Raw genomic sequence first — 57,200 nt, forward strand, 5'->3', positions numbered from 1 at the left:
GGTGCGGTGCGGATGCCGGATCTCGCGGGCCGCCGTGGCGGTGGCCATGACGAGCGGGATGGGCTCGTTGTAGGTGGCGACGAAGACGTCGACCGTCGCATCGAGGGGAGGGCCGGGCTCCCCGCGCTGCTTCATGCGCCACATCGTGAGGCCGAAGAACAGCGTGTCGAGGAAGCTGTAGGTCTCGGCGATCACCAGGGGGACGGCGATCCACCAGGCGTCCCAGTTCACGGACGCGAGCCAGCGCCAGACGATGTAGTTCGCGCCGAGGACGAGCGCGAGCAGGATCGCGAGGCGCAGCAGGAAGCGTCTCACCGGGCGGACCGCTTGACGACCAGCACCGTCACGTCGTCGTCGGTCGGGCCGGGCGGGAGCAGACGGCGGAGTCGGTCCACCGTCTGCTGCGCGCTCGCCTCGACGGCGAGCAGGTGCCGGGCCCGCTCCAGCGCCTCGGCGGGTCCGCCGAGGGCGTCGGTCAGCCCGTCCGAGCAGACCATGAGCGCGTCGCCGGGCTCCAGTCGCGTCGACAGCTCCTCGAAGGCCAGCCCCGGCAGCAGGCCGAACGGCGGGTCGGGCGAGAGCAGGGGATCGATCGCACCGGAGGCCCGGACGATCATGGAGAGGCCGTGGCCGGCGTCGGCGAACAGCACCCCTCCGTCGGCCGCGATGCGCGCGTGGAACACGGTCACGAACGACGCCGACTCCGCGAGGTCCTCCTCGAGGGCGGCAGCAGCGCGCGTGAGCGCCGCTCCCGGCTCGTTGTAGGTCGAGGCACCGCGCAGCATCGACCGCACGCCGGCTGCGAGAATCGCCGCGCCCAGTCCCTTCCCCATGACGTCCGCGACGGTGACGGCGACGTCCTCGCCGGCGTGATGCCAGTCGAAGAAGTCGCCGCCGATGCCCCGGCTCGGCTCGCAGTGCGCGGCGAACTCGAAGCCCGGCAGGTCCGGCGCGCGGCGGGGCAGCAGGCTCCTCTGCACCTCGGCGGCTCGATCGAGCTCGCTGTCCCGCGCCAGCTCGGCCTGCACGAGCGCCGACAGATCCTGCAGCAGCGCGGACTCGGAGGGCGTGAGCACCCGGGGGTTCGTGTCCATGATGCAGAAGGTGCCGATGGGCTCGCCCGAGGGCGCCTTCAGCGGATGGCCGGCGTAGAAGCGGAGGTGAGGGTCGCCCGCGACGAAGGGATTCGACTCGAACTCGGGGTCCGCGGACGCATCCGGGACGATCAGCCGCGCGTTCCTCTCGACGGCCTGGCCGCAGAACGACCCGGAGCGCGGCGCCTCCCTCTCGAGCGGCCCCTGGAAGGACTTGCGCCACTGCCGGTCACGATCGATGAGCGTCAGGCTGACCATCGGAACCTGGAACAGCTGTTGAGTGACCCGGGTGAGCAGATCGAATCGCTCGTCGGGGGGCGTGTCGAGGATATTGAGCTCGTGCAGCGCCTCCAGGCGGCGCTCCTCCGCATCGTCTAGGCGAACCTCGCTGTCCTGAAGCGTCACGTGGCCCTCTCGATACGTTGCGGCAGTCTGACCCAACGCTTCCAATCGACGGGCCGCCGTGTCAAACCGACGTGAGGAAGGCTCGACTGATTTCGTGTCCTCTGCTAGGCAGGGGAGTGTGCGCGCGTTGCTAACGTGAGGCCGTGGCAGACGACGCGCAGGTGCTGGTGATCCAACACGAGTCGAGTGTGGGGCCCGGCAACCTCGCCTCCTGGCTCAACGAGCGGGATATCCCCTGGCAGCTCGTCGAGGCGCGCGACGCGCGGTATCCGGACCGCGACGACTGGCGGGCGATCGTGGTGCTCGGCAGCGAGGAGTCGGCCTACGACGAGTCGCTCGACTGGCTGCGCGCGGAGAAGGAGTACCTGCGCCCCCTCGTGGAGGCCGGCGTGCCGATGCTCGGGCTGTGCTTCGGCGCCCAGCTGCTCGCCCTGCTGACCGGCGGCGAGGTGCACCGGGCGCAACAGGCGATCCGCGGCTGGACCGAGGTCGACGCCGACGAGGACGTGCTCGGGGGCCGGTGGCTCGCCTGGCACGGTGACGAGATCGTCCCGCCGCCCGCCGCGACCGTGCTCGCTCGCAGCGCGACCTGCGTCGAGGCGTTCACCGTGGGGCCGCATCTCGGCCTGCAGTTCCACCCCGAGGTGACCGAGGAGATCGTGGAGGACTGGACCGCCGACGACTTCGGGACAGCCGAGCTGCAGCCGGAGGCGGACCGCGTGCGAGCCGGGAACGCGGAGAACCTCGGCACAGCCACCGAGGGCGCGTCCCGCATCTACGAGCGCTTCTTCGCGCCGGTTCTCACACCAGCGGCCTGAACGGCGGCGGTCTGACGGTTCCGATCGGACGCCCGTCCCTCCTTCGGCGGCGCCCATCCGGAAGGTGCGGGTCTCCTCGTGCGGCTCTCCTTTTCGGCGGGAACCGTTGCGTTCACAGGAGGATCGGCGTCCTTTAGCAGGCGCGGAGGAGCTCCAGCAGGAAGAACTGGCCCTGTTCTGCCTGCTGAACCGACTCCGTTCCTGCTGGTGGCCTCTCGCGCTCAGATCCTGACGGGAGACGTCGGCGGCCTCCAGCAGGTCCGAGGAGCTCGAGCAGGAACGCTCGCTCTCCTTCAGCAGGCGCGGAGGAGCTCCAGCAGGAAGAACGGGCCCTGTTCTGCCTGTTGAGGCTCCTCCGTTCCTGCTGAGAGTCGCCCTGGCATCGGCGCCTGCCGAGGCTCTCCCGTTCCTGCTGAGAGTCGCCGTCGCATCGGCGCGTGCCGAGGCGCCTCCGTTCCTGCTGAGTGGCGTCGGCCGGGGAGGAGACTGCCGCGCCGAAGGATCCGGGAAGCGGTCCCCGCCTCCTCGCACCCTAGGCTGACGGGCGTGACCGACGCAGCCGACCTCCCCCTGTCCGCCCCGGCCGGCGGCGTCGTGCACCGCCCGCGGTTCTTCGTGAAGCAGCGGGTGACGATGCTGGTCAATCGCTACGAGATCCGTGAGGCCCGCCCGGACGGCGGCGAGGGCGCCGTGCTCGCCATCGCCGAGCAGAAGCGGCTCGCGCTCAAGGAGCGCGTGACCTTCTTCGCCGACGAGGCGCGGAGCACTCCGATCTTCTCGCTCCGTGCGCGCCAGGCCCTCGACGTGGCGGCTGCGTACGACGTCTTCGACGCGGAGGGACACCGCATCGGCTGGTTCCGGAAGGACTTCGGGGCAAGCCTGCTGCGCTCGAGCTTCCATCTGGGCGCGCCGGGTCTCGAGGCCTACGGTCAAGAGCGGAGCCTCCCGGTCGCGATCGTCCGTCGCTTCCTCGACATCGCGCTGCCACTGCACTTCGACTTCACCGACACGACGACCGGCGCGCCCGTCCTCTCGAGCGAGCGCCAGATGACGCTCCGCGACCGCTACACCGTGGATGTGCCGGACCCGCGGGTCGACTTCCGGCTCGCCGCGGCGATGGCGGTGGGCCTCTACGCGCTCATGCAGCGCTAGGCCGCCGGCCGCACCTCAGACGGTGTGCAGCGCGAGTCGGGCCGCGAGCAGCCCGTAGCAGCCGGCGAACACGCGCCGGGTCCACGCCGCCCGGCGCTCGCCGCCGAGCAGGCGCTGCCGGACGACCGCCGCGAGCACTCCGTACCCGCTGTAGACGAGCCCCACCAGCACGAGGAACGTGATGCTCAGCACCACGACGTCGCTGCGATCGGGGGCCAGGTAGCGCGGCAGGAACGCGAAGAAGAACAGCGGCAGCTTCGGGTTGAGGAGGCTGAGGAGCGCCCCGTAGCCGAGGAGGGCGGTGACGGAGCGGGGCGGTGTGTCCGGTGCCACCTCGTACTGCCGCCTCGCCCGCCAGGTGCGCACGCCGAGGAACACCAGGTAGGCGACGCCTGCCCACTTCAGCACCTCGAAGGCGATCGGGTGTCCGGCCACGACGGCGTCGAGGCCGGCGGCCGCGGCGGCCAGGTAGGGCGCGGCGCCGAGGACGCATCCGACCGCGCCGACGACCGCCGCCCGGGCACCCTGGGTGATGCCCACGGACAGGACGTAGAGGACGCCGGGGCCCGGCAGGAGAGCGAGCACGACCGACGTCAGCAGGAATTCGATGCTCACCGTTCCCCCTCGTGCACCGGCCGGATCACCCTAGGCAGGCGCGCGCTGTACGCCGGAATCGCGAGGGAGGGGTAGCGCCGCCCGCATCGTCCTGCTAGACGGGAACCCCGTCCCGGACGAACGGAGCAGCTCATGCCCGCCGCGAAGCGTCGCGAACTGCGCTGGCGCCGCATCGACGTACCGGGGCGGGAGGTCGCGCGGATCGAGACGACCGCGGCGGGGACGCTCCTGGCGGGTCGGCTCGAGTTCGACGAGGAGGGCATCCGCACCCGGCTCGCCTACCGGGTGACGGTGGATGAGGCGTGGCGCACCCGCTCCGCCGACGTCGAGGGGCGGGTGGGCGACCGGCCGGTGCGCCTCGCGCTCGCCGCGGACGGCGAGGGCAGGTGGCGCCGAGACGGTGCGCCCGTTCCGGAGCTGGACGGCGCCGTCGACATCGACCTCTCCACGACCCCGTCGACGAACACGCTGCCCATCCGTCGGCTCGCGCTCGCGGTCGGCGAGTCGGCGACGGTGCTGGCCGCCTGGTTCCGGGTCCCCGAGCTCGGGCTCGAGCCCCTCGAGCAGACGTACACGCGGGAGGCGGACGAGCTCTACCGCTTCGACGCCCTCGTCGACGGGCAGCACTTCCGCGCACACCTGACGACGGACGCCGAGGGCTGGGTCCGCTCCTACGAGGGCCTGTGGGAGCTCGATCCGCCGGATGGAGACGCCGCGTGACCGACCCCGCCCGCTACTGGGTGCTCCACGTCGACCTCGACCAGTTCATCGCGGCGGTCGAGGTGCTGCGGCATCCCGAGCTCGCGGGGAAGCCGGTCATCGTCGGCGGGCGCGGCGACCCGACGGAGCGCGCGGTCGTGTCGACGGCGTCCTACGAGGCCCGCGCCTTCGGAGTGGGCTCCGGCATGCCGCTGCGCCTCGCCGCGCGCAAGGTGCCGGACGCCGTGATCCTGCCCGTCGACCGCGACGCCTACACGGAGTCGTCCGGCGAGGTGATGGCGATCCTGCGAGCGCAGCCGAGCGCGACCGTCCAGGTGCTCGGGTGGGACGAGGCCTTCGTCGGGGTCCGGACGGAGGATCCCGAGCACTACGCGCGGCGACTGCAGCAGGACGTCCTCGACGGCACGCGGCTGCACTGCAGCGTCGGCATCGGGGACACCCTCGTCCGGGCCAAAGTGGCGACCGGTTTCGGCAAGCCCCGGGGCGTCTTCCGCCTCACGACCGAGAACTGGCTCGAGGTGATGGGCGACCGGCCGACCGTCGACCTGTGGGGCGTCGGCTCGAAGATCTCGCGGCGCCTGGCGACGCTCGGCATCGAGACGGTGAGGCAGCTCGCCTCGGTCGACCCGCAGACCCTCGTGCCCGAGTTCGGACCCCGCATGGGGCCGTGGTACGCGCAGCTCGGCCGTGGGGAGGGGACGGCGGTCGTCGACGACACCCCGTGGGTGGCGCGCGGGCACAGCCGCGAGACGACCTTCCAGCAGAATCTGACCGCGCCCGAGCAGGTGGAGGAGGCGGTGCGGGAGCTCGTCCGCCAGGTGATGGGCGACGTCGCGGCGGAGCGCAGGCCGGTGGTCGGCCTCACCCTCAAGGTCCGCTACGCGCCGTTCCTCACCAAGACGTTCGCCCGGAAGATCCCGGTGACCGCGGATCCCGAGGTCGTGCTCGCCCGCGCCCTCGAGCTCGCCGCCAAGCTCGAGGCACGCCCGATCCGGCTGCTCGGCCTGCGGGCCGAGATGACGATGCCGGACGACGCACGGGAGGGGCACACGCCCACCCGCAGCGGGTGGTGACGCGCCCGCCCTTCGGAGTTCAGGCCGCCGCAGCCGGCGTCAGGTTGAAGTACGAGCGCGCGTCGGCGGGACGGATGTCGGCGACGGCGTCGTCGAACAGCCGCATGGGGTGCGGGGAGTAGGGATGCTCGGCGATGGCGTCGAAGTCCAGCTCGATGCCGAGCCCGATCCCGTCGGGGATCATCACATCCCCGTCCTCGGTGAGGACCAGCGCCTCGTTCGAGATGGCGCTGCGCCACGGCACGTCGACCGCCATGATCTCGAGGTAGCGGAAGTTCGGCAGAGTGGCGCCGAGCTGCAGCGTGGCCGCCGTGCTGAGCGGTCCGCTCGGGTTGTGCGGGGCGAACGGCACGTAGTGCGCGGCCGCGAGCGTCGAGATGAAGCTCAGCTCCATCAGTCCCCCGGCGTGCGTCACGTCGGGCTGCACGAAGTCCACCGCGCTGCGGGCCAGCGCCGGCACGAAGGCGTGCCGGCCGAACCACCGCTCCCCCGCCGCGATCGCGATCGGCGACTTCGAGCGAATCTCCACGAGGGCGTCGATCCCGTCCGGCGGGCACGGCTCCTCGAAGAAGACGGGCAGGTACTGCTCGAGCTCGCGGGCGACCCGGATGGCGGTCGGCACGTCGAAGCGCCCGTGGCCCTCGATGAACAGCTCCACGTCGTCGCCGACCGCCTCGCGCACGGCGGCCACCGGCTCGAGCATCCGGCGCAGGTCGGCGGGCTTCACCTCGAGGTCGGCCGCCTCGAAGGGGTCCCACTTGAGACCCCGGAAACCCTGCGCGACCGTCTCGACCGCCGCCTGCGCGAAGTCCTCCGGCGTGCGGGCCCCGGAGAACCAACCGTTGGCGTACGCGCGCACCCGGTCGCGGACCTGCCCGCCGAGCATGCGGTGCACGGGGACCCCGAGCGCGCGGCTCGACACATCCCACATCGCCATCTCGAGGGCGCTCAGCGCCGTCATGGTCACGGGTCCGCCCCGCCAGTAGCCGTCGCGGTTCAGCTCGTAGATCGTCTCCGAGATGCGAAGCGGATCCTTGCCGCGCACCCGGTCGGCCACGACGGCGACCGCCCCACGGACGGCGTGCTCCTGGCCCTCGAGGGTCGCCTCGGCCACCCCGGTCAGCCCCTCGTCGGTCTTCAGCAAGAGGAAGATGAGATTGGTGCGGTAGAAGTCGACGACGACCGTCTCGACGCTGGTGATCTTCATTGAGGCGGTTATCCCTTCACCGCGCCGGCCGTCATGCCGCCGACGACGTATTTCTGAGCGAACAGGTAGAACGCGACCGCCGGCAGGGTGAACAGCACCGCGACCGACATGATGCTCTGGATCGACGTGTCCTGCTCGCCGATGAAGCCGGCGACGCCGACCGAGGCGGGCTGCAGAGATTTGTCGAAGATGAACGTGACCGCGAACACGTACTCGTTCCAGGCATGGAAGAACGCGATGACCGCCGCCGCCGCGATCGAGGGTCCGATGAGCGGCAGGATGACGCGCAGGAGCACGGTCGGCGGACGCCCGCCGTCGACCCGGGTCGCCTCGTCCAGCTCGCGTGGCACCCCGTCGATGGCGCCCTTCAGGATGAGGGCCACGACCGGGAGCACGAAGGCCGTGTTGGCGAGGACCAGCCCGTGCAGCGAGTTCAGGAGGTCGACCCTGCGGAAGATCGCGAACAGCGGCACCACGAGGAGCGCCTCCGGGAGCATCTGGGTGAACAGCAGCGCGAGCCCCAGCGCGGCCTTGCCGGCGAAGCGGAAGCGGGAGAGGGCGTAGGCGAGCGGCACCCCGAGGGCGATCGACAGCACGGTCGTGCCGGACGCGATGATGAGGCTGTTGAGGAGCCACCTCACGACCTCGCCGTCCTGCAGCGCGTCGCCGAAGACCCCCAGGCGCGAGAGGTCGGGGAGGAGGGTCAGGCCGCCGCCGAAGAGCGCCTCATCCGAGGTCAGCGCGGTGACGAGCATCCAGTAGACGGGGAACACCGCGAGGCCGAGGACGACGAGGACCGCGATCATCCGCGCGGTGACACCGAGGCGATGGGTTCTGGTCATGACTGCCTCTCCGCCGCGCGGGCGACGAACCTACTGCCGACGATGACGATGAGCGAGATCACGATGCCCACCATCCCGATGGCGGCGGCGACGCCGAGCTGCTTCGCGTCGAACGCCTCCGCGTAGAGGTCGATGACGAGCGTCCGAGTGGTGCCGAGCGGGCCGCCGCGGGTCATCAGCCAGATCAGCTCGAACCGCCGCAGCGACCAGATGGTCATGAGGACGGCCACGAGCCCGATCGTGGGCTTGAGGACCTGGAAGGTGACCTCTCGGAACACCGTCCACCGGCCGGCCCCGTCCACCTGGGCGGCTTCGACCAGCTCCTGCGGCACGGACTGCAGGGCGGACAGGAGCACGACCGCGACGAACGGCACCAGCTGCCAGATCGTGGTGGCGAGCACGGCGATCAGCGCGAGGCTCGGATTGTCGAGCACGCCGCTCGCACCCGGGTCGATGCCGACCGCCTGAAGCGCCTTGGTGAGGATCCCGTACTGGGCGTTGAACATCCAGGTGGCGATGAGCGCGACCGCGATGCCCGGTGCCGCCCACGGCACGGTGACCAGGGCCCGCGCCACGCCGCGGCCCGGGAAGCGTCCGTTGAGGAGCAGCGCGACGAGCAGGCCCAATCCGACGGAGCCGGCCACGCACGCGACGACGTAGACGAGGGTCGTGACCAGGGTCTGCCGGAACGACGGGTCGGTGAAGATGTCGAGATAGTTCTCCGCCCCGACCCACACGCTCCTCGTGGGATTGAGGAGGGTGGTCCTGGTGAAGCTCAGCCACACCTCCTGGAGGAGGGGAAGGCCCTGGAACACCAGGATGTACAGCGCGGCGGGGGCGAGGAAGAGGTAGGGCGTCCACCTGCTCTCGAGCGTCCGCCGCCTGCCCGGCCGGGCAGGTGAGGTAGTTGCAGACATAGCTTCTCCCTGGAAGGGGTCCGGGCTCTCACCCGGACCCCTCTCGTCGAGGGTTACTGGCCGACCAGCTCTTCGGCCTGCTCCTGCGCGTTGTCCATGGCGGTCTGCATGTCCTGCTGGCCCTGCAGGGCGGCGAGGACCTCGCTGACGACGATGGTGCGGATCTCGGGCGTCTGCGCTCCGAAGCCGACGACGATCTGGGGCACGCCGCTCTCGGTCAGCTCGTCCAGTACCGGCAGGAACGGGTACTGCTCGAGACTCTCGGCGCTGCGCTCCGTCGGGGTGGCGACGCTGCTCGCGCCGAGCACCTCCTGCAGGGACACCTGCTGCTCGGGCTCCAGCATCCAGTTGATGAAGTCGAGGGCGGCGTCCTTGTGCTCGCTGTTCGCGTTGATCACGATGGGCGCGAGCAGCGCGCCCTGCTTCTGCTCCGGGAACGGGATGCGCGCGACGCTGAAGTTGAGGTCGGGGTTGGCCGCGACGGTCGCCGTCACGTACCCGCCGTTGTTGAGCTCCATCCCGACCTTGCCGGTGGCGAACATCTTGCGGAAGGTCGCGGCGTCGGTCCCCTTCGGGATGACGTTCGCGTCGTAGAGCTCCTGGTACGCCTCGAGCCCCTCTACGACCTCGGGCGAGTTGAGGGTGAGCTTCTCGCCGTCGGACCAGTTGCCGCCGAAGCCGAGCACGTAGTTGAAGATGTCCTGCCAGACGCCCGGCTCCTCCGCCTGCAGGTGACGGAAGGCGAGGCCGTAGGTGTCGCCGGACGTGGTGCTCTTCGCCACGTCGACGAACTCCTCGAAGGTGGTCGGCGGCTCGGGGATGAGGTCGGCGTTGTAGAACATGCCGTAGTTGGACGCCTCGAAGATGACGCCGTAGCGCTCGCCGTCGACGGACATGTACTCGTCGGGGCCCGGGATGAGATCGAGCTCCTCGGCGTCGATCTTGTCGCCGAGGGGCTCGAGCAGGCCCGACGCCGCCGCGGCCGAGAACTCGGGCATGTCGAAGCGGACGAGGTCAGGTCCCTCGCCCCCGCCCATCTGGGTGAGGACGGTCTGACCGAAGGTCGGGTACGGCACCGACGCCGGCTCCACGGTGACGACGTCCTGGCTGCTGTTGTACTCCTCGATCAGCGCCTCGAGTCCGGGTCCGCGTCCCGGGTCGCCGAGGGTCGAGGCCGCGAAGGTGATGGTGGCGGGCTCCGGCTCTCCCCCTCCGTCGCCGCCGGACGTGTCGGATGAGCAGCCGCCCAGGCCGATGGCCGTGACGGCGGTGAGGGCGAGAGCCGAGAGAGCGGTTCTGCGCCGGGACGAACGTACAGGCATGGCGTACTCCTTCGTATGCGTGCTGCGCACGGGCCGGACCCGTTTCGCCTTATTATTACTAATAATACGAGAGAACACAACGGGGCGCGGGTCCAGCCCGGACGCCCGGTAGGGTCCACTGGCATGGCCGACCTTCACGCGGAGCTCGTCGAGCAGCTCGGCCTCCGCATCGTCCGCGGCGACTGGCCGCCCGGCACGCGCATCGACGTCGACGCGCTGGAGCCGGTGCTCGGGGCGAGCAAGACGGCCATCCGGGAGGCTCTGCGAGTCATCCGCGAGAAGGGTCTCATCGACTCCTGGCCGAAGCGCGGCACCTTCGTCCGGGACCGGGAGGCCTGGAAGCTGCTCGACGGCGACGTCATCCTGTGGCGGCGCGAGGCCCGCCGGGACGACGACCGCCTGCTGTCCGAGCTGTCGCAGCTGCGCGACGTGATCGAGCCGGCTTCAGCGCGCCTCGCCGCCCAGTACCGCACGGACGACGACCTCGCCGCTCTCGAGCGCTCCTTCTCGGAGTTCGCGGCGGCGGGTCAGGACGTCGGGCGGCTCGCCGCCGCGGATCGGGAGTTCCACCGCCACCTCCTGCGGGCGACCCACAACGAGCTGATGATCCGCCTCGACGTCGTGGTGGTCCATGCCCTCGACGCACGCAACCGCATCCAGCACCACCCGGGCGCGCCGTGGATGGACCCGGTGCCCGATCACCGCCGCGTGCTCGAGGCGGTCATCGCGGGGAACCCCGACGAAGCGGAGGCGGCGATGAGGTTCGCCCTCCGGGAGTCCGACCAGGACCTGCGCAGCGGAGAGCCGCCCTTCGAAGGGCTGGACTAGCCGCCCTGCCGCCGGCCGCGCCGCCTCAGCGCACGATCCGCACCCCCGTCTCGAGTACGCGGCTGCCCTCCGGCACCACCCGCGTCTTTCCGGTGAGGCGGAAGCTCTCCGTCGCTGCAGCGTCCCGGCTCGACAGCCCGGCGGTCAGCACGATCTCGCCCGGCTCGACGATGCGCTCGAGGCTGCGCGACGTGAACGAGAAGCGGTCCGCCGCCAGGTCGAACTCGACCAGCGCGGACTCGCCCGCATCGAGCTCGATGCGCGCGAAGCCGACGAGCTGCCGGACGGCCCGCGTGACGGACGCCACCGGGTCGTCGGCGTAGAGCTGCACCACGGTCGCGCCGGCACGGCTCCCCGTGTTGCCGACGCGGACGGTCGCGGTGAGCCCGCCGTCCACCGGGACCTCCTGCGCACCGAGCTCGAGCTCCGCCACCTCGAAGGTCGTGAAGGAGAGCCCGTGCCCGAACGGGTACAGGGGCGCGATGGAGACGTTGCTGATCCGGTCGCCGTCGTGTCCGAGCGGCGGCGCCAGGTAGGTGTAGGGCAGGGCGCCGTCCGCGGCGGGGATCTGCACGGGCAGATGGCCGCTCGGGTTGACGCGGCCCGACAGGACGCCGGCGAGCGCGCCCGCGCCCTCCGACCCGGGCATGAAGGCCTGGAGCACCGCCGCCGCCCGGTCCGCGTAGCGGCCGAGTGCGTACGGCCGGCCGGACACGACGAGCACGATCACCGGAGTGCCGGTGTCGAGGAGGGCGTCGAGGAGGTCGCCCTGGCTGCCGGGCAGCTCCAGGTCGGGGGCGTCGCAGCCCTCCCCGGACGTGCCGCGGCCGAACATGCCCGCCCGGTCGCCGACGACCGCGACCACGACGTCCGCCCCGCGCGCCTGCTCGACGGCCGCCGGGATGCCGGACCGGTCGACGTCCCGCAGCGGGCAGCCGGCGGATGCGGTCACCTGCGCCGCCGGGAACTCGGCGGCGAGCGCCGACGGCAGCGAGTCGACCGGGATGCCGAAGCCGTGCTGCGGATGCCGGGGCAGCACGTGGATCGGATAGGAGTAGCACCCGAGGAACGCCCCCGGGTCCTCGGCGCACGGGCCGATCACGGCGATGGAGGCCGGCGGAGCGGAGATCGGGAGGATCCGGGCGCGGTTGTCGAGCAGGATGACCGACTCCTCCGCCAGCCTCCGCGCGATGGCACGGTTCTCGGCGCTGTCGAGATCCACGTCGGTGGTCTGCACCGGACTCCAGCCCGCGTCGAGCAGCCCGAGCTCGGCCTTCTGCCGCAGCACTCGGCGCACCGCGGTGTCCACCACGTCGAGGCTCAGGCGGCCGTCCTCGAGGAGCGGGGCGAGCCGCCCGTACGCGCCGGTGTCCGGCAGCTCGACGTCGAGCCCCGCCTCGAGGGCGAGGGCCCCCGCCTCGCCGACCTCCGCCGCGAGCCGGTGCTTCGACTTGAGGAACGGCACGGCCCAGTAGTCGGAGACCACCGTCCCCTCGAAGCCCCACCCGTCGCGGAGCAGCTCGGTGAGGAGGTGCCGGTCCGCCGCCGCGGGCACACCGTCGATCTCCGAATACGAGTTCATGACCGAACGGGCACCGCCGAGCCGCACCGCCATCTCGAACGGCGGGAGGATCACGTCGGCGAGCTCGCGCGGGCCCACCGAGACCGGGGCGTGATTGCGTCCGCCGCGGGACGCCGAATAGCCGGCGAAGTGCTTGAGGGTCGCGATGACACCGGCGGACTGGAGTCCGCGGACGTACGCGGCGCCGATCATCCCGACGGCGTACGGGTCCTCGCCGATCGTCTCCTCCACTCGCCCCCAGCGGTAGTCGCGGGTCACGTCGAGCACAGGCGACAGCCCCTGATGCACGCCGACCGCGCTCATGTCGGCGCCGATCGCCGCGGCCATCCGCTCGACCAGGTCGGGGTCGAAGGTGGCACCCCAGGCGAGCGCCGTCGGGTAGACGGTCGCGCCGAGCGTCGTGAAGCCGGTGAGGCACTCCTCGTGCGCAATCGCGGGCACGCGCAGCCGCGTGTGCTCCCGCAGCGCCTCCTGGGCGGCGGCGAGCTTCCGGGTCCCCTCGGCGGCGGACACCGGAACGGTGCCGAGCACGCGGGTGAGGTGCCCGATTCCGTGCGCGGTCGCCTGCTCGAAGCTCGGCCGGCCCTGCGAGAACACGTCCTGCATCGGGGCGATGACCTCGTCGCTGCCGCGCCGGTCGTCCCAGTAACTGCCGAGCTGCGCGAGCTTCTCGTCGAGCGTCATCTCGGCGAGGAGCGCCTCCACGCGCTCATCGATCCCGCGGGCCGGGTCCGTCCAGTCGCGCTCGGGCAGAACCGTGGCGTCCGTCGTCATGCTGTTGTCCGATCTGTCGTTTCCGTCGTCTGTCTCTGCGAGCGCCCGTCGCGCGCCCCGTCACCGCTGTGCCCCGACGGCCGGGAGCCGTCGGGGCACAGCGCCGAGCTCACTCCCCGTCGAAGAGGCGGGGTGCGAAGTCGATCAGGTTCTTCTGCCAGACGTCCCAGCCGTGGGGCCCGACGGTGACGCCGTCGAACTCGTAGTCCACCCCGAGCCCGTCGAGCGTGTCCATCAGCGCGAGCACGTTCGGGTAGGTGAAGTCGGTGATGTCACCGGTGTAGAGACGCAGGAGCCTCGTCTCGGCGTTCACCGCCTCCGCGTCGACACCGCCCGGGACCCCGAAGAGGAAGCCCGCGAACGCGCCCACGTCTGCGAACTCACCGGGATTCCGGAGGACGAAGTCGACGGTCCGCATGCCTCCCAGGGAGAGGCCGGCGATCGCGCGATCGGCGGGATCCTCGCTGACGCTGTACGCGCCCTCCACCGCGGGCAGCACGTTCCCGAGCAGCTCCGCCGGGTAGTCGCTCACGTTGCCGTTCGGCATCACGACGACCATCGGCTCGATCGCGCCGTCCACGGTGAGGTTGTCGAGGATCTGCTTCGCGCGACCCACTTCGACCCAGTCGGTCCAGCTCTGCCCGCCGCCGTGGTTGAGCACGAACAGCGGGTAGGGCTCGGCTCTGGCGGCGTCGTAGCCCGGCGGCGTCCACACGTAGGCGCTGCGCTGCTGGTTCGCCACCGAGCTCTGGTAAGTGAGGACGTCGAGGGTGCCCCCTGTCCCCTCGGGGACGTCGGCGAGCAGCCGCGACTCCTCCCCCGGGACGAAGAAGGTGCTCCACGTCGGCTCCGTCGTGACCTTCGTGGGGTTGCCGGTGTCCTTCACGGAGACGCCGTCGACGATGAGGCGGTAGTAGTACGACCAGGGGTCGAGCGGACCGACCGTCGCGCGCCACCGGTCGCCGACCTTCGTAGCCTCGACGCGCAGCCAGCTGCCGCCGGGACCCCAGTTCGCCCACACCGAGACGAAGTCGGCGTCCGCGAACTCGGTCGTCGTCTCGAAGGTGACGATCCCGTCCTCGGTGACCCACGGGGTCGGCGTCGTGCCGGGAGCCGGCGTCTCGAAGCGCTCGTCGAGCGGCAGGTGACCCTCGCTGAAGTCCGGGGTCCCGGTGTCCTTGCCCTGGAAGAGCCGGGGCGCGAAGTCGATCAGGTTCTCCTGCCACGCGTTCCAGTTGTGGCCCGCGTCCGGATTGACCCCGTCGAACTGGTAGCGCAGGCCGACCGAGTCGAACCCGCGCAGCGAATCGAACACGTCGTTGTACGCGATATCGGTCTGGTTGCCGACGTAGAGGCGGAACAGCGACGTGCGCTTGTTGATCTCCTTCACCGGAAGGGTCGAGAGGTCGCCGAAGCGCCCGGCTCCGAAGGTGCCGACGTACGCGAACTCACCGGGGTGGTTCCGCAGCACCTCGAACGCCTGGCCGCCGCCCATCGAGAGCCCGGCGAGCGCCCGGTCCTTCTTCGCCGGGGACACGCGATACGCGTCTCCCACCGCCGGCATGAGGCTGCCGAACAGCTCGGCCGAGAAGTCGGGGACGTTGCCGTCGCCCATGACGACGATCATGTCGGCGAGCCGACCCGAGAGCCACAGGTTGTCGAGGATCTGCTCGGCGCGGCCGACCTCGGTCCAGTCGCGGTAGCCCTGGCCGCCGCCGTGCTGCAGATACAGGACCGGATAGGGCTTGCCGCGGTCCGTGTAGCCCGGAGGCGTCCAGACGAGGGCCGACCGCTCCCCGCCCGTTCCCTCGCTGACGTAGGTGAGCGTCTCGACGGAGCCGGCCTCCTCCGGAGCATCCGCGAGCAGCGCCGCTGACTCGCCCGGGATGAAGAACGTGCTCCACTCCGGCTCCGACGCGACCGAGGTCGGGTTCGTCGGGTCCTTGAACGGCTTCGAGTCGTCCCCCGTGACCTGGTAGTACAGGCCCGGGTCGAGCGGGCCGATGATGCCGGTCCAGTTCGCGCCGCTGCGCGACAGGCCCAGCTGCGCCCAGTTCGCCGACGGCGCGAAGTTGCCCTCGACCACCAGCTGCGACACCGGGCCCACGGCCTGCTGAACCGCAGCGTCGGGAACCGTGAACCGGACGTAGCCGTCGTCGAGCTGCGTGAGCCACTGCTCGTCGGCGACCGCCGGTTGGGCCGCGACCAGGGTGGTCGCCGCGACGGCCGCCCCGGCGAGGAGGTACGCCAATCGGCGCACCGGCGTGGAGCGCCGCCCGCGGCGCTCATTCTGTGGAATCCCCATCGATCCTTCTTCCCCTGAGAACGCCCCGGTCCCCCGGCCGCGTTCGTCCGACTCCGCAGAAGGAGGGCGCGATGGAGCGCCCCCGCACGGAGAGCTGGAGAGGCGACGCCGACGTGGACCCTGCCATTTACAACGTCGTAAATCTCAGCCAGGATCATGGTTGGGCAGAACCACCAGAGGTGTCAAGGACGATTCCGCGGCCCCGCTTCCGTCACCGACAGGGCGGGGAGCGGCCTCCGCCGCGCCCCCGTATGGGGACGTCCTGTCGTATATTGACCGAGCGCCACGACGGACGGAGGCTTCCATGCGGCCCACGATGCATGACGTGGCGCGGATGGCGGGAGTCTCGGTCAAGACCGTCTCGAACGTCATCAACGACCACCCCCACGTCCGGCCCCAGGTCCGCGACCGGGTCTCGAGCGCCATCCGCGAGCTCGACTACCGCCCGAACCTATCCGCGCGGGGGCTTCGCTCCGGCAAGACCGGCGTCATCGGGCTCGCCGTGCCGGCGCTGCGCGAGAACTACTTCGCCGAGCTGGCCGACGCCGTGATCCGCGCGGCCGAGAAGCGCTCCATCAGCGTGCTCATCGAGCAGACGAACGGCGACCGCGACAAGGAGCTGGAGGTCATCGGCGGATCCCGTCTGCGCCTCACCGACGGGCTCCTGTTCAGTCCCGTCGCGCTCGGCCAGGCCGACGTCGGCGCCCTCGAGGTGCCGTTCCCGCTCGTGCTGCTCGGCGAGCGCATCTTCGGCGGGCCCACCGATCACGTCACCATGCACAACGTCTCTTCGGCGCGCGCCGCCGTCGAGCATCTCCTCGGGCTCGGCCGCACCCGGATCGCGCTCGTGGGAGTTGAGCGGGACTCGCTCGACGGCGCGAGCTCGGCGACCCTCCGCCGGGAGGGCTACCGCCAGGCGCTCGAGGGAGCAGGCATTCCGGAGGCGCCGGAGCTCATCCCCCTCACCGGACACTGGGGCCGGGAGACGGGAGCTGAGGCGGTCCGCCACCTGCTCTCCGAGGGCGTCGCGTTCGATGCGATCTTCGCGCTGAACGACACCCTGGGTCTCGGCGCCCTCCGCGCGCTCGGCGAGGCCGGCGTCCGCGTCCCGGAGGACGTGGTCGTCATCGGATTCGACGACCTCGACGAGTCGCGGTACTCGGTGCCGTCGCTCTCGAGCATCGACCCCGGGCGCGACGCGATCGCGCGGATGGCCGTCGAGCTGCTCGTCGAGCGGATCGCCGAGAAGGGCGAGCGGCGCCCGCCGCGGCTGCTCAAGCCGGACTTCCGCCTGGTCGCGCGCGAGTCGACCGGCGAGGGCGCCGGCGGGAGCGCGCCCCCATCGAGGGCCGGCGCGCAGCGGATCAGCGCCTGACCCCACCGCCGGGCCGCTCCCGGCGCCGGCTCCGGAACGCGATCCCGGAGCCGGCCCTCCTCGTTCAGCCCAGGGCGACCGCGGTCCACGAGACCGGCGGCAGAGTCACGGTGAGGACCCCATCCTCGATCGCCGCGCTCGCATTCGCCTTCAGCTGCACCCGATCGGGCTCGTCCCGGGTGTTGCGGGCGTACACGTCCTCGTCGGCGATCATCCGGGCATCGAGCAGCTCGACCCGGCCGAGAGCCGCGAGGTCGACCGTCACCGTCACCTCCTCGGTGAGCGACCGGTTGACGAGGAAGACGGCCGCGCGCCCGGCGTCCGCGTCGGCCGTGGCCACCGCGTCGACGAGCGGCACCCGCCCGTGCTCGGCCGTCTCGTAGTCCTCGCTCTCCACCCGCACGTCCAGCGCGACGCCGTTCGCGAGCTTCGACGTCAGCGCGAACGGGAAGTAGGTGCTCTGCCGCCACGCCGGTCCGCCGGGCTCGGTCGTGATGGGGGCGATGACGTTGACCAGCATGGACATCGCCGCGGACGACACCCGGTCCGCGTGACGCAGCAGCGAGATGAGCAGGCCGCCGACGACCACCGCGTCCGCCACCGAGTAGACGTCCTCGGCGAGCCGCGGCGCCTCAGGCCAGTCGTCGCCCTCGATCTCGTCGGTCCGGTAGAAGCGGTCGGCCTGCCGGGGGAACCGGCGGAGGTTGTCGCCCAGGTACCAGACGTTCCACTCGTCGAACGAGATGTTGAGGGTCTTGTCGCTGCGCTTCAGCGCCTTGACGTGGTCGGCTGTCGCGATGACGGCGTCGAGGTAGCGGTCCATCTTGACCGGGGCGGCGAGGAACGAGCCGAGGTCGCCGTTCTTCTCCTCGTAGTAGCCGTGGCAGGAGATGTAGTCCACGTCCTCGTAGGTGTGCTCGAGCACCACGCGCTCCCACTCGGGGAAGGTCGGCATGGTCGGGTGCGACGAGCCGGATGCGACCAGCTCGACCCGCGGGTCGAGCTGGCGGAGCGCCTTCGCGGTGCGCGACGCCTTCTTGCCGTAGTCATCGGCCGGGGCGTGGCCGAGCTGCCACGGGCCGTCCATCTCGTTCCCGAGGTACCACATGGTGATCCCGAACGGCTCGGTCCTGCCGTTCGCGATGCGCTCCTCGGCGAGCGTGGAGCGCCTCGGCGCGTTCGCGTACTCCACCACCTCGAGTGCCTCCCGCGTGTCGGCGGTGCCGAGGTTGATGGCGTACATCAGCTCGCCGCCCACCTTCTCGACCCAGGAGGAGAACTCGTGCAGGCCGACCTCGTTGGTCTCGGTCGCGCGCCAGGCGAGGCTCAGCCGCCGGGGGCGCTCGTCCTTCGGGCCGATGCTGTCGCGCCAATGGAAGCCGGAGACGAAGTTGCCGCCGGGATAGCGGATGGCCGAGACGCCCAGTTCGCGGACGAGCTCGATGACGTCCTGCCGGAACCCCTCGTCGTCCGCCGTCGGGTGGTCCGGCTCGTAGATGCCGGTGTACACCGCCCTCCCCATGTGCTCGATGAACGAGCCGAAGAGCCGCCGGTTGATGGGACCGACGACGTATCGGGGATCGACGACGACGCGGGCGTTGGGCATGGTGCTCCTTCTTCTTGTGGGCGCGCCGATGGGCGGCCGCGGACTTCGCGAGATGCGCGGGTGGGGTGCCGGGCGGGGGCGGCGGATCCGCGGACCCGGCGAGAGGCGCCGGGCCCGCGGAGCTCGCCCCGGGCTACTTGAGGCTGCCGAGCGAGAGCCCGCCCTGCCAGTACTTCTGCAGCATCAGGAAGGCGATGATCAGCGGAACCACGGAGAGCAGGGATCCGCTCGTGACCAGGTTCCAGACGAGGCCGCCGGCGGTCGCTGAGTTCGACTGCACCTGCCAGTACTGCAGACCCACCGTGACGGGCAGCAGCGTCTGGTCGGAGATCATCGCGAGCGGCAGGAAGTAGTTGTTCCATCCGCCCACGACCGACAGCAGCAGCACGGTGACGATCGCCGGCCGCATGAGCGGGAGGGCGATGGTCGTGAAGGTCCGGATCTCGCCCGATCCGTCGACGCGGGCCGCGTCGAGCAGCTCGTCCGGGATCGCGTCCTGGATGTACACGCGCATCAGGTAGACGCCGAACGGGCTGAGCAGCGACGGGAGGATCACCGCCCAGATCGTGTTCGTGAGGCCCAGGTTGTTGAACAGCACGTAGGTCGGGATGACGAGCGCCGTCATCGGGACCATCACCGAGGCGAGCAGGATCATGAACGACACGGTCCGGCCGCGGAACCGGTACTTCGCGAACGCGTACCCGGCCAGGACGGCGAGGACCGTGGCGCCGACGCCGCCCGCGAGGGCGTAGAGGAACGAGTTCCCGAGCCAGCGCATGTAGATGCCGTTGTTGTACGTGGCGAGCTGGGCGATGTTCTCGAACAGGGCGAAGTCCGAGTCGAACCACAGCGGGCCGCCGGTGCCCGTGAACAGGCCGCTCGTGCTCTTGGTACCCGCCACGATGAGCCACCACAGGGGCAGCAGGAAGTAGAGGGCCGCGATCGCGAGGAGGAGGTGAGCGCCGACCGCCGGCCGGCGCTTCGGCTGCACGCGCTCCCGCTCGCGGCGGGGGCCGGAGGCGGTGACAGCGTCGTCGACGAGAGGCAGAGGCGAGGTGGTCATCAGCGGAGTCCGCTCTTCTTGCGGGTGGCGATCAGGAAGATGATCGAAGCGAGGAAGACCAGCAGGCCGAGCGCGAACGAGATCGCCGACGCGTAGTTGAACTGCTGGTACGAGAACGCGAGGTTGTAGGCGTACAGGTTCGGCGTGTACGCCGCGTCGATCGCGTTGCCGGCGAGCGGCGCGAGCACCTGCGGCTCGGTGAAGAACTGCAGCGTCCCGATCAGCGCGAACACGATGGTGAGCACGAGCGAGGACGCGACGATCGGCACCTTGATCTGCAGGGCGGTCTGCAGCTTGGTCGCGCCGTCGATCCGCGCCGCCTCGTAGATGGACGGATCGATCGACTGCAGCGATGCGTAGATGATGATCATGTAGTAGCCGGTCCACTGCCACGTGACGATGTTCGTCAGCGATGCGAAGATCGTGTCCCGGCTGAGCAGGTCGGGCGCCGGCAGGTTGAAGAACTCGAAGAAGCCGACGAGCGGGCCGAACGAGGGGCTGTAGAGGAAGCCCCACATGAGCGCGCCGATCACGCCGGGGATGGCGTAGGGCGCGAAGATCAGCAGCCGCGAGAAGCGGGACAGCCGGGTCCGCACGTCGTCGAGGACGAGGGCGAAGATGAGCGCGAGCCCGATCTGAAGGGGCACGAAGACGATCGCGAACGCGCCGACGCGAAGCATGCCGGTCAGGAACCGCTCGTCGCTGAACGCCTTGATGTAGTTCGTCAGGCCGGCGAACTGCTCACCGAAGGCGAGCGTGTTGGTGTGCAGGCTCATCCAGAACGCGTAGACGAGCGGCAGGACGAGGAAGACCAGGAACACGACGGCGAACGGCGCCAGGAAGAGCCAGCCGAAGCGGGCGCTCTTGCGTTCGAGGCTGGCGCCGCGCCTCCTGGAAACGGGGGGACGGGCGGGCGCGGAGAGCTGAGTAGTGGACATTCGTCACTTCCTTGGGACGCGGGGGTGCGGGCGGGAGCACTGCCCCCGCCCGCACCGTGCTCACTTGACGGCGAAGCCCTGCTCGGCCGCGTAGGTCTCCAGGGACTCCTGGAGCTCGTCGGCAGCACCGGACGCGTCGACGTTGCCCTCGATCGCCTCCGACAGCACGCGCTGCATCTCGTCGTAGAAGTACTGCGTGAACGGTCCGAACGTCACGCCCTCGTAGGCGAGCGCAGCAGGTCCGAAGACCTCCTTGTTGATCTGCTGCCCGCCGTAGAAGTCGTACTCCAGGTTCTGGAAGTACTCGGACTCGATCATCTCGGAGTCGGCGAGGAAGAGCCCGCCGACCTCGACGCCGAGCTTCTTGTTCTCCTCCGGCTCGTAGAGCTCGGCCGCCACGGTGGTGGCGAGCTCCGGGTCCGTCGCCTGCGTCGTCACCGCGAGGGTGCTGCCGCCCCAGTTGACCTGCTTGGGGCTGGCCGCGTCCCACTGCGGGATCGGCGCCGCACGCCAGACCGCGTTCGGGTCGCCGTCCTCGAAGGACGGGATGTGGATGTTGTACCAGACCGGGTAGATGGCGGTCGCGTAGCGGCCGGTGCCGAGGGCGGTGTTGAACTCGGGCGTCCAGGCCTGGTCGGTGCCGACGAGACCCTTGTTCGCGAGGTCGACCCAGTAGGAGAACACCTTCTTGCTGGCCTCGTCGTTGACGGCGATGCCGAGCTCCTCCGGCTTCCCGCTGTCGAAGTCGAACGGAACGGCGCCCGCCTGGTCGAGGAAGGCGTAGTGCTGCCCCTGGCCGTTCGGCGCGAAGTTGCCGATCAGGGTCTCGCCGCCGGTCGCGTCGCTCAGCTGCTGAGCCGCCGCCGCGTACTCGTCCCACGTGGTGGGCACCGCGATGCCGTGCTGCTCGAAGAGGTCCGCGCGGTACCACATGCCGACCGGGCCCAGGTCGACCGGAACGGCGAAGACGCCGTCGCCGCTCGAGACGTCGCGCCAGGCACCCTCGGTGAAGCGGTCCTTGTGCTCCTCGATGCCGTGCTCGGTCATGTCGACGAGGCCGCGCTGCATGATGAAGCTGTTCAGCCAGTCGTACTCGATCTGCACCATGTCCGGCGCCCCGGACTTCGACTGGATGGCGGTTGCGAGCTTGGTGTAGGCGTCGCCGCCCTGACCCGCGTTCGTCCAGCAGATCTGCACGTCGTCGTGGCTCGCGTTGAAGTTGTCGACGGTCTGCGAGGTGTCCTCGTTCCAGCCCCAGTAGGTGACGACCGGGACATCCTGCACCTGGATCTCGTTCGAGCAGTTCTCCTTGCTCGCGCCGGCGCCACCGCCGCCGCCGCCTCCTCCACCGCCGGTGCAGCCCACGAGCGTCGCGGCCATCGCCGCCGTCATCCCTGCGGCAAGCAGAGTTCTTCTCTTCGTCGTCATGGAAGTGATCGATCCTTTCGCGGTGCAAGAGACACCGTTGTCGGCGGCCTGCTGCGGCCGCGATTGCTGCGAGGGATGTTGCTGCCGCGGTGATCCGCGCGACGTGGCCCCGCACCGCGAGCCCCGGATCCGGTCTTGTGAACCTTGCCGGGGCATCGCATTTACAACGTTGGAATGCGAGACTGCACACAGGATAGGAGGGAACTCTCCTTCCCACAACATCCCCGCCGTCCCGGCGCGCCCCCGGTCTCATCCACCTGCGCGGCCGGGCGAGAAGGGCCGCCGACGGCCCTCCTTCCGTGCAGGGAGCGAGAGGGGAATCGATGGCGATGGAGCGGGGCGTCTACGCCCAGGGATGGTTCGCGCGGGGCTACAACTACCACCCGAGCCTGCCGCCGCGCCGGCTCAAGATGGCCGAGGATTTCGCCGAGTACCGGGCGACTCTCATGACCTGGCCCTCGCTCGGCGGCGGGCCCATCTCGCTCGCCTACCTCGAGGACGAGGCGTACGCGCCGATTCCCGCCCGTCTGCGCCAGTACGGATTCGTCAAGGACTCGGAGTTCCTCGACGAGGTGCGCCGCCGTGGGGTGAAGGCGTTCAGCGTCATCTTCTCCACACAGGGGTGGGAGTTCCCGGTCGAGCTCGACGACGACGAGTCCGAGATCCTCGCGATGAACGAGCTCCGCGGCGTGGGGAAGCGGGGCTGGCTCGGCCTGCGCGAGTTTACGCAGAACCGCTATCCGAAGCTCTGGGCGCCGTTCGAGAAGTACTTCCCCGACGGGCTGACGAACTCACGGGGTGAGCGAGTGACGGACCTGTTCGAGGAGTGCTGCTCCCGGGACATCCACGGCAACCCGCACCATGCACGCTGGCTCGAGGTGCCCGCCCGCGAGCACGTCTGCCACTACATGGACATCAACAACCCGGTCTGGCGCGAGTACCTGAAGGCGATCGCGCGGATCCACATCGATGCCGGCGTCGACGGCATCCAGTTCGACGAGCCGGACAGCCCCCTCGGCGCGCTCGGCTACGGCGGATCGTTCAGCTACGACAACCGGGTGGGGTTCACCCGCTACCTGCAAGGACTTCCGCGCGAGCGCATCCCGGCGAGCGCCGGCGACCTGGAGGGCTTCGACTACGGGCAGTGGCTGCTCGCCCGGGGCATGGAGCGGGTGCGCCTCAAGGCGGACGGCGACGAGGGCGTTCTCGCCCGGCTGTATGTCCGCTTCCTGCAGGGGCGCCAGGCCGCGAACTTCGCGGAACTCTCGTCCTATGTCCGCGAGTACGCGGCGAGCATCGGCCGCACCGTCCTCGTCTCGTCGAACCTCTACGACGGCGCCCCCTGGCACGATCCGCTGGCCGGGATGGTCGACGTGCTCGTCCCGGAGCAGCGGCACACGCTCTACGAGCAGCCGGGGTGGATGCGCTACATCGCCGCGTTCGGCGGGGACAAGCCGGTGTGCGTTTCCACGAACCCGTACGGCGGCGTCATGCCGGAGCTGCTGCCGAAGCTGAACCGAGGCCGGGCGCTCGACCGCTACCGCGTGATGATGTACGAGGCGACGGCGATGGGCGTGAACATGTCGGTGCCGTACGGCGCGTGGATGGGCACCGGCATCGAGGACGCGCTCTGGGCGCCGCACGATGAGACGGTCGAGATCCAGGAGTTCCTCGCGGAGCACGACGGGCTGTGCTCCCGCGAGACCCACAACGACGTGGCCGTCGTCTACAGCACGGACAGCAACTTCCTCGAGACGACCTACCAGATGCTCGAGACCGGGGACGAGGACGTGTACCCCGCAGTCGGCGAGACGTCCCCGCGGGCGATCCCGTTCTTCCGGGCCGTGAGCGCGCTGAGCCTCGCCCGGCATCCGCTCGACGTGGTGATGTTCCACGACGGCGTGCACCGGGAGGACGACGCGGACGCCGGCGCGCTCGCCCGGTACTCGCGCCTGGTGCTGCCCGGCTGCTCGTCGCTCACCGCACGGCAGGTGGAGGCGGTACTCGGCTACCTCGACGGCGGCGGCTCCGTCACCGTCCTCGGCGAGCCGGGCGGCCAGGACGGCGTGGACGCGTCACCGATTCTGCGGCATGCCGGGACGCTCGTGGCCGAGTCCGCCGAGGCGCGCGACCTGGTGCCGGACGATCCGCAGCTCGTCACCGAGGGCCTTCTGCGCGGGGCGGTGAACCTGCAGCGCAGCAGCACGGCGCTCGGCGCCCTGCACATCGTCAACTACGACTACGACGAGGCGGCGGAGCGCACCGTCCCGGCACTGCGGGTGGGGGTCGCCCTCCGCGTCCCGTTCGTGGTCCACCGTGTTCGCGTGCATCGCCCCGGTGCGGACCCTGAGGAGGTGCCCGCACGAACGGAGGGCGATCGGGTCCACTTCGTGATCCCGGAGATCGGTCCGTACGTGATCGTCGAGCTCAATTGAGGGCGGCCCCACCTCGGTGATCGAGGAGCGAGCCGCAGCCCCCCTCCGGTGATTGAGGAGCGAGCCGTCGGCTCGCGTCTTGAAATCACGCGACCCGACCTCGGAACCCGACCACCCCCTCATCCGGGAGCCGGCGTCCGCCCCCCACCCAGTCCACGCGGACCGGGCGGTATTAGGCTCCGGGCATGGCCACCAGCCGCAACCCGCTCGAGGACCTGCGCGACGCGGTCGGCCACCTGGCCGACCAGCTGAAGCGCCCCGGCTTCGAACGGGTGGACGACCGGCTGAGCGACCTCTTCGGCGGCCGCGCGGCTCCGGCGCGCCCGCTCGCCGAGGTGCAGGCGGAGCTCGACGCCCTCGTCGGGCTGGAGACGGTGAAGGAGCAGGTCCGCGCGCTGGTCGCGTTCCTGCAGGTGCAGGCCCGCCGGAAGGCGCACGGCCTGCCCGAGGTGGCGACCTCGCAGCACCTCGTGTTCCTCGGCAACCCGGGCACCGGCAAGACGACGGTGGCCCGCCTCCTCGCCGAGATGTACCGGGCGGTCGGCCTGCTGCAGAAGGGTCACCTCGTCGAGGTCGACCGGTCGGGCCTCGTCGGCCAGTACGTCGGCGCGACCGCACTGAAGACGGACCGGGTGATCCGGCGGGCGCTCGACGGCGTCCTGTTCATCGACGAGGCCTACGCGCTCGCGCCCGAGGACGGCCGGATGGACTTCGGGCCGGAGGCGATCGAGGTCCTGCTGAAGCGCATGGAGGACCACCGCCATCGCCTCGTCGTGATCGTCGCCGGCTATCCGCGGCTCATGGAGGCGTTCCTGCTCTCGAACCCCGGCCTGCGGTCCCGGTTCGCGCGCGAGCTCACCTTCCCCGACTACTCGGTCGAGGAGCTGCAGGCGATCTTCGCGAGCACGGTCGCCCAGCACGAGTACACGCTCGAGCCGGGCGCGGAGGAGACGCTGCGCCGCATCCTCACGGGCCTGCACGCGGGCGAGGACTCCGGGAACGCCCGCTTCGCGCGCACCCTGTTCGAGCAGGCGCTCAACCGCCAGGCGCTCCGGCTCTCCCGCAACGGCGAGAGGAGCCTCGACGAGCTCGAGCGGGACGAGGTGATGACCCTCACCGCTGAGGACCTCGCCGAGGCGGCCCGCGCGCTCGGCGAAGGGCCCGCACCTGAGGACCCGGACATCCCGCGCTGGCGGCGCTGGCTGGGCTGACGCCGCGGTTGCCGGTGCGGCGCGGAGAAAGGCCGAAGCCCCCCGGACACGACGGTCCGGAGGGCTTCGAGTGGCGGTAGCGGTGGGATTTGAACCCACGGTGGAGTTGCCCCCACACATGTTTTCGAGACATGCTCCTTAGGCCGCTCGGACACGCTACCGCCGTCGAGTGTACGCGACGCGGGGACGCCCTCGCGAACCGGCGGCGCCGGAAGCGACCCCGCAGCTGCGCGGATCAGGAGATCCGCGCCGCGAGACGGCGTTTCGTCCTGAACCGCGGGCGAAACTGGCCGGATCTCCTGAACCGCGTGAAAACTCCTGATCCGCGCAGGTCGCCGGGCTCCTTCCCTGGAGCGGACCGGACGGGATCTCCGCCTCGTCGCGTCCCTGCCGGGCGGCGTCGGAGGGCGCGCTTAGGGTGAAGCCCATGCCCAAGGCCTCCTCCGCGTCCAGCGCCCTCGCCTACCGCTGCACGGAGTGCGGCTGGCGCGCCGCCAAGTGGGTCGGGCGCTGCTCCGAGTGCCAGCAGTGGGGAACCGTCGTCGAGTCCGCCGAGCGCGGCGGCGTCGTCCGCGCCGTGCAGGCCCTGCCGGTGCCGGCCGAGCGGCGGGCGCGGCCCATCGCCGAGATAACGACCGAGGACGCCCGGCACCGCGCCTCCGGCATCGCGGAGTTCGACCGCGTTCTCGGCGGCGGCATCGTGCCCGGCGCCGCGATCCTCCTCTCCGGCGAGCCGGGCGTCGGCAAATCGACGCTGCTGCTCGAGGTCGCCTCCCGCTACGCCTCGACCGGCGCCACCGTCCTCTACGTCACGGCCGAGGAGTCCGTCGGGCAGGTCCGGGTGCGCGCCGAGCGCACCGGCGCGCTGCGGCCCCGCCTCTACCTCGCCGCCGAGACGGACCTCGGCTCGATCCTCGGGCAGATCGACGCGGTCGAGCCGCACCTCGTCATCGTCGACTCGGTGCAGACCGTCTCGAGCGCCGACTCGGACGGCATCGCGGGCGGGCCCGCGCAGGTGCGCGAGGTGGCGTCGACCCTCATCCGCGTCGCCAAGGAGCGCAACATCCCCGTGCTCCTCGTCGGGCATGTGACGAAGGACGGGTCCATCGCCGGCCCTCGCCTGCTCGAGCACCTCGTCGACGTCGTCTGCACGTTCGAGGGCGACCGGCAGACGGCGCTGCGCTTCGTGCGGGCGCTCAAGAACCGGTTCGGGCCCACAGACGAGGTCGGCTGCTTCGAGATGAACGGGGTCGGTCTCGCCGAGGTGCCCGATCCGAGCGGCCTCTTCCTCAGCCGCAACCCGACGCCCGTCAGCGGCACCTGCACGACCGTCGCGGTGGAGGGGCGGCGCGCGCTGCCCGTCGAGGTGCAGGCGCTCGTCGTCGCCACCTCCGCGCCGCAGCCGCGGCGGGTCACCAATGGGGTGGACTCCAGCCGGGTCGCGATGCTGCTCGCCGTCCTCGAGCGCCGCGGCGGCATCAAGTTGAGCGCCATGGACGTCTACGTCTCCACGGTGGGCGGGGTGCGCCTCACCGAGCCGGCGGCCGACCTCGCCATCGCCATCGCGGTCGCGAGCGCGGCCGCCGACGTCGCGGTCGCCCACGACGTGGTGGCGGTGGGCGAGATCAGCCTCGCGGGCGAGATCCGCCCCGTGTCCTCCGCGAAGCAGCGGCAGTCCGAGGCGGAGCGCCTCGGCTTCAGCACGATGCTCGACGACTCGATGAAGACCGCGCAGGCGGCCGTCCGCCACGCCCTGCGCTGAGGAGCCGCGCCTAGTTCAGGATGAACTGGGCGCTGTCGGCCGACTCGAAGCCGCCGACGCTCACCGTCAGGTGGTACGAGGCGCCGCCGCCGGTCACCTGCGGGCGATTGCCGTCGCAGGTGTCGGGCGTCGAGCGCTCCCGGTCCCACTGCAGCGGGGACACGGGGGTGGGCTCGGCACCGGACGCCGCGGTCTCGAGCGTGTACTCCACGTCCTGACCCTCCGCCTGGCAGTCGGTGGACGTCCAGACGGTGTCGCTGCCGCTCGTGATCGTGAACACCTGCGCATTCGTGCCGACGTTGAGCGAGCACGGCGCGGCGCCCGTGTTGCTGATCGTCCAGGACAGCTGCGGCGACTCGCCCTCGGCATAGGTCGTCTTGTCCGTCACGGCGATGACCTGGACCTGACCCGCCGTGCACGGGGCGACCGCGCCGGAGGCGGCCGGATCCTCGGTCGCCTCGTCGGGCGCCGGTGTGGCGGCCGGGGCGCTCTCCTCGGCGGCGGGAGAGGGGCTGGGGGAAGGATCGGCCGGGGCCGCGTTGGCCCCCGGCCGCACGATGACGAGTACCACCGCCGCGATCACGGCGATGAGCCCGAGCAGCACGAGGATGCGGCGGCGCCAGTAGACGCTGCTCGGCTGCGGGCCTACCGGGGAGCGGAAGGACATGGGCTCAGGGTAGGGACGCGACCCCCGCGCGCCGCGCATTGGCGCGGAGAGTCCCTCAGCTGTCAGGAGATGCGCAGGTCGGCCGAGCCCGCCGGGTCAGAGGTGCTTGACCATCCGGGTGTTGCCCAGCGTGTTCGGTTTCACCCGCGCGAGGTCGAGGGCCTCCGCGACACCCTCGTCGGGCGAGCGGACCAGCTCGGCATACACCTCGGGGTCGACGAGGCTCTCGCTGATCGCCGAGAAGCCGTGCCGGCCGAAGAACTCGGTCTCGAACGTGAGGCAGAACAGCCGGCTGAGCCCCAGCGCGAGCGCCTCCTCCTCGAGCCGCTCGAGGATGGCATGACCGATCCCCCGGCCGAGGTGCTCGGGCGCCACGGCCAGGGTGCGCACCTCGCCGAGGTCCTCCCACAGCACGTGCAGGGCGCCGCAGCCGAGCAGCGTGCCGTTGTCGTCGACCGCGACCACGAACTCGTGCACCGACTCGTAGAAGGCGACCCGGTTCCGGCCGAGCAGGATGCCCTGCTGCACGAGCGGATCGACGAGCGCCTCGATCGCGCGGACGTCACTCGTCCGCGCCGGGCGCACGGTGAAGGCGGCGGTCACGCTGCCATTCTGTCGGGGCCTGGTCGGCCTGCGCGAATCGAACACCTCCGGTGGTCGAGGTGCGAGCGCAGCGAGCCTTGAAGCCACCACCACGCGATCCGCCGACTGGGGGTTTCGAGACGCCGGCTGCGCCGGCTCCTCAACCACCGGACTTCTCCCGGGAACGACGAAGCGGGACCGGCCCGAAGGCCGATCCCGCTTGCGGTCGTGCTGCTACTCGCCGGCCGCCGCGATGTCCGGGCCCGCCGTGATCGCCGCGGTGGCCGCACCGGCGCCCACCATCTCGCCACGCTTGCCCGTCGTGAAGACGAACTGCCCGTCGGTGAACTCGACGTGGACGTGGTCGCCCGCGTTGAGCTCGCCGTGCAGGATCTTCTCGCTGAGCCGGTCCTCGATCTCGTGCTGCACCGCGCGGCGGAGGGGCCGGGCGCCGAGCGCGGGGTCGAAGCCGAGCTTGATGAGCTGCCGCTTGGCGCTCTCCTCAAGCTCGATCGTCAGGTCGCGGTCCAGCATGCGGACGCTGAGCCGCTTGATGAACAGGTCGACGATCTGCAGGAGCTCGTCCGCGGTGAGCTGCGGGAACACGATGGTCTCGTCGACGCGGTTGAGGAACTCGGGCTTGAAGTGCTTCTTGAGCTCCTCCGTCACCTTCGCCCGCATCCGGTCGTAGCCCGTCGCGGTGTCGCCCTCCATCACGAAGCCCACGGGGCCGCCGGCGATGTCCTTCGTGCCGAGGTTCGTGGTCATGATGATGACGGTGTTCTTGAAGTCGACGACGCGGCCCTGGCCATCCGTCAGACGCCCCTCCTCCAGGATCTGGAGCAGCGAGTTGAAGATGTCCGGGTGCGCCTTCTCGATCTCGTCGAAGAGCACCACGCTGAACGGCTTGCGGCGCACCTTCTCGGTGAGCTGGCCGCCCTCCTCGAAGCCGACGAACCCGGGAGGGGCACCGAACAGCCGCGAGACGGTGTGCTTCTCGCCGTACTCGCTCATGTCGAGCGAGATCAGCGCGTTCTCGTCGTCGAACAGGAACTCCGCGAGCGCCTTGGCGAGCTCGGTCTTACCGACACCGGTGGGGCCGGCGAAGATGAACGAGCCCGAGGGACGCTTCGGGTCCTTGAGGCCGGCGCGGGTGCGGCGGATGGTCTTGGCGAGGACCGAGATGGCCTCCTCCTGGCCGATGACCCGCTCGTGCAGCGCCTTCTCCATGAAGATGAGGCGCGAGCTCTCCTCCTCGGTGAGCTTGAACACCGGGATGCCGGTCGCCTGGGCGAGCACCTCGGCGATCAGGCCCTCGTCGACCTCGGCGGTCGTCGCGACGTCGCCCGACTTCCACTTCTTCTCGAGGCGCAGGCGCTCGGCGAGGAGCTGCTTCTCCTCGTCGCGCAGGCCGGCGGCCTTCTCGAAGTCCTGATCCTCGATGGCCGTCTCCTTGGCGGCGCGGACGACGGCGATCTTCTCGTCGAACTCGCGCAACTCCGGCGGCGCCGACAGGATCGACAGGCGAAGGCGGGCGCCGGCCTCGTCGATCAGGTCGATGGCCTTGTCCGGCAGGAAGCGGTCCTGGATGTAGCGGTCGGCGAGGTTCGCCGCCGCGACGATCGCGCCGTCGGTGATGGACACCTTGTGGTGCGCCTCGTAGCGGTCGCGCAGGCCCTTGAGGATGTTGATCGCGTGCGGCAGCGACGGCTCGTTCACCTGGATCGGCTGGAACCGGCGCTCGAGCGCGGCGTCCTTCTCGAAGTGCTTGCGGTACTCGTCGAGCGTGGTGGCGCCGATGGTCTGCAGCTCGCCGCGCGCGAGGAGCGGCTTGAGGATGCTCGCGGCGTCGATCGCGCCCTCTGCGGCGCCCGCACCGACGAGCGTGTGGATCTCGTCGATGAAGGTGATGATGTCGCCGCGCGTGCGGATCTCCTTCGTCACCTTCTTGAGGCGCTCCTCGAAGTCACCGCGGTAGCGGCTGCCGGCGATGAGCGAGCCGAGGTCCAGCGTGTAGAGCTGCTTGTCCTTCAGCGTCTCCGGGACATCGCCGCGGACGATCGCCTGCGCGAGGCCCTCGACGACGGCGGTCTTGCCGACGCCGGGCTCGCCGATGAGGACGGGGTTGTTCTTGGAGCGGCGGGACAGGATTTGCATGACCCGCTCGATCTCCTTCTCGCGCCCGATGACCGGGTCGAGCTTGCCCTCGCGAGCGGCCTGCGTCAGGTTGCGGCCGAACTGGTCGAGCACCTGCGAACCCTGCTGCGCTGCCTGCTGGTTCTCGCCCCCGACAGCGATGGCCTCCTTGCCCTGGTAGCCCGAGAGCAACTGGATGACCTGCTGGCGCACCCGGTTGAGGTCCGCGCCGAGCTTGACGAGCACCTGGGCGGCGACGCCCTCGCCCTCGCGGATGAGGCCGAGCAGGATGTGCTCGGTGCCGATGTAGTTGTGGCCGAGCTGGAGCGCCTCGCGCAGGCTGAGCTCCAGCACCTTCTTGGCCCGCGGCGTGAACGGGATGTGCCCGGTCGGCTGCTGCTGGCCCTGGCCGATGATGTCCTGGACCTGCTCACGCACGGCGTCGAGCGAGATGCCCAGCGACTCGAGCGCCTTGGCCGCGACACCCTCGCCCTCGTGAATGAGGCCGAGCAGGATGTGCTCGGTGCCGATGTAGTTGTGGTTGAGCATCTTGGCCTCTTCCTGGGCCAAGACCACCACGCGGCGGGCTCGATCGGTGAATCTCTCGAACATGGTCACTCTCCCCCGACGCCGCTCAGGGGGACGGCATCGATACAGAGAGGGTAACGACGGTCGACCGGCCGATACTCCGCTGTTCGCTGGGGGCGTGACCCTCTGGCGTTCCTCGGAAAAAGCAGGGAGGCGGCGGGTTTCCGGGAACATCGCCCGGCACGGGGCAGTTGACTCCGATGACCCGCCCGCACGCCCGTCCTGGAGCCCCCGCTGCCCGAGCAACCCGCCGACTCCTTCACCCTCGCAAATGGCCGATATGTCCTCGGTCCCGCCATCGGATCCGGCGGCCACGCCACCGTCTACACCGCGAACGATACGCTCCTCGGCAGGGAGGTGGCGATCAAGGTCTTCACCGCGCTGGCGGACGACGCCGACCGGCTGCGGCTGCAGGCGGCCGAGGCGAAGCTCGTGGCCGGCCTCAACCACCACGCGCTGACCACCCTCTTCGACGCCGGCGTCGACGTGTCCGCGCCGAATCGGCCGCAGATCTACCTCGTGATGGAGAACATCCCGGGCGACGACCTCAAGGAGCGCCTCCGCCGTGGCCCGCTCACGCCCCTGCAGGTCACCTACCTGGCGATCGACCTGGTCGAGGCGCTGCACTACGTGCACGAGAACGGCTTCCTGCACCGCGACATCAAGCCCGCCAACGTGCTGCTCGCGGACCGGGACGCGGGAATCCGCCTGCGCGGGAAGCTGACCGACTTCGGCATCGCGACGATCATCGGCGAGCGCACGTTGGGGCAGACGACCACGGGCACTGCGGCGTACCTCAGCCCGGAGCAGGTGGCGGGCGCATCCCCGTCCCGCGCCTCCGACGTGTACGCCCTCGGGCTGGTCCTGCTCGAGGCGCTGACCGGCGTGGTCGAGTTCCCCGGGACTCCGCACGAGACGCTCGTGGAGCGCATGCGCCGGGACCCCGCCGTCCCCGAGACCCTTCCCCCGCTCCTCGCCGAGACCCTGCGCGGCATGACGGCGCGGGACCCGAAGAAGCGCATGACCCTGCCCGCGGCGGCGAACCGTCTGCAGCGCTCCTACGTCGACGAACTGGTGGCGGCCGGCGTGGTCGGCTCCGATGCTTCGGGCGAGGCGGGCCGGGCGGCCGCGGCGCGCCGGTTCAACGTGCTCGAGGAGCCGGCTCCCGACGCCTTCGACTCGGTCACCCGCCTGGCGAAGCGCCTGCTCGACGCGCCCGTCGCCGCCGTCTCGATCGTCGACGCGGACCACGTCTGGCACAAGTCCGGAAACGGCCGGGATGTCGCCAGGATCGACCGGAACGAGACGCTCTGCACGGTGGCGGTCGACGCCCGCGGGACGGTCGCGTATCCGGACCTGCTCGCCGAGGAGCATCTGCGCGCCCATCCGGTGGTGGCCGGCGGATCTGGCATCCGTGCGTACGCGGCGGCGCCGCTCGTGACCGAGGACGGCTACCGGATCGGCGCCCTCTGCGTCTACGACTGGCGCCCCCGCGCGTTCAGCTCCCAGCAGCTCGGCGACCTCACCGATCTGGCCGCGCTCGCGATGCGCGAGATCGAGCTGCGGCTCTCCGGCCGGCGGGCCTACTACGGCGCTCGCTGAGGCTCGGCGACCTGCTCGTGCACGCTCGGCAAGCGAGGGGCTGAACCGCCCGCTCTTGCGGCAACTCGCGCCCGACCTGCCGCAGAAGCGGGCAGGTCGGCGGGGTCCGTCAGTGCGAGGAGGGCCGGGCGGCGAGGCGGGCGCGCTCCTGCGCCTCCACCTTCGCCTGGGCGTTCCGCTCGTGCCGGTCGATGCGGATGATCGACCACATGATGAACCAGAACGCGAGGCCGACGAGGATCGTGGGGCTGACCGCCCACACGACGCTCCAGAAGTAGTCCATGACCCCTTCAGGATACGCCGGAACGGCGAAGGCGCCGCCGGGGATCCCGGCGGCGCCTCCTCTCGACTCGTTCTACTGCTGGGTCAGCGGGAAGAGCGTGTCGTTGTCCTTGTACACCTCGGCGGCGTTCTCCGCGGTGACGACGACCGGGTCGAGGTAGAAGGTCGGAACCTCCTTGGCCCCGTTGTCCTCCTCGGCGTTGGTCTCCGCCTCCTCGCCGGCGGCGAGGGACTTGATCATCTCGACCGTCTGGGCCACCAGCTTGCGGGTGTCCTTGTAGATGGTCATGTACTGCTCGCCCGACATGATGAGCGGGATCGACGCGGCCTCGGAGTCCTGGCCGGTGACGACGATCGGGCCCTTGCTCGCGTCCTTCACCGACTGGATGGCGGCGCGGGCGAGGGTGTCGTTCGGGGCGAGGACGCCGTCGATGGCGACGTCACCCTGGTAGAAGCCCTGCAGCACCGTGTCCATGCGGGACTGGGCGTTGGCCGGGTCCCACTTGTCGGTCTGGACCTGCTCGAAGGTGTCCTGGCCGGACACGACGACGAGCGTGCCGTCGTCGATCTTCGGCTGGAGGACGTCCATCGCGCCGTTGAAGAAGACCGCCGCGTTCGGGTCGGTCGCCGCACCGGCGATGAGCTCGATGTTGTAGGTCGTCTTGTCCGGGAACTTCGCGGCGAGGCCGTCGAGCAGCGCCTGGCCCTGCTCCTGGCCCACCTTGAAGTTGTTGAAGGCGACGTAGTAGTCGACGTTCTCCGTGTCCGAGATGAGGCGGTCGTAGGAGATGATCGTGACGCCCTGCTCCTTGGCGTCGGCGACCTGCGACCCGAGCTGCTTCGCGTCGTTGGCGCCGATGACGATGACCTTCGCGCCGTCCTGGATCATCGTGCTGATCTGGGCCTGCTGGTCCGGGACCGGCGAGGTGGAGCCGGCGTACTGGACGTTGGGCTCGTAGCCCGCCTCGGTGAGGGCGTCGGTGAAGATCTCGCCCGCGATCGTCCAGTTCTCACTGGTCTTGTCCGGAAGGGCGACGCCGATGACCGACCCCTCCTCGAACCCGCTGGCCGCGTCGCCGCCGCCGGCGTCGCCGCCGCGGTCGGAGGCGCCGGAGCAGCCCGACAGGGCGAGGACGGCAGCCGAGGCGACCGCCGCGGCTGTGATCATGACTTTGCGCATCGTTGCATCTCTTTCGTTCTCTTGGTGGTGCAGGTAGGGGCGGTGCCCCGGGGTTTCCGTGCCGGACCTAGGGGTTCGGAACGGTGCTCTTGGGCCGCGACGACGCCTCGGCGGAGTTCTCGGCCGGCGGGACGTCGGGGCGGTCGAGGGCGGCGAAGTCGCCGCCCGGGCGACGGAACCGGGCGAGGAGCGAGCGCCCGCCGGTCCGCTTGGACAGGACGTCGAGGGCGACGGCGACGAGCAGCACGAGGCCCTTGATGATCTGGACCTGATCGCTCGAGACGCTCATCAGCTGCAGGCCGTTGTTGAGGACCGCGATGACGAGACCGCCGATGATCGACCCGATGACCGTGCCGATGCCGCCCGAGACGGCGGCGCCGCCGATGAAGACGGCCGCGATCGCGTCGAGCTCCCAACCGGTGCCGTCGCCGGGACCGGTGGCGAGGGAGCGCGAGACGAAGACGATGCCGGCGAGCGAGGCGAGGACCGACATGTTCATCATCACGAAGAAGTTCGTGCGCTTGATGTTCACGCCCGAGAGCTCCGCCGCGTGCCAGTTGCCGCCCACCGCGTAGATGTGGCGCCCGGTCACCGTGTTGTTGGTGATGAAGGAGTAGGCGAGCACCAGGAGCACGAGGATGATGCCCGGGATCGGGAAGCTCGTGCCGGGGCGGCCCGTGGCGAACAGGTAGGTCGCGAGCGCGATGACCAGCACGAGCAGCACGACCTTGACGGCGCTGACCCAGCCGGGCGCCATGACGGCGCCCATCTCGCGCTGGCGCCGGCGCATCCGCAGCTCGTTCCAGATGACGGCGGCCGCGGCGATGAGGCCGAGGATGACCGTGCCGTTGCTGAACGGGAAGTACGGCGGGAAGTCGGGGATGTAGCCGCCGCCGATGTAGCCGAGGTAGTCCGGCACCGTCTGCGGGGTGGACCGGCCGACGAACTGGTTCGCGCCTCGGAAGATGAGCATGCCCGCGAGGGTCACGATGAAGGCGGGCACACCGACGTACGCCACCCAGAAGCCGTGCCAGGCCCCGACCAGCGCTCCGATGGCGACCGCGATGCCGATGGCGAGCAGGCTCATGAGGATGCCCTTGGTCACCGCCCCGCCGTCGTCCGAGACCTGCCAGGCGGAGTCCACCGATTTCAGCAGCATCACGGTGACGATGTTGGAGAAGGCGGCGACCGAGCCGACCGAGAGGTCGATGTGGCCGGCGACGATCACCATGACCATGCCGATGGCGAGGATCAGGACGTACGCGTTGGCGCGCACGATGTTGATCACGTTGCCGGGGTCGAGGGTCTTGCCGCCGGTGAGGATCTGGAAGATCACGATGATCAGCACCAGGGCGCCGAGGATGCCGAACTGGCGCAGCCCGGAGGTGCTGCCCCCGAACATCTTGCTCAGGTCGCGGAGTCCGCCGGATCGCTGGGCGGGCGCGTTCGTGTTCGTCATGAGACGACTTCCTTCCTCCGGTTCGAGGTCATGCTCTTCATGAGGGTCTCGGGGTCGGCCACGGAGGCGGGGAGCTCGTCCGTGATCCGGCCCTCGAAGATGGTGTAGATGCGGTCGGCGACGCCGAGGAGCTCGGGCAGCTCGGAGGAGATGAGGATGACCCCCGCACCGCTCTCCGCCAGGCGGCGGATGATCTGGTAGATCTCGGTCTTGGCGCCGACGTCGATGCCGCGGGTCGGCTCGTCGAGGATGAGCAGCCGGGGATCGGTGAACATCCACTTGGCGAGGACGACCTTCTGCTGGTTGCCGCCGGACAGCTTGCTGACGCCCTCATCGACGGTCGGCGTCTTGATCCGCAGCGACTTCCGGTACTCGTCGGCGACCGCGTGCTCCTTGTAGGCGTTGATGCTGCCGGTGCGCTTCGTCGAGATCTTCGACAGCTTCGCGGAGACGATGCTCGTCTTGATGTCGTCGAGGAGGTTGAGGCCGAGGGCCTTCCGGTCCTCGCTCACGTAGGCGATGCCGTGCTGGATCGCGTCCTCGACGTTGTTGATCGTGATCTCCTGGCCGTCGAGGAAGACCTTGCCGGCGATCTTGGTGCCGTAGGACTGACCGAAGATGCTCATCGCGAGCTCGGTGCGCCCGGCGCCCATGAGTCCGGCGAACCCGACCACCTCGCCGCGGCGGACCGTGAAGCTCGAGCTCTTCGCGACGAGGCGCTCCGGGTCGAGCGGGTGGCGCACCGTCCAGTCCCGGACCTCGAAGAACACCTCGCCGATCGAGGACCCGTCGTGCGCGGGGAACCGGTTCTCGAGGGTGCGGCCGACCATCCCGCGGATGATGCGGTCCTCGTCGACGCCGCCGGCGGCGACGTCGAGGGTCTCGATGGTGTGGCCGTCGCGGATGATCGTGATCGAATCGGCGATCGCCTCGATCTCGTTGAGCTTGTGGCTGATCATGATCGACGTGATTCCGCGGCTCCGGAGTCCGCGCAGCAGGTCGAGCAGGTGGCGCGAGTCGCTCTCGTTGAGGGCCGCGGTGGGCTCGTCGAGGATCAGCAGCTTGACGTTCTTGTTGAGCGCCTTCGCGATCTCCACGAGCTGCTGCTTGCCGACGCCGATGCTCTTGATCTTCGTGTCCGGGTCGTCCGTGAGGCCGACGCGGGCAAGGAGCTCGACGGCCGTCTGGTGGGCGGCCCGCCAGTCGATGGCGCCCCGACCGCCGCGCCGTCGCGGCTCGTTGCCGAGGAAGATGTTCTCCATGATCGAGAGCTCGGGGATCAGCGCGAGCTCCTGGTGGATGATCACGATGCCCGCGGCTTCGCTCTGCTTGATACCGCTGAACTCGACGGTCTCGCCGTTGTAGACGATGTCGCCCTCGTAGGTGCCGTGCGGGTAGACGCCTGACAGCACCTTCATGAGCGTGGACTTGCCGGCGCCGTTCTCGCCGCAGATGGCGTGGATCTCGCCGGCGCGCACCGTGAGATTGACGTTGTCGAGGGCGATCACGCCGGGGAACCGCTTCGTGATGCCGCGCATCTCGAGGATGGCAGGAGCGCTCGGGGGCATGTGACCTCCTTGTCGGGGTGGTGCTCAGCGGGACGTGCCGCGCGTTGAGCGACGATAGCGACGCGCAGGCAATCGTTCAAGTCTTGAACTCAACACGACCCGATAGGGGACGATACGCCTTCTCGGGCCCCGGCTGCCATCAACAAATCAAGTCAATATAACGATCCGGTCACGCCTGCCCCTGCCCCCTCCTCGGCCCCGCTTTCCGCCGGGATCGGGCGGGGGTCGGCGGTAGTGTGCTCGCGTGACGAGTCGACGGCCGACCCCGGGGTCTCAGACGTCACTGCGTGAAGCCAACCGGGCCCGCATCGTCGACTCGCTGAAGGTCTACGGTCGGCTGACCCAGGTCGAGCTGGCCGGCGTGACCGGCCTCTCCCCCGCCACGGTGTCGAACATCGTCAAGGAGCTGTCCGGCTACGGCATCGTGCACACCTCCGCGTCCTCCCGGAGCGGCCGCCGGGCGGTGGAGGTCACCCTCGCCCGCCAGCTCGGGCTCGTCGCCGGGCTGCACTTCTCCTCGCGCCACCTGCGCGTGGCGGTCGCCGACGTCGCCCACACCGTCGTCGCCGAGAACTCGGTGCCCGTCGCGCTCGAGCACCGGTACGACCGGGAGCTCGACCGGGCGGCGCTGCTGCTCAGCGACATGCTCGAGACGCTCGGCGCCGGCCTGCCCGACCTGCTCGCCGTCGGGCTCGCCCTGCCCGTGCCGGTCGACCGCACGACAGGGCGGGTGTCGGCGCCCGGCATCCTGCGCGGCTGGGAGGGCGTGCACATCGGCGAGGAGCTCGAGGCGCGCCTGCAGCGCCCGGTGGTGGTCGACAGCGACGCCGACGTCGGCGCGCTGGCCGAGTACCGGTACGGCGCGGGAACCGACGCGCGCGGCCTCGCCTACGTGCGCGTCGGCCACACGATCAGCGGGGCGCTCATCATCGGCGGCGAGGTGTTCCGCGGCACGACCGGCAAGGCGGGCCAGATCGGGCACGTGACGATCGACGAGAACGGCCCCATCTGCCGCTGCGGCTCCCGCGGCTGCCTCGAGACGCTCGCCGGCGGCCCCGCGCTGCTCGACCTCTTCCGCGGCGATCCCGGCATGCAGCGCCTCCGCGACCTGCTCGCCCGCGCCGAGTCCGGGGATGCGAGCGCGCGCCGCGTCATCGCCGACGCGGGCCGCCACATCGGCATCGCGGCCGCCAACCTCTGCAACCTGTTCGATCCCGACGTGCTCGTCGTCGGCGGCGAGCTCGCGACGGCGGGCGAGACCCTGCTCGCGCCGCTGCGGCACTCGCTCGAGCGATCGGTGCTCGCGGGGCTCACCGACAGCCCCCGGATCGTGCGGGGCGAGCTCGGCGAGCGCGCGGAGCTGGTCGGCGCGGTCGCCCTCGCCATCGAGAGCATCGGCGTGGTCGGCGACTCGGCGGTCGCCTCGGTCGGAGCGTGAGCGTGACCCGGCCGCTCCGCCTGCTGGCGCTCCTCGCCTCGCTCGTGCTCGCGGCGGCCCTCGGCGGCTGCGCCGGCGCCGGGTCGGGACAGACGACGATCGCGCTGCTGCTCCCCGAGGCCAAGACGGCGCGCTACGAGTCCGTCGACCGTCCTGCGTTCGAGGAGCGGCTCGGCGAGCTCGGGTCGTACCGCGTGCTCTACTCGAACGCCGACCAGGACCCGTCCAAGCAGCAGGCGCAGGCGGAGGCGGCCCTCGCGTCCGGCGTGCGGGTGCTCGTGCTCGACCCCGTCGACGCGCAGGCGGCCGTCAGCATCGTCACGGCCGCGAACGCGCAGGGCGTTCCCGTGATCGCCTACGACCGGCTTCCCTCGGGAGGCGAGCTCGCCTACTACGTCTCCTTCGACAACGAGCGGATCGGCGAGCTGCAGGGCGAGGCCTTCGCGGAGGCGGTCGGCTCCACGCCGGGCGACAGCGGCGTGCTCATGGTGAACGGGTCGCCGACCGATCCGAACGCCCGGGAGTTCGAGCGCGGGGCGGAGCGCGCCATCGAGGACGCGGGGCTGCGGGTGCTCGCCGCGTACGACACCCCGGACTGGAGCCCGGACCAGGCCCAGAACTGGGTGGCCGGGCAGATCACGCGGTTCGGCTCGCGGATCGTCGGCGTCTACGCGGCCAACGACGGGACGGCGGGCGGCGCGATCGCCGCTTTCAAGGCCGCGAACGTCTCCCCCATGCCGGTCGTGTCGGGCCAGGACGCGGAGCTCGCCGGCATCCAGCGGATCGTGACCGGCGACCAGTACCTCACGATCTACAAGGCGATGCGCCAGCAGGCTCGCCTCGCGGCCGAGGCGGCCGTCGCGCTCGTCAAGGGCGAGCCGGTGCAGGCGGAGACGACCGTGCACGGCACACCGGCCACGATCCTGCCGGCCGTCGTGGTGACGCGCGACAGCATCCTCTCGACGGTCGTCGCGGACGGCGTGTACTCGGTCGACGACATCTGCACGCAGAGCTACGCGGCGGCGTGCGCGGAAGCGGGGCTCCGGTGAGCCGGGCGGAGGAGAATCGACGGGTGCCCGGTCCCGCCCTCTCCGTCGCGCGTCCCGACGAGCATCCGGACCGCATCCTCTCGCTGCGCGGCATCACCAAGAGGTTCGGGGCGGTGCGCGCCCTCACCGGCGTCGACCTCGACGTGCACGTGGGCGAGGTGGTGGCGATCGTCGGCGACAACGGCGCCGGCAAGTCGACCCTCGTGAAGATCCTCGCGGGCGTCCACCCGGCCGACGGCGGCTCGATCCGCTTCTTCGGACAGCTGACGCCGATCGACTCGCCGACCGACTCCCTCGACCTCGGCATCGCGACCGTGTTCCAGGACCTCGCGCTGTGCGACAGCCTCGACGTGGTCTCGAACCTGTGGCTCGGGCGCGAGCTCACCCGCGCGGGCGCGCTCGACGAGGTCGAGATGGAGAAGCGGTCGTGGGGGCTGCTGCGCGAGCTTCATGCCCGCATCACCGATGTGCGCGTGCCGGTCGCCTCGCTCTCCGGCGGGCAGCGGCAGACGGTCGCGATCGCGCGCTCGCTCATCGGCGATCCGCACGTGGTGATCCTCGACGAGCCGACGGCCGCCCTCGGGGTGTCGCAGACCGCCGAGGTGCTCAACCTCATCGAGCGGCTCCGCGACCGCGGGCTCGGCGTCATCCTCGTGAGCCACAACATCGCCGACGTCCTCGCGGTCGCCGACCGAGTCGTCGTGCTCCGCCTCGGCCGCAACAACGGTGAGTTCCGGGCGTCGGAGACCTCGAGCGACGCGCTCATCGCCGCCATCACCGGCGCGATGGACCACTCCCGTCGGGGCGGGGACGACCCGGAATGAGGCAGGGACCACGCCGCGTCGCGGAGCATCCCGACACCGCCGCGCGCACGCTGCCGGAGCTCGTGTCCTCCGGGGTCGTCCGCGCCCGCACCGGCGACCTCGGCGTCGCCCCCGTGCTGATCGGGCTCGCGATCCTCTGGACGGTCTTCACCGCGCTGAACCCGGTGTTCCTCAGCCCCACGAATCTCGTGAACCTGACGATGCAGTCGGCGGCGACCGGCGTCATCGCCATCGGCATCGTGCTGCTGCTGCTGATCGGGGAGATCGACCTCTCCGTCGGGTCGGTGAGCGGCCTCGCGGGCGCCATCCTCGCCGTCGGCAGCGTCCAGCTCGGGCTCCCGCTGCCGATCGTGCTGCTCGCGGCGCTCGCCTGCGGCCCGCTCATCGGACTCGTCTACGGCCTGCTCTACACGCGCTTCGGGGTGCCCGGCTTCGTGCTCACCCTGGCCGGACTGCTCGCCGCGCTCGGCGCGCAGCTGCAGGTGCTCGGCACCGCCGGGTCGATCACGATCCCGTTCGACTCGGCGATCGTGCAGTTCGGCCAGCAGCTGTTCGTGCCCGCCTGGCTGATGTACACGATCGACGCCGCGGTCGTGGCGCTCGTCGCCTGGCGCCTGGTCGCGGAGGCCCGGCGGCGGGCCGAGGCGGGGCTCGCGGCGCGCAGCACCGCGGCCATCGCGCTCCGGGTCGGCGCGCTCGCTCTGCTCCTCTTCGCCTGCAGCTGGTACCTGCACCAGGACGGCGGGCGGGGCGTCGGCGCCATGGTGCTGCTGTTCGTGATCCTCGTCGCCGGGACGCACCTGCTGCTCACCCGGACCCGGTTCGGGCGCGCCGTCTACGCGGTCGGCGGCAGCGTCGAGGGCGCCCGCCGCGCGGGCATCCGGGTCGCCCGCGTGCAGATCTCGCTGTTCGTGCTCTGCTCGACGTTCGCGGCGATCGGGGGCATCCTCGCCGCCGCGCGGCTCGCCGGGGCGAACCAGTCGAGCGGCGGCGGCGACATGTTCCTCAACGCCATCGCCGCGGCCGTCATCGGCGGCACGAGCCTCTTCGGCGGGCGTGGATCGGCGTTCTCCGCCCTGCTCGGCGTGCTCGTGCTCACCTCGATCTCGCTGGGGCTGACCCTGCTCTCGCTCGACAGCTCGGTGCGCTACATCGTCACGGGCGCGGTGCTCGTGCTCGCGGTCATCGTCGACTCGGTGTCGCGCCGCTCCCGGGCCGCCGCCGGCCGCGCCTGAGCGGCGATAGCGGCCGGCTGCGTAACAGATCCAGGAGATCTCGCCCCTGCCGCGCCGATCCATGCTGATCCGAGGCGGTGATCGCGGATCTCTCCTCGATTCGTTACGCGGGCGCTCCCGGAGCGGGCTAGGAGAGGCTGCCGATGATGCCGCTGATCACCAGGTAGACGCCGACCCCGCCGACGAACAGCCAGACCGCGATCCGGCCCATCGAGGGCGGCTTCGGCTTCTTCGGGTCGCGGAACGCGTCGTCGGGCAGGTAGCTCATCGCCGTCTCACTTCACGAGGGGGAACAGGATGGTCTCGCGGATGCCGAGGCCGGTGACCGCCATGAGGAGCCGGTCGATGCCCATGCCCATGCCGCCCGTCGGGGGCATGCCGTGCTCGAGCGCACGCAGGAAGTCCTCGTCCACCCGCATGGCCTCCGGGTCGCCGCCCGCGGCGAGGCGGGCCTGCTCGACGAACCGCTCGCGCTGGATGACGGGGTCGATGAGCTCCGAGTAGCCCGTCGCGAGCTCGAAGCCGCGCACGTAGAGGTCCCACTTCTCGACGACGCCCGTGCGGGAGCGGTGATCGCGCACGAGCGGGGAGGTGTCCACCGGGAAGTCCCGCACGAAGGTGGGGGCGGTGAGCCCCGGCTTCACGTGGTGCTCCCACAGCTCCTCCACCCACTTGCCGCGCAGCGGGTGGTCGATCTCGATCTCGACGTCGGCGGCGAGCCGCTCGAGGCGCTCGAGGGGCGTCTCCGGGGTGATCTCCTCGCCGACCGCCTCGCTCAGCGACTCGTACATGCCGATCCGGGCCCACTCGCCGCCGAGGTCGTACTCGGTGCCGTCCGCCCAGGTGACGACCGTCGAGCCGGCGACGGCGCGGGCGGCCTCCTGGACGAGCTCCTGGGTGAGGTCGGCGATGCCGTTGTAGTCGGAGTACGCCTGGTAGGCCTCGAGCATCGCGAACTCGGGCGAGTGCGTCGAGTCGGCGCCCTCGTTGCGGAAGTTGCGGTTGATCTCGAAGATCCGCTCGAGCCCGCCGACCGCGGCGCGCTTCAGGTAGAGCTCGGGGGCGATCCGCAGGTACAGCTCCGTGTCGAACGCATTGCTGTGGGTTGTGAACGGCCGTGCGGAGGCTCCGCCGTGCTGCACCTGCAGCATCGGGGTCTCGAGCTCGAGGAAGCCGTGGCGGGTGAAGGTGGAGCGCAGGGAGGCGACGACGGTCGCGCGGGCGCGGACCGTCTCGCGGGCGCGGTCGCGCACGATCAGGTCGAGGTAGCGCGAACGGACGCGCGTCTCCTCGCTCAGCTCGGCGTGCAGGTTGGGCAGCGGGCGCAGGGCCTTGGCCGCCATCGCCCAGTCGCGGACGAGGACGGACAGCTCGCCGCGGCGGGAGGCGATGACCTCGCCGGTGGCCTGGACGAGGTCGCCTAGGTCGACGAGCTCCTTCCAGCGGTCGAGCGACTCCTGCCCCACCTCGGCGAGGCTCAGCATCACCTGGATGCGATCGCCGTCGCCCGCCTGCAGCGCGGCGAAGACGAGCTTGCCGGTGATCCGCTGGTGCACGACGCGGCCGGCGAGGCTCACGGTCTCGCCCGTCTTCTCGTCGGGGGCGAGGTTCCCGTGCCGGGCGCGGACGGCGCCGATCGTGTCGGTCACCGGCACGCCCACCGGGTAGGCCTCACCGCCCTCGGCGAGCACGCGGTTCCGCTTCTCGAGGCGCACCGCCATCTGCTCGCTGACCTCGGCCTCGGTGGGCTCGGACGGCAGGGGCTCCTCGGTCACGTGGTCCTCTTCTTCTCGGGGAACGGGCCCGACAACGCTACCGCGCCTCGACCTGAGGCTCCGGCGGGGCCGAGGCCCACCTGATTCGCCGAGCGCGCCCTGGAGCACCGAGTGCACCCCGTGCACAGGGTGCACTCGGTGTTCTGGGGCGCATTCGGCGGGACCAGCCCCGCAGCGATCAGCCGAGGACGACGGTGTCGTTGTCGATGAGGCGGGTGCCGCCGACGGTCGCGGCCACGAGCACGCGAGCGGGGCCGCGGTAGCCGTCGTCGACGGGCTGGAACGTGCCCGGATCGACGATCGCGAAGTAGTCGAGCGCGACGAGGGGCTCGCCCATGAGCGACGCCTGCGCGGCCGCGATCGTCGCGTCGACCCCGCGGTCGGCGGCCGAGGCGGCGGCCTCGAGCGCGCCGTGGAGGGCGCGGGCGGCGATGCGCGCCTCGGGCCCCAGCCGCCGGTTCCGGCTGGAGAGGGCGAGGCCGTCGGTGTCGCGCACCGTGTCGACCACCTCCACCGTCACCGGGAAGTCGAGGTCGCGCACCATCTGCTGCACGAGGAACACCTGCTGTGCGTCCTTGCGCCCGAACAGCACCGCATCCGGCCCGACGATGTGCAGGAGCTTCGCGACCACGGTGAGCACGCCCTCGAAGTGGCCGCGGCGGCTCGCGCCCTCCAGCTGGGAGGCGACGGGCCCGCCGGTGATGCGGACGACGGTCGGCCCGTTCGGGTACATGACCTGCTCGGTGGGGGCGAATACCAGGTCCGCGCCCGCCTCGGCGAGCAGGGCGACGTCCGACTCGAGCGTCCGCGGATAGGCGGCGAGGTCCTCGGCCTGCCCGAACTGAAGCGGGTTCACGAAGATCGACACCACGACGACGTCGGCGACCTCCCGTGCCCGCTGCACGAGCGCGAGGTGGCCGGCGTGCAGCGCGCCCATGGTCGGAACCAGGGCGACGCGGGCGTCGGCGACGCCTCGTGCGGCGGCGTCCGCGCGTGCGGTGCGCACGGCGTCGCGGATGGCGTCGATGTCCGACGCCACGACCGGGCCGGTCACTCGTCCTCCTGCAGCTCGTCGAAGCCGTCGGGGGGAAGATCGGCCAGGTCGATGCTATCCGGGGTCGCACGCGACAGCGCGTCCTCGACGGTGGAGCGGGCGAGCGGGCCCAGCACGCGGCCGGGCGCCTCGACGCCCACCCCGGCGAGGATCCGCGTCGCCTGGTCGATGACGGCGCTCGAGAAGGTGGACACCGTCTCGATCGCCTCGGCGTACGCGGCGCGGTCCTGCTCCGCGATGAGCACCGGCTCCCCGCCCATCTCGACCACGAGCGCCTGGCCGATCGGCTGCACGGGGGTCGGCGCGGTCACCGCGAACCAGGTCTCGGCGAGACGCGTGAGGTCGAGGCTCGTCCCCGTGAACGACATCGCGGGGTGGATGGCGAGCGGGATGGCGCCCGCCCGCGTCGCGGGGGCGAGCACGTCGGTGCCGTACCGCGCGGCCGTGTGCACGACGAGCTGGCCCGCCTGCCACCCGCCGGTGGCGGCAAGCCCCTCGACGAGCTTGGGCAGCTCGTCGGCGGGGACGGCGAGGAGCACGAGCTCGCTGCGCTCGATCACCTGCGGCACGGGCAGGATCGGCACGGCCGGCAGCATCGCCTCCGCACGCTCCCGGCTGGCGGTGGAGATCGCGGATATGCCGGTCAGGGCATGTCCCGCTCCGGCGAGCGCGGCCCCGAGCACCGGCCCCACCCGGCCGGCACCGATGATGCCCACACCGAGGCGCCCGGACCGTCGCGTGCTCACGGGGCGCTCCCGGACGCGTTCCAGCGGTGGGTCGTGTCGGCAGCGCCGGAGGTGACCGCGGCCACGGCGAGGTCGGCGAAGAGGGTGACCGCGACGTCCGCGTCCGCCACCTCGAGCCGCGGGGCGATCGGCCCCGCGACGGTGTGCGCGTGCACCCCGGCGAGGCGCAGGCGGCGCCGCAGCGGTCCCTGCACGAGGGCGACGCTCTGCAGGCGCGCCTGCGGCACGAGGACGACCGTGCGCCACACGATCCCCGAGCGCAGCACGAGGGCCGAGCTGGTGAGGGTGAACCCGGTGCGCCGCCAGGAGAACGGGCGCAGCCAGCGCGCCCGGGGCGGCGCGTTCACGAACCCGTCGTCGCCGCCACGGCCGGTGAGGCTCGTGTCGAGCAGCCCCTCTTCGCCGTGGAGGTCGGGCAGCAGGAGCGCGAGCACGCGCGCGACGTCGTCCTGGGTGCCGACCGGCATCAGCCGGGTGGCGGCCACGTTGCCCGAGCTCGCGCTCGGCACGCCGGAGCTCGCGAGGTTCGTCGTGATGTGCCACCACCCGGCCGGGCGCCAGAGCAGCGGCTGCCGGATGGCGACGGAGTGGATGCGACCCGGCGGGATGGTCTGGCTGCTCGTCGAGAGCAGGCCGTAGCCGACGCGCACGCCGTTCGGAGTGCCGGCGATGCTGTAGCGCAGCGTGCGGGTGAAGCGGTTCACGATGACGCCGCCCATGCCGATGAGGGCGGGGAAGACGCCGAGGATCGCGTACCAGTTGCCGGAGATCGCCACCCAGGGGATCCCCACCGCGAGGACCAGCACGAAGATGACCGTCGTCTCGCTGAGCAGGAGCGAGCCGATGATCCGGCCCGGCGGGATGTGCACCACCGACTCGGCTGGGGCCTCCGACGGGTCCAGCTCGGGCGCGAGCAGCTCGTCGACCCGCTGCTCGAGCAGGCCGCTGCGCACGCGGGCGACCGCGGGAGCGCCGCCCCGCTTGGCGCCGGACGCGAGAGTGAGCACATCGCGGCGCAGCACGTCGGCCTGGGCCGACCCGAGGTAGGCGAGCCGCACGTTCGCGTCCTGCCCCGCGACCGAGATCTCGAGCCGGGCCGCGCCCACCAGCCGGGCCAGGAACGGCCGCTGCAGGTTGATGCCCTGGATCCGGTCGAGCCGGGCCTGCCGCTGCGTGCGGAAGAGGATGCCGGAGCGCACCTCGACGACCTCGTCGGTCACCCGGAACTGGTGGAAGCGCCAGGACAGGTAGAAGCCGACGATGCCGATGAGGACGAACGCGATGGCCCCGCCCAGGACGGGCAGGAGCAGGTTCCGGTCGATCAGCAGGTCGACCGGGTCCTCCTCCTGGAACCCGACCGCCAGCTCGACGAGTCGGTCGCGGAAATTGGCGACGAGCACGCCGAGGATCGCGAGGAATGCGACGCCGCCGCGGAGGAACGGGGTGGCCGGGTGCAGCCGGTGCCACTCGCCGTCGGCGAGGGCGTCGGCCGGGTCGGGCACGCCGTCCGGCGCAGCGACCGGGAGGGCGTCGTCGGGAGCGGCGGGGAGCGGCTCGGTCACAGCCCCACCCGGCGGGTCTCGGCGAGCCCGACCAGCCGGTCGCGCAGTGCCTCCGCCTCCTGCTCCGGCAGGCCGGGGATGGTGACGTTGGTGGCGGCGGCGGCCGTGACGAACTTGAGCTCGGAGAGGCCGAGGGCGCGCGAGACCGGTCCCCTGTTGATGTCGATGAGCTGCATGCGCCCGTAGGGGATCGCGACGAAGCGCTGGTAGAGCAGGCCGCGGCGGAACAGCAGGTCGTCGTCCCGCAGCTGGTAGCCGTAGGAGCGGACCCGGCCGGGGGCGATGGCGGCCGAGATCAGGCCGATGACCGCGGCCACGGCGAACGCGGCGGACAGGAAGCCGATGCCGAGCACGAACGCGGCGATGGCGACGATCGCGGCGATCACCGCCATGCTCGCGCTGCCCGCGAGCTCGACCCCGACCTGCTTCGGCGAGACGCGCCTCCAGTCGCCGGGAACCGGTTCGAGCCGCTCTGCCATGGGCCTATTCTCCCTGCAGATCGAGCGCCGCCGTGCGCTCCGCGTCGTCCTCGGGCGGGATGCGGCACCAGTGCTCGACGAGCAGGCCGCAGACGACGAGGACGATGGCCGCCACGAGGGTGACGAGGGTGGCGACGAGCGAGGCCGGCGGGGGCAGCACCGGGCGGCTCAGCAGGTAGAGGGCGATGCCAAGGGCGGCCCCGCCGAGCAGAGCGCCCACGAGCGTCGACGCCTTCGCGAGCAGCAGGACGCGCAGCGCGCGGAACGGGTCGATGCGGCGCTTGGACGTGCCGCGCACGGCCTGACGGATGGGCCAGCCCGCGAGCACGACGATGAGCCCGATCGCGAGGAGCGTGACCGGAAGCGAATACGGCGGCACGATGGCCGCCCGCCCGCCGGCGGCGAGCCCGACCTGGAGCAGCCAGCCGACGACGGCGCCCGCGATCGCCAGCCCTGCGGGCAGCGCGATGCCGGTGCGCCTCACGCGGATCCCTCCCGGGCGGCGAGCAGCGCGTCCACGCGGCCGGCTCCGGGCAGCACCGCGTCGGGGTCGGCCTGGAGCCACGGCCGCAGCACGAAGTCGCGCTCGGCGGCGCGGGGGTGCGGCAGCTGCAGGTCCGGGGTGTCGATGCGCCGGTCCCCGTACGCGATGAGGTCGAGGTCGAGCGTCCGGTCACCCCAGCGCTCCGCCCGCACCCGTCCGTGGGCGCGCTCGATGGCGAGCAGGGCCTCGAGCAGCGGCTCGGGCCCGAGGTCGCTCCGTCCGAGGACGACCTGGTTGAGGTAGCCGGGCTTGTCCGGGTCCTCGCCCTCGAGTGTCAGCGCGACCGTCTCGAGGACGGGCGACTCGGCGGTCACGGTCAGGCCCGGCAGCGCGCGAAGGGCGCGGACGGCGGACGCGAGGGTCGCGGCGCGGTCGCCGAGGTTGCTGCCGAGCGCGAGGACCACCGGCTCGGGGGCCGTCCGCTCGATCGTCACGCTCACGTCCCCGAACGCTACCGTGATGGGCGCCTGCGGCTTGTGAACCGTGACCCGCACTTCGCGAACCCGGTCGTGCCGCAGCACCGCGTCGGCGATGCGCGCAGCGAGGGTCTCGATGAGATCCACCGGCTCTCCACCGACGACCGCGGCGATCTCCTCCGCGAGCTCTCCGTAGTGCACGGTGTCGGCCACGTCGTCCGACGCGGCCGCGGAGCGGAGGTCGACGGCGAGGTCGAGATCGATCAGGAAGTCCTGCCCCTGCTCGCGCTCGAACGGGAGAACGCCGTGGCGTCCGAACACCCGCAGCCCGCGCAGGCTGATGCGGTCGCCGGTCACGCGGACGCCTCCCGCCAGGCTTCGACGACCTCGAGCGCGGTCACGGTGGCCGCGACGTCGTGCACGCGGAGCGCGGCGACGCCGTCGAGGGCGAGCAGCGCACTCACGACCGCCGTGGGCAGGTCGCGGGCCTCGGCGTCCGAGCCGGCCAGCGACGGAAGCGCGCCGAGGAAGCGCTTGCGGGAGACGCCGACGTAGAGCGGCAGCCCGAGCTCGCGGAGCACCCGCAGGTTCGCGAGGACTCGCCAGTTGTGGCCGCCGTCCTTCGCGAAGCCGACGCCGGGGTCGAGGAGCAGCCGCTCCCGCCGAACGCCCTCCGCGGTGAGGCTCGCGACCCGGTCGGCGAGCTCGTCCCGCACCTCCGCGACCACGTCGCCGTAGACGGCGCGGGACGCCATGTCGGCGCTGTGCCCGCGCCAGTGCATGAGCACGAACGGCACATCCGCCTCCGCGACGACGGAGGCCATGCCCGGGTCGGCGAGGCCGCCGGACACGTCGTTCACCATGCCCGCTCCGGCATGCACGGCGGCTTGCGCGGTAGCGGCGCTCATCGTGTCGATGCTGACGCGGATCCCGCGCTCCGCGAGGGCGGCCACAACGGGCACGACCCGACGCTGCTCCTCGTCGGGCGGCACCCGATCCGCACCGGGCCGCGTCGACTCGCCGCCGACGTCGATCCAGTCGGCGCCCTGCTCGACCAGGCGGAGCGCGTGCGCGACGGCGGCGTCCGGCTCACGGAACAGCCCGCCGTCGCTGAACGAGTCGGGCGTGACGTTGATGATGCCGACGAGGAGGGGCCGGTCAGCCATCCGACCTCCCAGCCGAGACGAGGGCGAGTGCCTCCTGGCGGCGCACCGGGTCGGTGAACGCGCCGCGAGCCGCCACGGTGACGGCGGTCGCCCCGGCGGTGCGCGAGCCGCGCGCCCAGAGGCAGGAGTGGGCGGCGGAGAGGACGACGAGCACGCCGCGCGCGCCGAGGCCCTCCTCCACCGCGGTGGCGAGCTGCTCGGTCAGCCGCTCCTGCACCTGCAGCCGGGAGGCGACGGCGTCGACGGCGCGGGCGATGCGGCCGAGGCCGGCGACGCGATCCCCGGGCAGGTAGGCGACGCTCGCGCTGCCGGCGAAGGGCAACAGGTGGTGCTCGCAGACGGAGCGGAACGGGATGTCGCGGAGCGCGACCGTCTCCGTGGGCGCGACGTCGAGCACGACGGCGCCGTCGGCGAGGATCGCCGACGGGTCCACGCCGGTCCCCGCCAGCATCTCCGAGAACGACTCGGCGACGCGGGCGGGGGTCTCGGCGAGCTCGGGCCGCGACGGGTCCTCGCCCAGGGCGAGGAGGAGGCTCTCGACGGCGGCCCGCGCGCGGGCCTCGTCGAACGGCACTACGCCGTGGCGGGGCGCGGCTTGATCTTCGGCGCCCGCGCCCGCTTCGGGCCGCTCGGCTCGGAGTCGACGCCGCCGTCGACGGCGCCGGCGTCGATCGGCGCCTTCGGACGGGGGATCTCCACAGCGGGGAGGTCCTGCACGGGCCGCTTGTCGCTCGAGAGCCACTGCGGGCGCTCCGGCAGCTTCTGCACGTCCCGGAAGATGTCCACGAGCTGGTTCTGGTCGAGCGTCTCCTGCTCGAGCAGGGCCAGCGCGAGCCGATCGAGCACCTCGCGGTTGGTGACCAGCACCTGGTACGCCTCGTCGTGCGCGTTCTCGATGAGCGTGCGCACCTCGGTGTCCACCTTCTCGGCGAGCTCGTCCGAGTAGTCGCGCTGGTGGCCCATGTCGCGGCCGAGGAACATCTCGCCGGAGGACTGCCCGAGCTTGACCGCACCGATCAGGGCGCTCATGCCGAACTCGGTGACCATCTTCCGAGCGGTGCCGGTGGCCTTCTCGATGTCGTTGGAGGCGCCGCTCGTCGGGTCGTGGAACACGATCTCCTCGGCGACGCGGCCGCCCATCGCGTAGGCGAGCTGGTCGAGCAGCTCGTTGCGGGTGACCGAGTACCGGTCCTCGAGGGGCAGCACCATCGTGTAGCCGAGGGCGCGACCGCGCGGCAGGATCGTGATCTTCGTGACCGGGTCGGTGTGGTTCATCGCCGCCGCGACGAGGGCGTGACCGCCCTCGTGGTAGGCGGTGATCAGCTTCTCCTGGTCCTTCATCACGCGGCTGCGGCGCTGCGGGCCCGCGATGACGCGGTCCACCGCCTCGTCGAGGGCCCGGTTGTCGATGAGCTGGGCGCCCGAGCGGGCGGTCAGCAGCGCGGCCTCGTTGAGGACGTTGGCGAGGTCGGCGCCCGTGAAGCCCGGCGTCTTGCGGGCGAGCACCTCGAGGTCGACGCCCTGCGCCATCGGCTTGCCCTTGGCGTGCACCTCGAGGATGCGCTCGCGGCCCTTCAGGTCGGGGGCGTCGACGCCGATCTGGCGGTCGAAGCGGCCGGGGCGCAGCAGGGCGGGGTCGAGGATGTCGGGGCGGTTCGTCGCCGCGATGAGGATGACGTTCGTCTTGACGTCGAAGCCGTCCATCTCGACGAGCAGCTGGTTGAGCGTCTGCTCGCGCTCGTCGTGGCCGCCGCCGAGGCCCGCACCGCGGTGCCGGCCGACCGCGTCGATCTCGTCGACGAAGATGATCGCCGGTGCGTTGTTCTTCGCCTGCTCGAACAGGTCGCGGACGCGGCTCGCGCCGACGCCGACGAACATCTCGACGAAGTCGGAGCCGGAGATCGAGTAGAACGGCACGCCCGCCTCACCCGCGACCGCGCGGGCGAGCAGCGTCTTGCCGGTGCCGGGAGGGCCGTAGAGCAGGACGCCCTTCGGGATGCGCGCGCCGACCGCCTGGAACTTGGCCGGCTCCTTGAGGAAGTCCTTGATCTCCTGGAGCTCCTCGATGGCCTCCTCGGCGCCCGCCACGTCCTTGAACGTGACCTTCGGGCTCTCCTTGGAGACGAGCTTCGCGCGGGACTTGCCGAACTGCATGACGCGGTTGCCGCCGCCCTGCATGCCGGAGAGCATCAGCCAGATGAAGAGGCCGATGAGGAGGACGGGGAGCAGGAAGCTGAGGGCGGACCACAGCCAGCTCGGCTGGGGCACCTCGTCGTCGTAGCCCTGCGACGGGTTCGACGCGTCCACCGCGGCGATGATGTCCTCACCGCGCGGAGTGACGTAGTAGAACTGCACCTGCTTGCCGAGGTCCGGGTCCTCCTTCTGCAGCGTGACGTCGACCCGGTTGTCGCCGTCGATGATCTTGACGGCCTGGATGTTGTCACCCTGCAGCAGCTCGAGACCCTGCTGGGTCGTCACCTGCCGGAAGCCCGAGCCGGTGAGCAGGCTGGAGCCCACCCACACGACGATGACCGCGATCACGATGTAGAGGATCGGGCCCCGGAAGATGCGCTTGAAGTCCATGATGCGTAAAGGGTACAGGCCGGTTTCTGGGCTTCATCCGGTTGTTTTCCGTAGGCGAACCATGAAAGCCGGCCGCCTACCGCCCCTATTCGGAGGGCGTCGAGTAGACGTGCGGTGCGAGCACGCCGACGCCGCGCAGATTGCGGTAGCGCTCCGCGTAGTCGAGGCCGTAGCCGACGACGAAGTCGTTGGGGATGTCGAAGCCCACGTAGCGGGGGTCGACGCGCATCTTCATGGCCTCCGGCTTGCGCAGCAGCGCGCACACCTCGACGCGTGCTGCGCCGCGCGAGCGGAGGTTCTCGAGCAGCCAGGACAGGGTCAGCCCGGAGTCGATGATGTCCTCGACGATGAGCACCTGCCGGCCCTGCAGGTCGCTGTCGAGGTCCTTCAGGATCCGGACGACACCCGACGACTTGGTGCCGGCTCCGTAGGAGCTGACGGCCATCCAGTCCATCTCGACCGGCAGCTTCAGCTCGCGGGCGAGGTCGGCCATCACCATGACGGCGCCCTTCAGCACGCCCACGAGCAGCAGGTCCTGACCGGCGTAGTCCCGCTCGATCTCCCGGCACATCTCCGCGATGCGGTCGCCTATCTGCTCCTCGGTGAGGAGCAGCGAGACCAGGTCGTTCTCGACGTCGGCGGGGATCATCGGTCGGGCTTCCTCCTCGTTTCCGGGTCGGCGGCGGCGAAGTGGATCCGTCCCTCCCGACGCTCAACTGTAATCCCGGGCAGATCGACGATCCCCTGGCCGTGCCAGTCGGTGACGAGGCGCGCGACCGCGAGCGTTTGCGCGCGGGACGGCGTGACGGCGAACTCGCCCTCGACGGCGAGGCGGATCACCCGCTGCCGCAGGGCGGCCGGGTTCGACGCGAGCGCGGCGACCGGCAGGGCGATGCCCGCCTCCGAGTGCTCCGCGATCTCCTCGACCCACTCCTCCGCGAGCGCGTCGAGCGCGGCGGCGTCCTCCCGCAGCTGGTTCGCGGTGCGGGCGAGGGCATCCGCCACGCCGGGGCCGAGCTCCCGCTCGAGCACGGGCAGCACGCGGCGGCGCACCCGGACGCGCGCGTACCGCTCGTCCTCGTTGTGCGGGTCCTGCCACGGGTCGAGGCCGAGGTCGGCGCAGCTCGCGACTGTCGCGGCCCGCGGGAGCTCGAGGAGCGGCCGCAGCCACGGTGGGCTGTCGGGACGCATGCCGGCGAGGGAATCCGGTCCGCTGCCCCGGGCGAGGCCGAGGAGCACCGTCTCCGCCTGATCATCGCGGGTGTGCCCGAGCAGCACGCGGACGGCGCCCGTCCTTCCCACGGCGTCGCGGAGGGCGGCGTAGCGCGCGGCGCGGGCTGCGGCCTCGGGCCCTCCGTCCGCGCCGACGGTGACCCGCACGACCTCGACGGGGTCGAGTCCCAGCGCCGCCGCGGCGCTTCGGGCGCGCTCGGCCATCTCGGCGGAGCCCTCCTGGAGCCCGTGGTCGACGATGACCGCACCGGCGCGGAAACCCGCGCGCGGCGCCTCGAAGGCGGTGGCCGCGGCGAGGGCGAGCGAGTCGGCGCCCCCGCTGAGGGCGACGAGCACGAGGCGGTCCTCCCCGGCGCCGAGCGGCGCGAGCGCGATGCGCACCGCCCGCCGGACGTCGGCGATCGCCGGGGTCAGACGGGGCCGGGAGGGCATCCACTAACGTTATTGCGTTCCGCGGGAGACGCTTTCGCCCCGCCCACTGACCCTCAGGAGAACGCCGCCCATGGCCGAGTACGACGTCGTCATCGAGATCCCCAAGGGGAGCCGCAACAAGTACGAGGTCGATCACGAGACGGGCCGGGTGTACCTCGACCGCGTCCTGTTCACGAGCTTCGTCTACCCGGTCGACTACGGCTTCTTCGAGGGCACCCTCGGCGGCGACGGCGACCCCCTGGACGCCCTCGTGCTGCTCGAGTACCCCGTCTTCCCCGGTGTCGGCGTCAAGGTGCGTCCCGTCGGCGTGCTCCGGATGAGCGACGAGGCCGGCATGGACGAGAAGATCCTCGCGGTCCCCTACAAGGACCCGCGCTGGAGCCACATCCAGGACCTCGCCGACGTGCCGGAGCAGACCCGCAACGAGCTCGAGCACTTCTTCGCCCGCTACAAGGACCTCGAGCCCGGCAAGTGGGTCAAGGTCGAGGGCTGGGACGGCCGCGAGGCCGCCGAGCAGCTCGTCGTCGAGGCGGTCGAGCGCCTCAAGGAGACCGGCGGGCACGTCCCCGGCAACTGATCCTCGGGGCGAGAGCCCCGCGCCTCTCCGCAACCGGAGGTGCTATCCGCAACGCTGTGCCGTTGCGAACAGTGCTTCCGGTTGCGTCGTTCCGGGTCCGATCCTGCGCGGGTCGCGTCAGGCGGTGGGGCGAGCGACCCAGCCGACGAGGCTGCCGTCGTCCCAGATGCTGCGCTCCCGGACGTTCTTGCCCGCAGACGGGGCCTCGATCATCATGCCGCCGCCGGTGTAGATGGCGACGTGGTACATGTCGTATCCGGACGTCCAGAACAGCAGGTCGCCGGGCTGCTTCTGCGAGAAGGGCACCAGCTGGCCGCGCGCCTTCGCGGTGTTGTACTGGTTCGTCGCCGAATGCGTGCCGATGCTGACCCCGGCCGCGCGATAGGCCATCAGGGTGAGGCCCGAGCAGTCCCAGCGGTCGGGGCCCGCCCCGTTCAGCTGGTAGGGCTCGCCGATCTGCGACCGGGCGTAGGAGATGGCGGTGGCGACGGCGCTCGGCGACGGGTTTCCGACGGGAGCCGGTGCGGGCGGAGCCGGAGCCGGAGCAGGTGCGGGCGCCGCGGGCGCGGGGGCAGCAGGAGCAGACGCCGCCGGAGCGGGTGCGGCCGGCGCGGGCGCTGTGCCGCCGCCGCTCGTGCCGCCGCCGGTGTTCGACCCGCCGTTCGTGCCGCCGGATCCGCCACCCCTGGGCGCGCTCGGCGCCGGCGCGGACGCGGACACCTGGCTCTGCCGCTCCTCGGCGAGGCTGCGCCGGTAGGCGGCCTCCGCCTCGGCGGTCGTGTCCTTGAGGGTCGCGAGCTGGGCGAGCAGCTCGCCCTGCCGGGCCTCCTGCTCGGCGAGGGCCGCCTGAGCCCCACTTGCGGCGCTGTTCGCCGCGGTGAGCGCCTTCTCGGCGTCCGTCGCGACCCGCTGCAGCTCGGCCTTCGCGCTCTCGGCCTGCTCGCGCAGGGACGTGGCGAGGTTCCGGTCGGCGAGGGCGGCCGCGTAGATGGTCGCCGACTGCTCGGACAGCTTGCCCATGGCGCTCAGCTGGTAGAGCAGGCCGTCCGAGTCGCCGTCGAGCGAGAGGGTGAGCCCCAGGTCGGCGCCGACGGAGCGCGACAGGTGCGCCGCGAGCAGGCCTGCCCGCATCTTGGAGACCTTCGCGCGCTCCTCGGCATCGGCGGCGCTCCCGGCCAGCTCCTCGGCGCGCGTCGTGGCGACGGAGAGGGCGTCCTGGGCGATGCGGTACTGCTCGTCCGCGATGGCCTGCTGCCGGGACGCGTCGGCGGCGGCCGTCTCGAGCCCCGTGAGGAGCGCGTCGAGGGCGTCGATCTCGGCCTGCTTGGTGGCCTCGTTCCCCTTCGCGTCCTGGATCTCATCCCAGGTCGGGTAGTCGGGGCTCGCCTGCGCCGACACGGCACCGACGGATGCGGTGACCGCGCCGATCGCGACCGCCGACAGGGCGACCTCGGGCCGGAGACGCCGGCGCCGCAGGAAGCGGCGCTCAGCCAAGTGCGGCGCCGCGGTCGCGCATGAACGGCTGGGCGTCGATCGCGCTGCCGTTGATCCGCACCTCGAAGTGCAGGTGGCAGCCGGTGGAGGCGCCCGTGGAGCCGACGGCGGCGATGACCTCGCCCGCGTCGACGCGCTGCCCGGAGCGGACGTAGGTGGCGCCGTCGCGGATGTGCGCGTAGCCGGTCGTCACCCCGTCGCCGTGGCTGATCTCGACCCAGTTGCCGTAGGTGCCGAGCGGGCCGGCGTACTTCACGGTCCCGCTGGTGGCGGCGTAGATGTTGGAGCCGCAGCTCGCGGCGATGTCCGTGCCGCGGTGGATGAGGTTGGCGCCGGCCGGCTGTCCGGGGCGGTAGCCGTAGGTTCCGCTGATCCAGCCGTAGGCGGGCTTCGCCCAGCCCTGTGAGCTCAGCTGGCCGCCGTCGCGGGGGCCCCCTGCGTTCGCGGCCGCCGCCGCGCGTGCGGCTGCCGCCGCGGCCTCCGCCGCCTTGCGCTTCGCCTCGACGCCCGCCTCGTACTCGGCGGTGGTCTTGGCGGTGACGTCCTGCAGGGCGGCGAGCTGCTGCTCGAGCACGATGTTGAGCTCCTGCTGGTCGGCGAGCTCCTGCTGGGCCGCCTCGCTCGCGGCGATCGCCTCCTGCAGCTTCTGCTCGGCCTCGACGCGGAGCTTCTCGCGCTCGTCTCGGGCGACGGCCGCCTGGTCGGTGAGGGACTGCGCCGTGTTCTGAGCGGCGAGCGCGTTCGCGTAGACGCCGTCGTTGATCTGGGCGAGCTTGCTGGCCGAACCGAGGCGGGCGAGCAGCTCGTCGGCGCCACCGCCGTCCTCGAGGAACATGCCGGCGGTCAGCTCGGCGCTGCCGCCGGAGCGGTAGAGCTGGGCGGCGAGGAGGCCGGCGCGGGCGTTGGCGGCCTCGGCGTCGGCCTTGCTCTGCTCGGCCTGGGTCTGGAGGTTGTTGGCCCGGAAGTCGGCCGCGTCGAACGCGTTCTGCGCGACCTGGTACTCGGCGCCCCGCTCCTCGGCTATGGCCTGGGTCTGCTCGACCCGGGCCTGGGCGGC

The 57,200-nt window shown here is 71.3% G+C and carries 50 protein-coding genes and 1 tRNA gene (2 of these 51 only partly in view); 15 read left to right on the forward strand and 36 right to left on the reverse strand.

Annotation, left to right across the window (positions count from 1 at the left end; translation table 11 throughout):
* A protein-coding gene (locus J3P36_RS09975; protein WP_210507629.1) for a glycosyltransferase crosses the window boundary here: on the reverse strand, positions 1–315 show its 5' end (the start). Its footprint begins 1,608 nt before the window's first position; 315 of the gene's 1,923 nt are visible here — the first part of the coding sequence; its start codon is at positions 313–315; its stop codon lies off the left edge, out of view.
* Positions 312–1,499 carry a PP2C family protein-serine/threonine phosphatase gene (locus J3P36_RS09980; RefSeq protein ID WP_210507631.1) on the reverse strand — a complete coding sequence of 396 codons (1,188 nt, stop codon included), beginning with the start codon at positions 1,497–1,499 and terminating at the stop codon, positions 312–314. The genes J3P36_RS09975 and J3P36_RS09980 overlap by 4 nt, the downstream gene beginning before the upstream one ends.
* A gap of 143 nt (positions 1,500–1,642) precedes the next feature.
* Here J3P36_RS09980 and J3P36_RS16355 point away from each other — a divergent pair, with 143 nt between their 5' ends.
* Both J3P36_RS16355 and J3P36_RS09990 read left to right on the forward strand, forming a co-directional pair.
* A complete protein-coding gene (locus tag J3P36_RS16355; protein WP_210507633.1) occupies positions 1,643–2,317 on the forward strand; it encodes a type 1 glutamine amidotransferase in 675 nt (224 codons plus the stop codon).
* Between the two features lie 546 nt (positions 2,318–2,863).
* Entirely contained in the window at positions 2,864–3,469 is a 606-nt protein-coding gene (locus J3P36_RS09990; RefSeq protein WP_307807034.1) for a hypothetical protein, read from the forward strand.
* Positions 3,470–3,484: 15 nt separating this feature from the next.
* Here the strand turns inward: J3P36_RS09990 and J3P36_RS09995 are convergent, their stop codons facing one another.
* On the reverse strand, positions 3,485–4,084 hold the full coding sequence (locus J3P36_RS09995) for a LysE family translocator (RefSeq protein ID WP_210507634.1): 600 nt from the start codon (positions 4,082–4,084) through the stop codon (positions 3,485–3,487).
* Positions 4,085–4,216: 132 nt separating this feature from the next.
* Between J3P36_RS09995 and J3P36_RS10000 the strand changes: the two genes are divergently transcribed.
* Together J3P36_RS10000 and J3P36_RS10005 are read left to right on the forward strand one after the other, a co-directional pair.
* Positions 4,217–4,804, forward strand: coding sequence for a putative glycolipid-binding domain-containing protein (locus J3P36_RS10000; RefSeq protein ID WP_210507635.1), 588 nt, complete (start codon positions 4,217–4,219; stop codon positions 4,802–4,804).
* Positions 4,805–4,824: 20 nt separating this feature from the next.
* Positions 4,825–5,877, forward strand: a complete 1,053-nt coding sequence (locus tag J3P36_RS10005; protein WP_210507897.1) for a DNA polymerase IV — start codon at positions 4,825–4,827, stop codon at positions 5,875–5,877.
* A 19-nt stretch (positions 5,878–5,896) separates the two neighbouring features.
* Here the strand turns inward: J3P36_RS10005 and J3P36_RS10010 are convergent, their stop codons facing one another.
* From J3P36_RS10010 to J3P36_RS10025, 4 genes are read right to left on the reverse strand one after another with little or no spacing between them, the layout of a single operon-like run.
* Positions 5,897–7,084 (reverse strand): mandelate racemase/muconate lactonizing enzyme family protein, encoded by a 1,188-nt coding sequence (locus tag J3P36_RS10010; protein WP_210507636.1) that lies wholly within the window; start codon positions 7,082–7,084, stop codon positions 5,897–5,899.
* Between the two features lie 8 nt (positions 7,085–7,092).
* A complete protein-coding gene (locus J3P36_RS10015) occupies positions 7,093–7,926 on the reverse strand; it encodes a carbohydrate ABC transporter permease (protein ID WP_210507637.1) in 834 nt (277 codons plus the stop codon).
* Complete coding sequence (locus J3P36_RS10020) at positions 7,923–8,843, reverse strand: carbohydrate ABC transporter permease (protein WP_210507638.1); 921 nt, start codon at positions 8,841–8,843, stop codon at positions 7,923–7,925. Before J3P36_RS10020 ends, J3P36_RS10015 begins: the two co-directional genes overlap by 4 nt.
* A gap of 53 nt (positions 8,844–8,896) precedes the next feature.
* A complete protein-coding gene (locus J3P36_RS10025; protein WP_210507639.1) occupies positions 8,897–10,165 on the reverse strand; it encodes a sugar ABC transporter substrate-binding protein in 1,269 nt (422 codons plus the stop codon).
* A gap of 123 nt (positions 10,166–10,288) precedes the next feature.
* Between J3P36_RS10025 and J3P36_RS10030 the strand changes: the two genes are divergently transcribed.
* On the forward strand, positions 10,289–10,993 hold the full coding sequence (locus tag J3P36_RS10030) for a FadR/GntR family transcriptional regulator (RefSeq protein WP_210507640.1): 705 nt from the start codon (positions 10,289–10,291) through the stop codon (positions 10,991–10,993).
* 25 nt (positions 10,994–11,018) lie between these two features.
* Here J3P36_RS10030 and J3P36_RS10035 read toward each other — a convergent pair whose 3' ends face one another.
* The gene (locus tag J3P36_RS10035) at positions 11,019–13,349 is read right to left on the reverse strand and encodes a glycoside hydrolase family 3 N-terminal domain-containing protein (protein ID WP_210507641.1); all 2,331 of its coding nucleotides are present in this window, start codon (positions 13,347–13,349) and stop codon (positions 11,019–11,021) included.
* 109 nt (positions 13,350–13,458) lie between these two features.
* Entirely contained in the window at positions 13,459–15,654 is a 2,196-nt protein-coding gene (locus tag J3P36_RS10040) for an esterase family protein (RefSeq protein ID WP_210507642.1), read from the reverse strand.
* Between the two features lie 304 nt (positions 15,655–15,958).
* On the opposite strand from J3P36_RS10040, the gene J3P36_RS10045 reads away from it, so the two are divergent.
* Positions 15,959–17,029: a LacI family DNA-binding transcriptional regulator gene (locus tag J3P36_RS10045; protein WP_210507645.1), complete on the forward strand. Its 1,071-nt coding sequence runs from the start codon at positions 15,959–15,961 to the stop codon at positions 17,027–17,029.
* Between the two features lie 64 nt (positions 17,030–17,093).
* Here the strand turns inward: J3P36_RS10045 and J3P36_RS10050 are convergent, their stop codons facing one another.
* The 4 genes from J3P36_RS10050 to J3P36_RS10065 form a co-directional block, all read right to left on the reverse strand.
* The gene (locus J3P36_RS10050) at positions 17,094–18,635 is read right to left on the reverse strand and encodes an alpha-N-arabinofuranosidase (RefSeq protein ID WP_210507647.1); all 1,542 of its coding nucleotides are present in this window, start codon (positions 18,633–18,635) and stop codon (positions 17,094–17,096) included.
* Between the two features lie 133 nt (positions 18,636–18,768).
* Positions 18,769–19,698 (reverse strand): carbohydrate ABC transporter permease, encoded by a 930-nt coding sequence (locus J3P36_RS10055; protein ID WP_210507649.1) that lies wholly within the window; start codon positions 19,696–19,698, stop codon positions 18,769–18,771.
* Positions 19,698–20,636 (reverse strand): carbohydrate ABC transporter permease, encoded by a 939-nt coding sequence (locus J3P36_RS10060; protein WP_210507651.1) that lies wholly within the window; start codon positions 20,634–20,636, stop codon positions 19,698–19,700. The genes J3P36_RS10055 and J3P36_RS10060 overlap by 1 nt, the downstream gene beginning before the upstream one ends.
* A gap of 60 nt (positions 20,637–20,696) precedes the next feature.
* Positions 20,697–22,064 carry an ABC transporter substrate-binding protein gene (locus J3P36_RS10065; protein WP_210507653.1) on the reverse strand — a complete coding sequence of 456 codons (1,368 nt, stop codon included), beginning with the start codon at positions 22,062–22,064 and terminating at the stop codon, positions 20,697–20,699.
* A gap of 323 nt (positions 22,065–22,387) precedes the next feature.
* Here J3P36_RS10065 and J3P36_RS10070 point away from each other — a divergent pair, with 323 nt between their 5' ends.
* Together J3P36_RS10070 and J3P36_RS10075 are read left to right on the forward strand one after the other, a co-directional pair.
* On the forward strand, positions 22,388–24,499 hold the full coding sequence (locus J3P36_RS10070; RefSeq protein ID WP_210507655.1) for a hypothetical protein: 2,112 nt from the start codon (positions 22,388–22,390) through the stop codon (positions 24,497–24,499).
* 185 nt (positions 24,500–24,684) lie between these two features.
* Positions 24,685–25,710, forward strand: coding sequence for an AAA family ATPase (locus tag J3P36_RS10075; RefSeq protein WP_210507657.1), 1,026 nt, complete (start codon positions 24,685–24,687; stop codon positions 25,708–25,710).
* 71 nt (positions 25,711–25,781) lie between these two features.
* Here J3P36_RS10075 and J3P36_RS10080 read toward each other — a convergent pair.
* Positions 25,782–25,871 (reverse strand) — tRNA-Ser (locus J3P36_RS10080).
* Between the two features lie 266 nt (positions 25,872–26,137).
* Between J3P36_RS10080 and radA the strand changes: the two genes are divergently transcribed.
* The gene (gene radA, locus J3P36_RS10085; RefSeq protein WP_210507659.1) at positions 26,138–27,472 is read left to right on the forward strand and encodes a DNA repair protein RadA; all 1,335 of its coding nucleotides are present in this window, start codon (positions 26,138–26,140) and stop codon (positions 27,470–27,472) included.
* 10 nt (positions 27,473–27,482) lie between these two features.
* Here radA and J3P36_RS10090 read toward each other — a convergent pair whose 3' ends face one another.
* The 3 genes from J3P36_RS10090 to J3P36_RS10100 form a co-directional block, all read right to left on the reverse strand.
* Positions 27,483–28,139: a hypothetical protein gene (locus tag J3P36_RS10090; RefSeq protein WP_210507660.1), complete on the reverse strand. Its 657-nt coding sequence runs from the start codon at positions 28,137–28,139 to the stop codon at positions 27,483–27,485.
* 96 nt (positions 28,140–28,235) lie between these two features.
* The gene (locus J3P36_RS10095; RefSeq protein ID WP_210507661.1) at positions 28,236–28,742 is read right to left on the reverse strand and encodes an amino-acid N-acetyltransferase; all 507 of its coding nucleotides are present in this window, start codon (positions 28,740–28,742) and stop codon (positions 28,236–28,238) included.
* A gap of 213 nt (positions 28,743–28,955) precedes the next feature.
* The gene (locus J3P36_RS10100; protein ID WP_210507663.1) at positions 28,956–31,469 is read right to left on the reverse strand and encodes an ATP-dependent Clp protease ATP-binding subunit; all 2,514 of its coding nucleotides are present in this window, start codon (positions 31,467–31,469) and stop codon (positions 28,956–28,958) included.
* A 210-nt stretch (positions 31,470–31,679) separates the two neighbouring features.
* Between J3P36_RS10100 and J3P36_RS10105 the strand changes: the two genes are divergently transcribed.
* The gene (locus tag J3P36_RS10105) at positions 31,680–33,047 is read left to right on the forward strand and encodes a protein kinase (RefSeq protein ID WP_246854602.1); all 1,368 of its coding nucleotides are present in this window, start codon (positions 31,680–31,682) and stop codon (positions 33,045–33,047) included.
* A 109-nt stretch (positions 33,048–33,156) separates the two neighbouring features.
* Here J3P36_RS10105 and J3P36_RS10110 read toward each other — a convergent pair whose 3' ends face one another.
* From J3P36_RS10110 to mmsA, 4 genes are all read right to left on the reverse strand, one after another.
* Positions 33,157–33,330: a hypothetical protein gene (locus J3P36_RS10110; protein ID WP_210507667.1), complete on the reverse strand. Its 174-nt coding sequence runs from the start codon at positions 33,328–33,330 to the stop codon at positions 33,157–33,159.
* A 72-nt stretch (positions 33,331–33,402) separates the two neighbouring features.
* On the reverse strand, positions 33,403–34,509 hold the full coding sequence (locus J3P36_RS10115) for a sugar-binding protein (RefSeq protein ID WP_210507669.1): 1,107 nt from the start codon (positions 34,507–34,509) through the stop codon (positions 33,403–33,405).
* Between the two features lie 67 nt (positions 34,510–34,576).
* Positions 34,577–35,968 (reverse strand): sugar ABC transporter permease, encoded by a 1,392-nt coding sequence (locus J3P36_RS10120; RefSeq protein WP_210507671.1) that lies wholly within the window; start codon positions 35,966–35,968, stop codon positions 34,577–34,579.
* Positions 35,965–37,536, reverse strand: a complete 1,572-nt coding sequence (mmsA, locus tag J3P36_RS10125) for a multiple monosaccharide ABC transporter ATP-binding protein (protein ID WP_210507673.1) — start codon at positions 37,534–37,536, stop codon at positions 35,965–35,967. The genes J3P36_RS10120 and mmsA overlap by 4 nt, the downstream gene beginning before the upstream one ends.
* A gap of 244 nt (positions 37,537–37,780) precedes the next feature.
* Between mmsA and J3P36_RS10130 the strand changes: the two genes are divergently transcribed.
* From J3P36_RS10130 to J3P36_RS10145, 4 genes are read left to right on the forward strand one after another with little or no spacing between them, the layout of a single operon-like run.
* Positions 37,781–38,974: an ROK family transcriptional regulator gene (locus J3P36_RS10130; RefSeq protein ID WP_210507675.1), complete on the forward strand. Its 1,194-nt coding sequence runs from the start codon at positions 37,781–37,783 to the stop codon at positions 38,972–38,974.
* 2 nt (positions 38,975–38,976) lie between these two features.
* Complete coding sequence (locus J3P36_RS10135) at positions 38,977–40,023, forward strand: substrate-binding domain-containing protein (protein ID WP_307807035.1); 1,047 nt, start codon at positions 38,977–38,979, stop codon at positions 40,021–40,023.
* A gap of 23 nt (positions 40,024–40,046) precedes the next feature.
* Positions 40,047–40,847, forward strand: a complete 801-nt coding sequence (locus tag J3P36_RS10140; RefSeq protein WP_210507677.1) for an ATP-binding cassette domain-containing protein — start codon at positions 40,047–40,049, stop codon at positions 40,845–40,847.
* Positions 40,844–42,082 (forward strand): sugar ABC transporter permease, encoded by a 1,239-nt coding sequence (locus J3P36_RS10145; RefSeq protein ID WP_210507679.1) that lies wholly within the window; start codon positions 40,844–40,846, stop codon positions 42,080–42,082. The genes J3P36_RS10140 and J3P36_RS10145 overlap by 4 nt, the downstream gene beginning before the upstream one ends.
* A gap of 127 nt (positions 42,083–42,209) precedes the next feature.
* Here J3P36_RS10145 and J3P36_RS10150 read toward each other — a convergent pair whose 3' ends face one another.
* The 13 genes from J3P36_RS10150 to tilS all read right to left on the reverse strand — a co-directional run bounded on the left by J3P36_RS10150 (position 42,210) and on the right by tilS (position 54,072).
* Positions 42,210–42,350 carry a hypothetical protein gene (locus J3P36_RS10150; RefSeq protein ID WP_210507681.1) on the reverse strand — a complete coding sequence of 47 codons (141 nt, stop codon included), beginning with the start codon at positions 42,348–42,350 and terminating at the stop codon, positions 42,210–42,212.
* A 7-nt stretch (positions 42,351–42,357) separates the two neighbouring features.
* Entirely contained in the window at positions 42,358–43,803 is a 1,446-nt protein-coding gene (lysS, locus tag J3P36_RS10155; protein ID WP_210507902.1) for a lysine--tRNA ligase, read from the reverse strand.
* A 232-nt stretch (positions 43,804–44,035) separates the two neighbouring features.
* On the reverse strand, positions 44,036–44,911 hold the full coding sequence (gene panC / locus J3P36_RS10160; RefSeq protein ID WP_210507683.1) for a pantoate--beta-alanine ligase: 876 nt from the start codon (positions 44,909–44,911) through the stop codon (positions 44,036–44,038).
* On the reverse strand, positions 44,908–45,657 hold the full coding sequence (locus J3P36_RS10165) for a DUF2520 domain-containing protein (protein WP_307807036.1): 750 nt from the start codon (positions 45,655–45,657) through the stop codon (positions 44,908–44,910). Before J3P36_RS10165 ends, panC begins: the two co-directional genes overlap by 4 nt.
* A complete protein-coding gene (locus tag J3P36_RS10170; protein WP_210507685.1) occupies positions 45,654–47,219 on the reverse strand; it encodes a PH domain-containing protein in 1,566 nt (521 codons plus the stop codon). Before J3P36_RS10170 ends, J3P36_RS10165 begins: the two co-directional genes overlap by 4 nt.
* Positions 47,216–47,698, reverse strand: coding sequence for a PH domain-containing protein (locus tag J3P36_RS10175; protein ID WP_210507687.1), 483 nt, complete (start codon positions 47,696–47,698; stop codon positions 47,216–47,218). Before J3P36_RS10175 ends, J3P36_RS10170 begins: the two co-directional genes overlap by 4 nt.
* A 4-nt stretch (positions 47,699–47,702) precedes the next feature.
* Positions 47,703–48,182, reverse strand: a complete 480-nt coding sequence (locus J3P36_RS10180; RefSeq protein ID WP_210507689.1) for a DUF3180 domain-containing protein — start codon at positions 48,180–48,182, stop codon at positions 47,703–47,705.
* The gene (folB, locus tag J3P36_RS10185; RefSeq protein WP_210507691.1) at positions 48,179–49,015 is read right to left on the reverse strand and encodes a dihydroneopterin aldolase; all 837 of its coding nucleotides are present in this window, start codon (positions 49,013–49,015) and stop codon (positions 48,179–48,181) included. Before folB ends, J3P36_RS10180 begins: the two co-directional genes overlap by 4 nt.
* The gene (gene folP, locus J3P36_RS10190; protein WP_210507693.1) at positions 49,012–49,824 is read right to left on the reverse strand and encodes a dihydropteroate synthase; all 813 of its coding nucleotides are present in this window, start codon (positions 49,822–49,824) and stop codon (positions 49,012–49,014) included. Before folP ends, folB begins: the two co-directional genes overlap by 4 nt.
* Complete coding sequence (folE, locus tag J3P36_RS10195; RefSeq protein ID WP_210507695.1) at positions 49,817–50,398, reverse strand: GTP cyclohydrolase I; 582 nt, start codon at positions 50,396–50,398, stop codon at positions 49,817–49,819. The genes folP and folE overlap by 8 nt, the downstream gene beginning before the upstream one ends.
* Positions 50,398–52,407 (reverse strand): ATP-dependent zinc metalloprotease FtsH, encoded by a 2,010-nt coding sequence (gene ftsH, locus J3P36_RS10200; RefSeq protein WP_210507697.1) that lies wholly within the window; start codon positions 52,405–52,407, stop codon positions 50,398–50,400. The genes folE and ftsH overlap by 1 nt, the downstream gene beginning before the upstream one ends.
* 85 nt (positions 52,408–52,492) lie before the next feature.
* Positions 52,493–53,056: a hypoxanthine phosphoribosyltransferase gene (gene hpt, locus J3P36_RS10205; protein ID WP_210507699.1), complete on the reverse strand. Its 564-nt coding sequence runs from the start codon at positions 53,054–53,056 to the stop codon at positions 52,493–52,495.
* Entirely contained in the window at positions 53,053–54,072 is a 1,020-nt protein-coding gene (gene tilS, locus J3P36_RS10210) for a tRNA lysidine(34) synthetase TilS (protein WP_210507701.1), read from the reverse strand. Before tilS ends, hpt begins: the two co-directional genes overlap by 4 nt.
* A gap of 70 nt (positions 54,073–54,142) precedes the next feature.
* Here tilS and ppa point away from each other — a divergent pair, with 70 nt between their 5' ends.
* Positions 54,143–54,649, forward strand: a complete 507-nt coding sequence (gene ppa / locus J3P36_RS10215) for an inorganic diphosphatase (protein ID WP_210507703.1) — start codon at positions 54,143–54,145, stop codon at positions 54,647–54,649.
* 117 nt (positions 54,650–54,766) lie between these two features.
* Here the strand turns inward: ppa and J3P36_RS10220 are convergent, their stop codons facing one another.
* A complete protein-coding gene (locus J3P36_RS10220; protein ID WP_246854482.1) occupies positions 54,767–56,143 on the reverse strand; it encodes an NlpC/P60 family protein in 1,377 nt (458 codons plus the stop codon).
* A protein-coding gene (locus tag J3P36_RS10225) for a peptidoglycan DD-metalloendopeptidase family protein (protein WP_307807037.1) crosses the window boundary here: on the reverse strand, positions 56,136–57,200 show its 3' portion. It continues 186 nt past the right edge of the window; the window shows 1,065 of its 1,251 coding nt (coding positions 187–1,251); its start codon lies off the right edge, out of view; it ends in the stop codon at positions 56,136–56,138. The genes J3P36_RS10220 and J3P36_RS10225 overlap by 8 nt, the downstream gene beginning before the upstream one ends.

The organism is Naasia sp. SYSU D00057 (assembly GCF_017916505.1).
Taxonomy (GTDB): domain Bacteria; phylum Actinomycetota; class Actinomycetes; order Actinomycetales; family Microbacteriaceae; genus Naasia.

Coding starts and splice junctions, on each gene's coding strand:
- J3P36_RS10000 (WP_210507635.1), top strand. CDS start 4,217: ATGCCCGCCGCGAAGCGTCGCGAACTGCGCTGGCGCCGCATCGACGTA.
- J3P36_RS10010 (WP_210507636.1), bottom strand. CDS start 7,084: ATGAAGATCACCAGCGTCGAGACGGTCGTCGTCGACTTCTACCGCACC.
- J3P36_RS10015 (WP_210507637.1), bottom strand. CDS start 7,926: ATGACCAGAACCCATCGCCTCGGTGTCACCGCGCGGATGATCGCGGTC.
- J3P36_RS10020 (WP_210507638.1), bottom strand. CDS start 8,843: ATGTCTGCAACTACCTCACCTGCCCGGCCGGGCAGGCGGCGGACGCTC.
- J3P36_RS10025 (WP_210507639.1), bottom strand. CDS start 10,165: ATGCCTGTACGTTCGTCCCGGCGCAGAACCGCTCTCTCGGCTCTCGCC.
- J3P36_RS10030 (WP_210507640.1), top strand. CDS start 10,289: ATGGCCGACCTTCACGCGGAGCTCGTCGAGCAGCTCGGCCTCCGCATC.
- J3P36_RS10035 (WP_210507641.1), bottom strand. CDS start 13,349: ATGACGACGGACGCCACGGTTCTGCCCGAGCGCGACTGGACGGACCCG.
- J3P36_RS10040 (WP_210507642.1), bottom strand. CDS start 15,654: ATGGGGATTCCACAGAATGAGCGCCGCGGGCGGCGCTCCACGCCGGTG.
- J3P36_RS10045 (WP_210507645.1), top strand. CDS start 15,959: ATGCGGCCCACGATGCATGACGTGGCGCGGATGGCGGGAGTCTCGGTC.
- J3P36_RS10050 (WP_210507647.1), bottom strand. CDS start 18,635: ATGCCCAACGCCCGCGTCGTCGTCGATCCCCGATACGTCGTCGGTCCC.
- J3P36_RS10055 (WP_210507649.1), bottom strand. CDS start 19,698: ATGACCACCTCGCCTCTGCCTCTCGTCGACGACGCTGTCACCGCCTCC.
- J3P36_RS10060 (WP_210507651.1), bottom strand. CDS start 20,636: ATGTCCACTACTCAGCTCTCCGCGCCCGCCCGTCCCCCCGTTTCCAGG.
- J3P36_RS10065 (WP_210507653.1), bottom strand. CDS start 22,064: ATGACGACGAAGAGAAGAACTCTGCTTGCCGCAGGGATGACGGCGGCG.
- J3P36_RS10070 (WP_210507655.1), top strand. CDS start 22,388: ATGGCGATGGAGCGGGGCGTCTACGCCCAGGGATGGTTCGCGCGGGGC.
- J3P36_RS10075 (WP_210507657.1), top strand. CDS start 24,685: ATGGCCACCAGCCGCAACCCGCTCGAGGACCTGCGCGACGCGGTCGGC.
- radA (WP_210507659.1), top strand. CDS start 26,138: ATGCCCAAGGCCTCCTCCGCGTCCAGCGCCCTCGCCTACCGCTGCACG.
- J3P36_RS10090 (WP_210507660.1), bottom strand. CDS start 28,139: ATGTCCTTCCGCTCCCCGGTAGGCCCGCAGCCGAGCAGCGTCTACTGG.
- J3P36_RS10100 (WP_210507663.1), bottom strand. CDS start 31,469: ATGTTCGAGAGATTCACCGATCGAGCCCGCCGCGTGGTGGTCTTGGCC.
- J3P36_RS10110 (WP_210507667.1), bottom strand. CDS start 33,330: ATGGACTACTTCTGGAGCGTCGTGTGGGCGGTCAGCCCCACGATCCTC.
- J3P36_RS10115 (WP_210507669.1), bottom strand. CDS start 34,509: ATGCGCAAAGTCATGATCACAGCCGCGGCGGTCGCCTCGGCTGCCGTC.
- J3P36_RS10120 (WP_210507671.1), bottom strand. CDS start 35,968: ATGACGAACACGAACGCGCCCGCCCAGCGATCCGGCGGACTCCGCGAC.
- mmsA (WP_210507673.1), bottom strand. CDS start 37,536: ATGCCCCCGAGCGCTCCTGCCATCCTCGAGATGCGCGGCATCACGAAG.
- J3P36_RS10145 (WP_210507679.1), top strand. CDS start 40,844: ATGAGGCAGGGACCACGCCGCGTCGCGGAGCATCCCGACACCGCCGCG.
- J3P36_RS10150 (WP_210507681.1), bottom strand. CDS start 42,350: ATGAGCTACCTGCCCGACGACGCGTTCCGCGACCCGAAGAAGCCGAAG.
- lysS (WP_210507902.1), bottom strand. CDS start 43,803: ATGGCGGTGCGCCTCGAGAAGCGGAACCGCGTGCTCGCCGAGGGCGGT.
- J3P36_RS10175 (WP_210507687.1), bottom strand. CDS start 47,698: ATGGCAGAGCGGCTCGAACCGGTTCCCGGCGACTGGAGGCGCGTCTCG.
- folP (WP_210507693.1), bottom strand. CDS start 49,824: ATGGCTGACCGGCCCCTCCTCGTCGGCATCATCAACGTCACGCCCGAC.
- ftsH (WP_210507697.1), bottom strand. CDS start 52,407: ATGGACTTCAAGCGCATCTTCCGGGGCCCGATCCTCTACATCGTGATC.
- hpt (WP_210507699.1), bottom strand. CDS start 53,056: ATGATCCCCGCCGACGTCGAGAACGACCTGGTCTCGCTGCTCCTCACC.
- tilS (WP_210507701.1), bottom strand. CDS start 54,072: ATGCCCTCCCGGCCCCGTCTGACCCCGGCGATCGCCGACGTCCGGCGG.
- ppa (WP_210507703.1), top strand. CDS start 54,143: ATGGCCGAGTACGACGTCGTCATCGAGATCCCCAAGGGGAGCCGCAAC.